This window comes from Pseudomonas sp. NPDC099000, from assembly GCF_044759925.1.
Taxonomy (GTDB): Bacteria; Pseudomonadota; Gammaproteobacteria; order Pseudomonadales; family Pseudomonadaceae; genus Aquipseudomonas.
The window spans coordinates 1-52,393 of the sequence record NZ_JBIWAF010000032.1 but is presented as its reverse complement, the minus strand read 5'-3'; the positions used below and the strand labels follow the sequence as shown (position 1 = coordinate 52,393).

Below are 52,393 nucleotides of genomic sequence, written 5' to 3'. Positions count from 1 at the left end.
GCCACAGTTACAACGGTTACCACTCACCTGTAGCAGCGGAAAAGCTGGCGGCGTGAGAACCGAAAAAAATGTCCAAAATTACTGGACCAGTTCAGGCTCACTCCTACAGGGGGATTGCGGTGTGGAGTAAATCGCGGGCAACAAAAAGGCCCCCGTTCAGGGAGCCTTGTTGTTCAGCGAGTCGACTTACATGTTCGGGTAAGTCGGGCCGCCAGCACCTTCCGGCGCCACCCACGTGATGTTCTGTGCAGGGTCCTTGATGTCGCAGGTCTTGCAGTGAACGCAGTTCTGGGCGTTGATCTGGAAGCGCTTCTCGCCGTCTTCCTTGGTCACCACTTCGTATACGCCGGCCGGGCAGTAACGCTGGGCAGGCTCATCGTACAGCGGCAGGTTCTTGGCGATCGGAATGCTCGGGTCGGTCAGCTTCAGGTGGCACGGCTGCTCTTCTTCATGGTTGGTACCGGAGATGAACACCGAGCTGAGTTTGTCGAAGCTGATCTTGCCGTCCGGTTTCGGGTAATCGATCTTCTTGCAGTCGGCCGCAAGCTTGAGGCACGCGTAGTCCGGCTTGGTGTCGTGCAAGGTGAACGGCAGTTTGCCGCCGAAGATGTTCTGGTCGAGCCAGTTGAAACCGCCGCCGACGATGGCGCCGAACTTGTGGATCGCCGGGCCGAAGTTGCGGCTGGCGAACAGTTCGTCGTAGAGCCAGCTTTTCTTGAACGCGTCGACGTAAGTGGTCAGCTCTTCGGTGCCGTCTTTTTCGGCGAACAGCGCCTCGGCCACGGATTCAGCGGCGAGCATGCCGGACTTCATGGCGGTGTGGCTGCCTTTGATCTTGGCGAAGTTCAGGGTGCCGAGGTCGCAACCGATCAGCGCGCCGCCCTTGAAGACCATTTTCGGCAGCGAGTTCAAGCCGCCTTTGCTGATGGCACGGGCGCCGTAGCTGATGCGCTTGCCGCCTTCCAGGTACTGCTTAAGCACCGGGTGATGCTTGAGGCGCTGGAACTCGTCGAATGGCGACAGGTACGTGTTGCTGTAAGACAGATCGACGATCAGACCGACGACCACCTGGTTGTTTTCCAGATGATAGAGGAACGAGCCACCGGTGTTTTCGGTGCCCATGATGTCCATCGGCCAACCGGCGGTGTGGACCACCAGGCCTGGCTGATGCTTGGCCGGATCGACTTCCCAGATTTCTTTCAGGCCGATGCCGTAGTGCTGGGCGTCGGCTTCGCTGTCGAGGTTGAAGCGCTTGATCAGCTGCTTGCCGATGTGGCCACGGCAACCTTCGGCGAACAGCGTGTACTTGCCGCGCAGTTCCATGCCTGGGGTGTACAGGCCTTCTTTCGGATTGCCTTCGCGGTCGACGCCCAGGTCGCCGGTAATGATCCCGCGAACCACGCCGTTCTCGTCGAACAGCGCTTCCTGAGCGGCGAAGCCCGGGTAGATTTCTACGCCCAGGTTCTCGGCCTGCTGGGCCAGCCAGCGGCACAGGTTGCCCAGGGAGATGATGTAGTTGCCATCGTTGTGCATGGTCTTGGGCACAAAGAAGTCAGGAATTTTTTGCGCGCTGTCGGCGTTCTTGAGGACGAAAATGTCATCGCGGGTCACCGGCGTGTTCAGCGGCGCGCCGAGTTCTTTCCAGTCCGGGAACAATTCGTTCAGGGCGCGTGGTTCAAAGATCGCGCCGGACAGAATGTGTGCACCGACCTCGGAGCCTTTTTCGACCACGCAGACGCTGATTTCCTTGCCGGCTTCAGCAGCCTTCTGCTTCAAGCGGCAGGCGGCGGAAAGACCCGCGGGGCCGGCACCGACGATGACCACGTCGAATTCCATGTATTCGCGTTCCACAGGCTATCTCCTACTCAAGGCTCAACAGTTTTTTTTCTAATTGGAGGTTTGGTGTCGCATCCATGAATCCCTGCGCAATGCAGGAAGAGGACAATCGATGAGCCACCTTTCTCTCTGGGTGGCGCATTATATCTACACCACTCCTAGCGTCCAATACAAACGTTTGTTTGAATGGGCTCAAAGCCAGAGAAATCAAAGTCACGCGGCTTATGAACGGCTATTTTGCCGTATTGACCGGAATAGGCGTTCCGGTCAAGATACGGTCGGTTTTGCGCTCGCCGTAGGCTGACTGTTGGTATCAAGAGCACCTCTAAAGACAGGGCGATGGCAGTACAAGGTGATTTGCTGCGCAGGTTTGGCGCGCAGTTTACATGCCGCGATAATGAATGACTCGTCGGTCACCACTGACGAACGGTCATCCACCTCGTGAGCAAGGTTCACTCGATACACCTGCCAGCGTTTTTAGAGGTGCCCTTGCGCCGATGAGCATCAAACCGCCAGGTTCGCCTAGGCGACTTTCTTTTCACCGGAGAGTAACGAGGAATCCATGAAGGTTCTTGTAGCTGTCAAACGCGTTGTGGATTACAACGTCAAGGTTCGCGTCAAGGCGGACAATTCCGGCGTCGACCTCGCCAACGTCAAGATGTCGATGAACCCGTTCTGCGAAATCGCAGTGGAAGAAGCCGTACGCCTGAAAGAGAAAGGTGTTGCGACTGAAATCGTCGTCGTCTCCATCGGCCCGACCACCGCTCAAGAGCAACTGCGCACCGCGCTGGCTCTGGGTGCTGACCGCGCCATCCTCGTCGAATCCGCTGAAGACCTGACTTCGCTGGCCGTTGCCAAGCTGCTCAAGGCTGTTGTTGACAAGGAACAGCCTCAGCTGGTGATCCTTGGCAAACAAGCTATCGACAGCGACAACAACCAGACTGGCCAGATGCTCGCTGCATTGAGCGGCTACGGTCAGGGCACCTTCGCTTCGAAAGTCGAAGTGTCCGGCGACACCGTTGCCGTGACCCGCGAAATCGACGGCGGCGCGCAGACGGTTTCCCTGAAACTGCCGGCCATCGTCACCACCGACCTGCGTTTGAACGAGCCGCGTTACGCGTCCCTGCCAAACATCATGAAAGCCAAGAAGAAGCCTCTCGAAGTGCTGACTCCGGACGCTTTGGGCGTTTCCACCGCCTCCACCAACAAGACCGTGAAAGTCGAAGCGCCGGCTGCACGCAGCGCGGGTATCAAGGTCAAGTCGGTGGCTGAACTGGTCGAGAAACTGAAAAACGAAGCGAAGGTAATCTAAATGACTATCTTGGTTATTGCTGAACACGACAATAAAGTAGTGGCCCCGGCCACACTGAACACCGTGGCTGCTGCCGCCAAAATCGGCGGTGACATCCACATTCTGGTAGCTGGTCAAGGCGTTGGCGCCGTGGCTGAAGCCGCTGCGAAAATCGCTGGCGTGGCTAAAGTGCTGGTGGCCGACAACGCCGCCTACGCTCACCAGTTGCCGGAAAACGTCGCGCCGCTGGTTGCAGAGTTGGGCAAGGGCTACAGCCACATCCTGGCTGCCGCAACTTCCAACGGCAAAAACATCCTGCCGCGCGTTGCCGCTCAGTTGGACGTTGACCAGATCTCCGAGATCATCTCGGTCGAAAGCGCTGACACGTTCAAGCGCCCGATCTACGCCGGTAACGCCATCGCGACCGTTCAATCGAACGCTGCCGTCAAAGTGATCACTGTGCGTGCTACCGGTTTCGACCCGGTGGCTGCTGAAGGTGGTTCGGCGTCGGTTGAAGCCGTTGCTGCTGCCCATGATGCTGGCACTTCCAGCTTCGTTGGCGAAGAACTGGCCAAGTCCGATCGTCCGGAACTGACCGCTGCCAAGATCGTCGTTTCCGGCGGCCGCGGCATGCAGAACGGCGACAACTTCAAACACCTGTACGCCCTGGCCGACAAGCTGGGCGCTGCCGTCGGTGCTTCCCGCGCCGCGGTCGACGCAGGTTTCGTACCCAACGACATGCAGGTCGGTCAGACCGGCAAGATCGTTGCTCCACAGCTGTACATCGCCGTTGGTATCTCCGGCGCGATCCAGCACCTGGCCGGCATGAAAGACTCCAAAGTGATCGTTGCGATCAACAAGGACGAAGAAGCGCCGATCTTCCAGGTGGCCGATTATGGCCTGGTGGCAGACCTGTTCGAAGCTATCCCCGAGTTTGAGAAGCTGGTCTAATCCAGTCGCTTGACTTATAAAGAGCCCGACCTTTTGGTCGGGTTTTTTTTTGTTCCGGATTTGAGTGGAGAGTGTCGCCATGGATTTGCGCCGCGTGGGTGGCTGGTCATTACTGCTGGGGCTGACGGTGCTGCCGGCGTTGACCGTGGCCGCAAGCAAGTGCGAGCGCCTGGTGGTGACCGGCAGCCCGGACGCGCCACCGTACCTGTGGCAAGACCCGCAAAACCCCAAGCACCTGATCGGCGCCAGTGCCGATCTGTTGCAACACGTGGCAGGGGAGTTGGGCATCAAGGTCGAACTGCTTTACGCCGGCAAGCGTGCCCAGGCACTGGACGAAGTACGCAGCGGGCGCATGGACATGCTGGCCGATGCGCCGTTGACCGTCAGCGAACTGGACACCCTGGATTACATCCATCCGCCGTTGCTGGAAAACGACTATTTGGTCTGGACCCGCAAAGACTCGGCATTGGTCTACAACCAGGCACAAGACCTTCACGGCCATTCAGGTGCCGTGTCGGAAAAGTCTCGAATGACCCAGGCATTCGGCATTTTCGCCGAGCAGCAATTGACCCTCGTGCGTACTCCGAACCTGACCCAGGCCTTTCAGAAATTGCTGCTGGGCGAGGTGGAATTTGTCCTCGCGGGACGCTACTCGGGCATGGCCGCCGCGCAAACCCTGAGCATGGCCAACGACCTGATCGCGCGTCCCCAACCGGTCGACAAACCCGGCCTGTTCCTCGCGGTTTCCCATAACTCCGCTTGCAACGATCCGTGGTTGCGCGGACAGCTGGCCAAAAAGATGACAGAATTGCCCGCGTCCGGACTGACGGAGGCCGTGCTGCAACGCAACATCGAGCGCTGGAAAGCGCAGCAACAGCAGCCACCGCAACAACCCGCCAGTACCCCAAAACAGTAGGGATTTTTAGTGAGTATTCGACCTCTTTTCGCTGCCCTGGCCGTTCTGGCTCTGGCGGGTTGTGCAGCCGATCCGGCGCCGAATGAACAAATACGCCTGACCGAGCAGGCGCTCGTACAAGCCAAAGCCGTAGGTGCCACTGTCGACGACGTACCAGAACTGAAACTGGCCGAAGACAAGTTTTCCCGTGCCCAGGGCGACATGACCGATCAGTCCTATAAGCATGCGCGCATGCGGGCCGAGCAGGCCGAACTGGACGCGCGTCTGGCCGAAGCCAAGGTGCTGACCCTCAAGAGCGAGGAGCAGCTGAATGTGCTCAATACCCGTATCACTCGTCTGCGCAAGCAACTGGGAGATGCCCAATGAACCTCAAGTCCAAAGCACTCGGCGGCTTGATCCTCGCAGGTTGCGCAAGCCTTTACGGCTGCGCCGGCCAACACAGCGAGACCGCGTTGCAGCAGGCCGGGGCTGACTTCCAGAAGGTCAAGGAAGACTCCAACGTGCTGCGAATCGCCCCCAAGGACGTGATCCGTGCGGGCGAATCCCTGGCCCGTGCTGATCGTCTTTCCAGCTATTGGGGCAGCGGCTCGGATGTGGTGCATTACGCCTACCTGAGCAAGCGCTACAGCGAAATCGCCCGTGAGCACACCAATCAGGTGCTCAACGAAGAGCGCGCGGCGAAGCTCGAACTGGAACGTCAGCGCCTGCAACTGGCCTTGCGCGAGTCCAAGTTGCTCAGCGTGCAGCAGCAGGGCAAGTGGCTCGAAGAACAGATTGTCGCTCTGGCAACCACCCAGACCGACCGTGGTCTGGTGATGACGCTGGGCGACGTGCTGTTCGACACCGGCGAAGCGGAGCTGAAGAATTCGGCGAACCGCGTGGTGTTGAAGATTGTGCAGTTCCTGCAGCTTAATCCCAAGCGCGTGGTCCGCATCGAGGGTTATACCGACAGCACGGGCGGCAAGCATGACAATCTCAAGCTGTCCCGTGACCGTGCGCAATCAGTGGCGGACGTGCTGATGGACCTGGGTATCGACGACAAACGTATCAAAGTCGAAGGCTACGGCGATGAATACCCGGTGGACGTGAACGCTTCCGAGCGTGGTCGCGCACAGAACCGTCGGGTGGAAATTGTGTTCTCCGACGAAAAAGGCCAGCTCGGCGCTGCCCGCTAAGGGCTGCGTTACTGGAAAACCCGGCCTGCCCGTCAGCGCCGGGTTTTTTTGTGCCTGCCAATTGCCTCTCAAAACAGTACAGTTTTTGCTGACACTGGACTGTACGGTCGACTATTGTGGCAACTGTCCCCGTACACTTCTAAACTGTTCCGGTATTGTTTCACACAAGAATAAAATGCCCGTGAAATCGAGTGCTGCGTCATGACCAATCTCTTGCTCTACCAACGTATTGCTCAGCAACTGGCCGAAGACATCCGCCGTGGTGTCTATCAACCGGGGGAGCGCGTGCCTTCGGTGCGCAAGATGAGCTCGCAGCTTAACGTCAGCCATGCGACTGTTTTGCAGGCTTACGCCAATCTCGAGGATCAAGGACTGATCCGCGCCCGGCCGCAGTCGGGTTACTACGTGCACCAGACGCCTGCCCTGACGGCGCCAACGCCGGACATCGCCCGGGTCGAGCGACCCGGTCTGGTCACCCGCAGCAGCATCATTCAGCAGGTGCTGGTGGAGTCCCGTCGAGAGGGCGTTTTCCCCTTGGGCGCGGCGGTGCCGAGCGTCGATTACCTGCCGGTTCGCGCCTTGCATCAGCAATTGGCCAAGGTCACCCGTTTCCATAGCCCGCGTGCTTTCAGCTACATGTTCAGCCCCGGTTTTGAACCGTTGCGCCGACAGGTGGCGATTCGCATGCGTGATGCCGGCGTGGTGGTCGATCCGTCCGAAGTGGTGATCACCCACGGCTGTGTCGATGCATTGCAGATGTCTCTTCGCGTGCTGACCCGGCCGGGCGACCTGATCGCCGCCGAATCGCCGACTTATTATGGTTTGCTGCAACTGGCCGACCTGCTGGGCCTCAAAGTCATCGAGATCCCCAGCGACCCGGCGACCGGCATGAGCCTCGAAGCCCTGCAATTGGCGGCCAACCAGTGGTCGATCAAGGCGCTGGTACTGACCACGCGTCTGAGTAATCCACTGGGCGGCACCATGCCCGAAGAGCGGCAGAAACAACTGCTGCGCCTTGCATCGGATTTCGATATCCAGATCGTTGAAGACGATATCTACGGCGAGTTGATGTTTGAGCAAGGCCGGACCAAATCGCTCAAGGCCTACGACCGGCTGGATCGGGTGATCTATTGCTCAAGCTTCTCCAAGACCCTGTCACCAGGCGTGCGGATTGGCTGGATGATCGCCGGCAAATACCAGCAAGAGATTCAGCGTTTGCAGACGTTCAGCACGCATTCGGCGTGCAGCGTTACGCAAATGGGCATCGCCGCGTACCTGGAGAATGGCGGTTACGATCGTCATTTGCGCTACATTCGTCAGGAATACCGCAAGAATCTGAGCGCCTTCCAGTTGGCCGTGCAGCAGTATTTTCCGGAAGGCACGCAGATGACCCGGCCCACCGGCGGCTTCATTCTGTGGGTCAGTCTGCCGGGGCGGGTCAACACTCAGGAACTGCATGTGCGTGCGTTGCAACAGGGCATCAGTATCGCGCCGGGGCTGATTTTCAGTAACACCGAGCAGTTCAATCACTGCATTCGCCTGAACTGTGGAACGCCCTGGAACCGTGAAGCCGAGCGCGCATTGATGACGTTGGGGATGTTGGCGACTCAGCTGTGTCAGGAGACTGTCAGCGGTTTCTGACAAGCGCGTCGGTGGTTTCGTACGCGTACTTGTCATGTTGCGTACAACAGGCGAGCATATGGCCCTCTGCCGTTAGCGTCGTTGGGTCCATGAAACCGTTTTTTCCTGCCGCCTGCCTATCGATCTGTCTCTTCTTGACCGTTAATGCCCAAGGCGTCATGGCGGCTTCGACTCAGGAAAAACCGGCAGCCAGCGAAACAACGTCGAAAAAACCAGCGCCCGTCAAGAAAGCTACTGCGGTGAAAAAAAATGCCGCGCCAGTCAAAAAGAAACAGACTGCGCTGAAAAAACGGCCGCCGATTTCTTCAAAGTCGAAATCGGCCCGAGAAGTCGCGAAGACTCAACTCCCTCCGGCCGATCTGGACCTGAGCCTGCCTAAAGACATGGTCCAAGAGCTGAAACCGGTCGGTACGGTTCCCATGCCACGACGCGACGCCGTATTGCCGCAGATGTTCGGTGACAAGAGCAGCCCGTTTCAACTCAACGGCCGGCTGCTCAACAACGAAATGCAGCTGCAATTGCGCAACGAAGAGCGTCGGGACGTCGAAGGCGCAGCGCTGGATTTCGAGTTCAAACAGTAAATCAGCGCTGATTCGTGACCCGCGACCCAGACGCTTTGTCGGAGACTGGTCAGTCACGTTCGTTTGAGCGAGAAAACCCCGGTCCAGGTAATTTTAAACAACTGTTTTAGCGGTTACTCTGTGCCTCATCCATTAACACATCGCCCGTCGCGAGGAGCTTGTCGTCATGAAATGCCGTGAAGGCTGTGGCGCCTGTTGCATTGCCCCTTCCATCAGTTCACCGATTCCCGGCATGCCCCATGGCAAAGCCGCTGGCGAACGTTGCGTACAACTGTCTGTCGATAATCTGTGCAGCATTTTCGGCGATCCGAAACGTCCTGCCGTGTGTTCGGCGTTTGAAGCCGACGTCGAAGTCTGCGGAAGCAGCAGTGACGAAGCGATCAAGTTGCTGGGATGGTGGGAGCAAATGACGGCCGCGTGATGTGTTCTACGAACGGAAGTTCAACAATAAGGAATAAGACTATGGGTTCGCTGCATCGTATGGCTGTGCTGTGTGGTTTGACGGTTGTACTGGCCACGTCGGCCGCACAGGCCGAAGACTGGAAAGTGGCCAAGAATGAAGACGGCATCAAGGTGTCCCTGAGTGAAGTGGCCGGTTCCGATTACAAGGCCTACCAGGGCGTCACCCTGATGAAAACCACCATGGCCAAATTGCGCACGCTGCAGGAAGACGTGGTAGGCGCCTGCGCCTGGATTCATGAGTGCAACGCCCAGAAGCTGCTCAAGCACGAAGGTGATCAGAGCTGGACCTACACCCAGTTCAATACCCCCTGGCCGGTGACCCCGCGTGATTCGGTGCTGCATATCACCACCACCGAAGGCGCCGACGGCAGCCTGACCCGCAAGCTCGAAGGCGTGCCGAAGTACGTTCCTGAGGAAAAGGGTTTCGTCCGTGTCACCAAGATCGACGGCTTCTGGAAGTTCGTACCCAAGGGTGACCAGATCGAAGTGACCTACCAGGTGCACACCGAGCCAGGCGGCAGCATCCCATCGATGGTCGCCAACAAGTTCGTGGTCGATGCGCCGTTCAATACGCTCAAGGCCCTGAAGGAACGCGCAGAGAAGTAATCGCGGGTTGTTCCCTGAAAACGCCCCGACTGTTCGGGGCGTTTTTGTTAGGCAATAGAGTCATGTGCTCCCACAGGTTCGGGGTTTATTTTGTTTCCGGATATACGTTGCACGAAATTTTCACAATGCCTCCAAGACAATTCGCCGGCGTCAGCCTGCCGGGCACTAATCAATGGCAATGCAGCGGGTGATCGTGCAACATTTGCGCACCGCGCAAGCCCCGGGGCCGAGAACTGGCCAACAGAGGGCAGGGCGCCGCTTTATTTTTGAAACTTCAACTTCCAATGGGTCCTAAAACGACATGGCAAACCCGGACGCCCTGAGTCAGCAGCGAGCTTCTAGTCGCCTGCTGCAACCGACCGTCAAATCGCACCTGGCCTACACGCTGCTGTGCGCCTTGATCATGATGGTCATGTTCAGCCTGCTGCGCGTTGCGCTGCTGGTCTACAACCGCGAAATGATCCAGGATTCACCCGCCTCGACCTTTATCGAGGCGTTCGCCAATGGTCTGCGTTTCGACCTGCGCCTGGTGGTCTACCTCTGCATTCCGCTGATACTGGCACTGTTCAGCGCCCGGGCCATGGCCGCTCGCGGGTTCTTCCGCTTCTGGCTGACCATCGCATCGAGCATCGCGCTGTTCCTCGGCCTGATGGAGATGGATTTCTACCGCGAGTTCCACCAGCGCCTTAATGGCCTGGTCTTTCAGTACGTGAAAGAAGACCCGAAAACCGTGATGAGCATGCTCTGGTACGGTTTTCCTGTGGTTCGCTACCTGCTGGCCTGGGCTTTCGGCACGTTGATCCTGACCCTCGCGTTCAAGGGCGCCGACCGCGCGACCCGTCCTCGCGGTCCTTTCAGCGGCGGCAGCATCGGCACGCGCCAGGTTGCCCCGTGGTATGCGCGAGGCGTCGTTTTTGTGGTCTGTCTGCTGGTCTGCGTGGTTGCCGCTCGTGGCACTCTGCGTCAGGGCCCGCCGATGCGTTGGGGTGATGTCTACACCACCGACTCGAACTTCGCCAACCAGTTGGGCCTCAACGGCACGCTGTCGCTGATTGCGGCGGCCAAGAGCCGGATGTCCGAAAACCGCGACAACATCTGGAAAGCCACGGTGGAACAGCCGCTGGCTCAGCAGACCGTCCGCGATATGTTGCTGACCCCAAGCGACAAACTGGTGGATGGCGAGACCGCCGCCGTGCGTCGCAACTACTCTCCGGCCGCAGACAAGACCCTGCCGATCAAGAATGTGGTTGTGATCCTGATGGAAAGCTTCGCCGGTCACTCGGTGGGCGCATTGGGTCGTCCGGGTAACGTCACGCCATACTTCGACAAATTGTCGAAAGAAGGTCTGCTGTTCGACCGTTTCTTCTCAAACGGCACCCACACCCACCAGGGCATGTTTGCCACTATGGCCTGCTTCCCGAACCTGCCGGGTTTCGAATACCTGATGCAGACTCCGGAAGGCAGCCACAAACTGTCCGGCCTGCCGCAGTTGCTCAGCGCCCGTGACTACGACGATGTGTACGTCTATAACGGCGACTTCGCCTGGGACAACCAGTCGGGCTTCTTCAGCAACCAGGGCATGACCAACTTCATCGGGCGTAACGACTTCGTTAACCCGGTGTTCTCCGACCCGACCTGGGGCGTGTCCGACCAGGACATGTTCAATCGCGGTCTGGAAGAGTTGAAAGCCCGCGATGGCAAGGACAAAAAACCGTTCTATGCCTTGCTGCAAACCCTGTCCAACCACACACCTTACGCCTTGCCGACGCCTTTGCCGGTCGAGCGCGTGACTGACCGTGGCAACCTCAACGAACATTTGACCGCCATGCGCTACTCCGACTGGGCGCTGGGTCAGTTCTTCGAGCAGGCGCGTAAAGAGCCGTACTTCAAGGAAACGCTGTTCGTGGTGGTAGGCGACCATGGTTTCGGCAACGAGCAGCAGATCACTGAAATGGACCTGGGCCGTTTCAACGTACCGATGCTGCTGATCGGGCCGGGCGTGCAGGACAAATTCGGCCAGGTTGACCACACCGTGGGCACCCAGATCGACATCGTGCCGACCATCATGGGTCGTATCGGTGGCGACGTGATTCACCAGTGCTGGGGTCGTGACTTGCTGAACCTGCCGGAAGGCGACAAGGGCTTCGGCATGATCAAGCCATCGGGCAGCGATCAAACCGTGGCGTTGCTGACCGCGGATCGCGTGTTGGTGCTGCCTAAGGACATGCCGCCCAAGTTGTATCAGTACGAACTGGGCGCCAATCCGAAAGGCGAACTGATTCCGGCGTCGGCTGACGAAGCGGCCCTCAAGCAGAAACTCGAGTCGTTCATCCAGACGGCCACCAAGAGCCTGATCGACAACACCGCCGGTGTGGTTGACGGCAAGCCGGACTAAGTTTCAGGCGCAATAAAAAAGAGGCCCTTGTTCAAGGGCCTCTTTTTTGACCAGGATCTTTAAATCTTGCCAAGTAACAGCAGAATCAGCAGCACCACCAACACCGCGCCGATGATACCCGACGGGCCATAACCCCAACTTCTGGAGTGTGGAAAGACCGGCAAACCACCTACCAGCAGGAGAATCAGAATTACGATAAGAATTGTGCCCATGTCTATTTCCTTGTTGGAAGTGTTCTGGAATGACGTTAGCTTTTAACTGTCAGCTGGACTGCAATAAACCCGAGCTGCTTATAAAATCCGACTGTCGCGGGTGTCAGAAAATTCCAAGTTTTTTTAATGTTTTTCGAAGAAAGCCTTATTTCGTTTTTTACAGCGTTAGTTGATTCGGGCGCTCCCGAGGTTTGCTCGGACCATTCAGCAATCTGATGGAGCGTGGGTCGCGCAATGTCCTTCGCTACACTCAGCGCATCTTCCCCGGAACAACAAGGCTGTTTGCTATGCAAAATCGCATGATGATCACTGGCGCGGGCTCAGGCTTAGGTCGCGAAATCGCGCTGCGTTGGGCGCGTGAAGGCTGGCAGCTGGCCTTGTCGGATGTCAGCGAGCCCGGTCTGCAGGAAACCCTGAAACAGGTTCGCGAAGCGGGCGGCGACGGTTTTATCCAGCGTTGCGATGTGCGCGATTACAGTCAGCTGACAGCCTTCGCCCAAGCGTGCGAAGAGAAGCTTGGCGGCATCGATGTCATCGTCAACAACGCCGGCGTGGCCTCGGGCGGGTTCTTCAGTGAACTGTCCCTGGAAGATTGGGACTGGCAGATCGCGATCAACCTGATGGGCGTGGTCAAGGGCTGCAAGGCCTTCCTGCCGCTGCTGGAAAAAAGCAAAGGCAAGATCATCAACATCGCGTCGATGGCCGCGCTGATGCAAGGCCCGGCCATGAGCAACTACAACGTGGCCAAGGCGGGCGTGGTGGCCCTGTCCGAAAGCCTGCTGGTCGAACTGGCGCAGCAGGAAGTGGGCGTGCATGTGGTTTGTCCGTCGTTCTTCCAGACCAACCTGCTGGATTCCTTCCGCGGCCCGACCCCGGCCATGAAAGCCCAGGTCGGCAAATTGCTGGAAAGTTCGCCAATCACCGCAACCGACATCGCCGATTACATCTACAAGCATGTCGCCGCCGGTGAATTCATGATTCTGCCCCACGAGCAGGGACGCATGGCCTGGGCGCTGAAGCAGAAAAACCCGCAACTGCTCTACAACGAAATGACCGCCATGGCCGACAAGATGCGCGCCAAGGCCAAACAAAACGCAGGCTGAACTTGCCCGTGCGCAACACCGTCGTTAGGGTGGCCGCAACGGCCATCCTCACGAGACGTCTGCATGCTCAATTACCTGTGGTTTTTCCTCGCGGCGCTGTTCGAAATCGCCGGCTGCTTCGCCTTCTGGATGTGGCTGCGCCAAGGTAAAAGCATTTGGTGGGTGGTGCCGGCGCTGCTCAGCCTGACGTTGTTCGCACTGTTGCTGACCCGTGTCGAGGCGACTTACGCCGGTCGCGCCTATGCCGCCTATGGAGGCATTTACATCGTCGCGTCGATCGGTTGGCTGGCGGTGGTCGAGCGGATTCGTCCCTTGGGCTCGGACTGGCTGGGCGTGGCGCTGTGCGTGATCGGGGCCAGCGTGATTCTATTCGGTCCGCGTTTCTCCGCTTCTTGAGGCGGCATTCAAAGGATTTGTAAGACGCTTCCGTAAGGGAGGATGGTCCTGCGTTGTAGGGCAAGACTGAATTGCCGTCGTTGCATTGAAGACCTGCTGTGCGACAGGCATCTTCAAGGGCCGGTAACCCTGAAGGATGAATGCCATGCTTGTACTCAGTCGCGTTGTGGGCGAGATGATTTCCATCGGTGACAACATTTCAGTGCGCATCATCGCCGTCAACGGAGGCAGCGTGCGCTTCGGTGTCGAAGCGCCACAAAACGTCAATGTGCATCGAGCCGAAGTCTACGATCGCATCCAGGTCAAACTGGCGAAAACCAAAGGACGCTGAGCGCCTCAGTCGAACAGGTGCTTGGGCACATCGTGCTTGAGCATCAACTGGCATTGCTCGCTGTCCGGATCAAAAACGATCAGCGCCTGTCCCTTGGTCAATGCCTGGCGAACACGCAATACGCGGGTTTCCAGCGGCGTGTCATCACCATTGTCCGTGCCGTCGCGGGTCACGAAATCCTCGATCAGACGGGTGAGGGTGTCGACTTCAAGTTGGTCGTAGGGAATCAGCATAGGCACCTCGGCTAAACAATGGCGCGATGCTACGGCGAATGATCGGTTGCGGCTAGCCTTGGCCTTCAACGTTGCCTGACCCGACGCCATCGCGGGCAAGCCACGCTCCCACAGGTTTTGCGTCGATCTGGAAATAGTGATCGACGCAAAACCTGTGGGAGCGTGGCTTGCCCGCGATGGCGATCCTCCAGGTGACCCAAAATCCGGGTCAGCTATCCGAACGCTGCCCAACCAGACTATCCACCGACGGCACCCGCGTATCGCTTTCCATCTGCGTGTCGTGCTCGATCTGATGACTGAACCGGTCCAGCGAGCCCTTCGCCGGCTGCGCATCACTGGCAAATACCGGCGGGCTCAGAATGTAGGCGCCGAGCAACCGACTCAGCGCAGCCAGGCTATCGATGTGCGTGCGCTCGTAACCGTGAGTGGCATCGCAGCCGAAGGCGAGCAGGGCGGTGCGGATGTCGTGCCCGGCGGTGACCGCCGAATGCGCATCGCTGAAGTAATAGCGAAACAGGTCGCGGCGCACCGGCAACTCGTTTTCACTGGCCAATCTGAGCAAGTGCCGCGACAGGTGATAGTCGTAAGGCCCGCCGGAATCCTGCATCGCCACGCTCACTGCGTGTTCGCTGGAATGCTGGCCGGGCGCAACCGGCGCGATGTCGATGCCGACGAACTCGCTGACGTCCCAGGGCAAGGCCGCCGCCGCGCCGCTGCCTGTTTCCTCGGTGATGGTGAACAGCGGATGACAATCGATCATCAACTCCTCACCGCTGTCGATGATCGCTTTCATCGCCGCCAGCAGCGCCGCAACGCCGGCCTTGTCGTCGAGGTGACGGGCGCTGATGTGGCCGCTTTCAGTGAACTCAGGCAGCGGGTCGAAGGCGACGAAATCGCCCACGCTGATCCCCAGGGAGTCGCAGTCGGCGCGGGTGGCGCAGTAAGCGTCCAGACGCAATTCGACGTGATCCCAGCTGATCGGCATTTCATCCACGGCGGTGTTGAACGCGTGCCCGGACGCCATCAGCGGTAACACGCTGCCGCGAATCACACCGTTGTCGGTGAACAGGCTGACGCGGCTGCCCTCGGCAAAACGGCTGGACCAGCAGCCGACCGGGGCCAGTGTCAGGCGGCCGTTGTCTTTCACCGCGCGAACCGCAGCGCCGATGGTGTCGAGGTGAGCGGAAACCGCACGGTCCGGGCTGTTTTTCTTGCCCTTGAGCGTGGCGCGGATCGTGCCGCGCCGGGTCATCTCAAAGGGAATGCCCAGCTCTTCGAGGCGTTCGGCGACGTACCGCACGATGGTGTCGGTGAAGCCGGTCGGGCTGGGAATGGCGAGCATTTCCAGCAGGACTTTTTGCAGATAGTTGAGATCCGGTTCGGGGATTTTGCTGGTCATGGAAACTCCTGATGAGTTGAGCGCATCGATGGTTTCGATGAGGGAAAAGTTGGGTGCCTGACCTGGCGCCTTCGCGAGCAAGCTTCGCTCCTACAGGTAATACGCGTTCCTTTGTAGGAGCGAGGCTTGCCCGCGAAGGCGTCAGTCCAGACGACACATGACTAGGAAACTGCTGGCTGACTATGCGGAAACAACAAATCCACAAACCGCTCCGCCGTCGGCTGCGGTTCATGGTTGGCCAGCCCGGCACGTTCGTTGGCTTCGATAAACACATACGCCGGTTGATCGGCGGCAGGCACCATCAGGTCGAGCCCGACCATGGGAATATCCAGCGCCCGCGCCGCGCGCACCGCCGCATCCACCAGGGTCGGATGCAAAATCGCCGTGACATCCTCCAGAACACCGCCGGTATGAAGATTCGCGGTACGCCTTACGAACAGATGCTCACCGGCCGGCAGAATACTGTCGTAGTCATAACCTGCCGCCTGCAACGTGCGCTCGGTTTCATGGTCTAGCGGGATTTTGCTTTCACCGCTGGTGGCCGCCTGCCGACGCCGACTCTGCGCTTCGATCAGCGCGCCAATCGAATGCTGACCATCGCCCACCACCTCGGCAGGCCGGCGAATCGCCGCGGCGACCACCTCGAAACCGATCACCACAATGCGCAAATCGAGACCTTCGTGGAAACTTTCGAGCAGCACACGGCTGTCGAACTGTCGGGCGGCTTTGATCGCTTGCTGGACCTCTTCGATCGTCCGCAAATCCACCGCGACGCCTTGACCTTGCTCGCCATCCAGTGGCTTGACCACCACTCGCTCGTGCTCATCGAGAAACGCCAGGTTGTCGTCAGCGTTGCCGGCCAGTTGCTGCGAGGGCAGGTTCAAACCGGCGGCCTTGAGCACTTTGTGCGTCAGGCTTTTGTCCTGGCACAGGGTCATGCTGATGGCGCTGGTCAGGTCGCTCAGGGATTCGCGGCAACGCACCCGGCGCCCGCCATGGCTGAGGGTGAACATCCCGGCGTCGGCGTCATCGACGTGCACATCAATGCCACGTCGATGGGCTTCCTCGACAATGATCCGCGCATACGGGTTGAACTCGGCTTCAGGGCCAGGACCAAGGAACAGCGGTTGATTGATGCCGTTCTTGCGCTTGATGGCGAAGGTCGACAGGTTGCGAAAGCCGAGCTTGGCGTAAAGGCTTTTCGCCTGCCGGTTGTCGTGCAACACCGACAGGTCCAGGTAGCTCAGCCCACGGCTCATGAAGTGCTCGATCAAATGCCGCACCAGCACTTCACCGACGCCGGGCCGCGAGCAGTGCGGATCGACCGCCAGGCACCACAGGCTGCTGCCGTTCTCCGGATCGTTGAACGCCTTTTGATGGTTGAGGCCCATGACGCTGCCGATGATCGCGCCGCTGTCTTCATCTTCGGCCAGCCAATACACCGGGCCGCCCTGATGTCGCGGCGTCAGCAAATTCGCGTCAATCGGCAACATTCCGCGCGCCTGGTACAGCTGATTGATCGCCTGCCAGTCCGTCTCGCTTTGGGCCCGGCGAATACGAAAGCCGCGAAACACCCGGGTTGACTGACGGTAATCGCTGAACCACAGACGCAGGGTGTCGGAGGGGTCGAGGAACAGTTGCGCCGGTTCCAGCCCCAACACTTGCTGGGGCGCAGCAACGTACAAGGCGATGTCGCGCTCACCGGTCTGTTCGTTGAGCAGCTCCTGGGCCAGGCTTGCCGCATCCGGAAAGGTATGGCCGATCAGTAACCGGCCCCAGCCGCAATGCACGGCAATCGGCGCGGCGCCCAGTTCACTGCCGTCTTCGGCCAGCCGCGCCTGCAAACGTTCATAGGAGGGCGACTGACCGCGCAACAAGCGTTGGCTATAAGCCGTGGCGTGGGGTTTCATCGATCAGATTCCTTGTTCACTGAGCCACAGGTTCAGGGCCGCCAATTGCCACAGCTTGGAGCCGCGCAACGGGGTCAACTGGCCTTGCGGATCGGTCAGCAGGCGGTCAAGCATGGCCGGGTTGAACAGGCCGCGATCCTGGCTCGGGTCGAGCAGCAGTTCGCGCACCCAGTTCAACGTATCGCCCTGCAAATGCTTGAGGCCCGGCACCGGGAAATAACCTTTCTTACGGTCGATCACTTCGCTCGGAATCACCAGCCGCGCGGCTTCTTTCAACACTTGTTTGCCGCCATCCGGCAGTTTGAATTTGCCCGGCACCCGGGCCGACAACTCCACCAGGCGATAGTCGAGAAACGGTGTGCGCGCTTCCAGGCCCCAGGCCATGGTCATGTTGTCGACACGTTTGACCGGGTCGTCCACCAGCATGATCGTGCTGTCCAGACGCAGGGCTTTATCCACCGCCGCATCGGCGCCGGGCTGTGCGAAATGTTCCTTCACGAAGTCACCGGCAGCGTCATTGGCCGTCAGCCATTTCGGTTGAACGGTGGCGGCGTAATCCTCGTAGCTGCGGTCGAAGAACGCATCACGATAGGCCGCATACGGATCGGCGGCGCCATCGACTTGTGGATACCAGTGATAGCCGGCAAACAGTTCGTCCGCACCCTGGCCGCTTTGCACAACCTTGCAATGCTTGGCCACTTCCCGGGACAGCAGGTAGAAGGCGATGCAGTCATGGCTGACCATCGGCTCGCTCATGGCGCGGAACGCCGCGGGCAGTTGCTCGATGATCTCTTTTTCGTCGATGCGCAGTTGATGGTGCTGCGTGTTGTAGTGTTTGGCGATCAAGTCCGAATACTGGAACTCATCGCCACGTTCGCCGCCGGCATCCTGGAAACCGATGGAAAAGGTCGACAGGTTTTCCACCCCGACTTCACGCAACAGACCCACCAGCATGCTCGAATCGACGCCGCCCGAAAGCAATACGCCGACGTCCACGGCCGCTCGTTGACGGATCGCCACCGCGTCGCGGGTGCTGTCGAGTACACGGTCACGCCAGTCTTCAAGCGTCAGATTCATCTCGTCGGCGTGTGGTCCGTAGGGCAGGGTCCACCAGGTTTTCTGCTCGGTGGTGCCGTCTGCTTCGATGCGCATCCAGGTTGCGGGTGGCAGTTTTTCGATGCCGGCCAGCAAGGTGCGCGGGGCGGGAACCACCGCGTGGAAATTCAGGTAGTGATTGAGCGCAACCGGGTCGAGGATCGGGTTGATGTCGCCGCCCTTGAGCAGCGCCGGTAACGCCGAGGCAAAGCGCAGGCGCTGGCCGGTGCGCGACAGATACAACGGTTTCACACCGAGACGGTCACGCGCGATAAACAGGCGCTTGGCGTCGCGCTCCCAGATGGCGAAGGCAAACATGCCATTGAGTTTCGGCAGCAGCGCTTCGCCCCAGGCGTGATAACCCTTGAGCAGCACTTCGGTGTCACCACCGGAATAGAAGGCATAACCAAGGTTTTCAAGCTCGGTGCGCAGTTCCGGGAAGTTGTAGATCGCGCCATTGAAGGCCAGGGACAAGCCCAATTGGTTGTCGACCATCGGCTGCGCCGAGCCATCCGACAAGTCCATGATTTTCAGGCGACGGTGGCCCAGGGCAATCGGCCCCTGGCTATGAAAGCCCCACGCGTCAGGACCGCGAGGGGCCAGGTGATGGGTGATTCGTTCAACGGCTGCAAGGTCCGCAGGTTGATGATCAAAGCGTAACTCGCCAGCTAATCCGCACATAAAGTCCTTACCGGTTTTTCCGTTGGGGAGGGTCAATCGATACCCGGCCAAAAACAGCGGGTACTCAGAAACTGACCCGGTGGGATCGTGGGAGTTTTAGATCGATAAGTAATAAGAGGGAATACGCAGGCGTGCGCCATTAACCCAAAACGGCAGGCCATGTGCGGTACATGAATAGGTTAAACAGGGTGTCTGCGCACTTACGCACAGTTGAGTCGATTCATTTACCTCGAATCAAACGGCGCAAGGCAAAGCGGTTCGGGTGACAGGCCTCGGCCACGGCGCTGGGCAATGGCAGCGGTTCGTTGTCGAGCCAGGCTGCCAGCAACTCGCCTGACAGCGGCGCGGTAATCAGCCCTCGCGAACCGTGCCCGCTGTTGACGTACAAGCCATCCCGCCATGGGCAAGGGATGTCCGGCGTTTGCCGGGCATCCTTGCTCAGGGCGATGTAGGCGTCGGCGAAGGCCTGACTGTCAGCCAAAGGGCCGACAATCGGCAGGTAATCGGGGCTGGTGCAGCGGAACGCCGCGCGACCTTCAAGTGCTTCGGGTTGCAAGGCGTCTGCGCCGAGTCGGGCGACCAGGTCCAGCGAGATTTCTTCGAGCATTTGCAGGTTACCGGCATGCTCGGCCGTGGTAGGCGTCAGGTCGTCGTTGTTGAAATCAAAACTTGCGCCCAGGGTGTGTTCACCCAGGCGGGCCGGCGCGACATAACCTTCGGCGCACACCACGGTGCTCAGGCTCTGGCTTGCAGGTGTTTGGGGCAGGCGGGTGATCTGTCCGCGAATCCGTTTGAGCGGCAAGTCGCTGCTGAAGTCGAAACGCTTGATCTCGGCAGCTCCGGCCAGCACCACTACCGGTGCGTTGGCCAGCAGCTTGTGACCCTCCCACGCTTGCCATTGTCCCTCCACACGACGCAGTTCCAGTACATCGTGATGGGTCAGGAGCCGGATATTCGGATGCGCCGCTTGCCATGCGCACAAAGCGGGCGGATGCACCCAACCGCCCTCGGGGTAAAACAGGCCGCCCGATTGCAACGCGATGCCCGCGCGGATCTGCGCGTGTTCCTGATCGAGTGTGTGCAACAAATCCTCGGGAAACGCCGCCGCCAGTTGTGCCTGACGTTCGGCTTCCTTGGCGTTGAAGGCCAGTTGCAGCACGCCGCAATCGTCCCAGTCGACGCCTCGGTGCAAGTGCTCGAGCAAACGCCGGGTGTGACCGAAACCACTGACAATCAACTGTGACAAGGCCGTGCCATGGGCCGAAAGCTTGAGGTACAACACGCCTTGCGGATTGCCCGAAGCTTCCTGCGCAATACCGTCATGACGCTCCAGCAGGCTCACCTGCCAACCCCGCGTGGCGAGACTGGCGGCCGTGGCGCAACCGGCCAGACCGGCGCCGATCACCAAGGCACGACGCTCGCCGGTGACCGGGGCCGGACGCGCAAACCAGGGTTTCGCCACGACAGGCGCAGGTGTTTCTTCAGGCCAGCCAAGAAACACCCCGCGCAGGATTTCCCACTTATGGCCGATGCCCGGCGTGCGCTTCATCTTGAAGCCCGCCGCGTTCAGCAGACGGCGCACCCAACCGGTGCTGGTGAAGGTGCTGATGGTCGAGCCGGGCGCCGCCAGCCGCGCCAGTTCGGCAAACAGTTCGGAGGTCCACATGTCGGGGTTTTTTGCCGGGGCAAAACCGTCGAGAAACCACGCATCAATCTGCGCGTCCAGTTGCGGCAATTGCTCCAGCGCATCGCCGATCAGCAGCGTCAGAGTGACGCGACCGTTGTCCAGAATCAGTCGCTGGAAGCCTTGATGGATCGCCACGTATTGCGTCAGCAATTGATCGGCAAACGGCTTGAGCTCCGGCCACAACGCCAAGGCTCGCTGCAAGTCCGGCGGGCTCAGCGGGTACTTTTCGACGCTGACAAAATGCAGTCGCGCACCGGCCACGGCGTGCTGTTCGAACAACTGCCAGGCGCACAAAAAATTCAAACCAGTGCCGAAACCGGTTTCGCCAATGACCAGCCGACCGCCGTCCGGCAGCGCGGCGAAGCGTTCACGCAAACCGTTCTGTTCGAGGAATACGTAGCGGGTTTCTTCAAGGCCTGACTTGTCCGAAAAATAGACGTCGTCGAACACCCGCGAATACGGGCGACCCTGGTCGTCCCAGTCGAGTTGGGCGTGAGGCAATACAGGTTTCATGGCAGGCTCGGCAACGGCAAGGCGGCCATTCTAGCTGATCGACGTGGTGATGCTTGATCCATGGCAAGCGCCCGGTTGGTGTGGCAGGGACAATTGTCTTTTTGTGGCGAGGGGGCTTGCCCCCGTTCGGCTGCGTAGCAGTCGTAAAACCTGCAAGTTTGGTGTGACTGACAGAATGCTGGGGGCCGCTCCGCAGCCCAACGGGGGCAAGCCCCCTCGCCACAGTGGTCCAACTCGCAGGGAATTTTCTCTGCTGACTAACAGCCCAATCCGCTAGTCTTGCTCAATCTGGAAAGGGAGTCGTCCATGTTCGAATCTGCTGAAATCGGTCACGCCATCGACAAAGAAACCTACGAAGCTGAAGAACCGGCACTGCGTGAAGCGTTGCTCGAAGCGCAGTTCGAACTACAGCAGCAAAAGCGCTTTCCGGTGATCATCCTGATCAACGGCATCGAAGGCGCCGGCAAGGGCGAGACGGTCAAATTGCTCAACGAGTGGATGGACCCGCGCCTGATCGAAGTCCGCACCTTCGATCAGCAGACCGATGAAGAGCTGGCGCGCCCCCCTGCCTGGCGGTACTGGCGGATGCTCCCGGCCAAGGGCCGCATGGGGATCTTCTTCGGCAACTGGTACAGCCAGATGCTGCAAGGCCGGGTTCATGGGCTATTCAAGGACGCGGTGCTGGATCAGTCGATCAACCAGTCCGAGCGTTTTGAAAAAATGCTCTGCGACGAAGGCGCGCTGATTTTCAAATTCTGGTTTCACCTCTCCAAGAAGCAAATGAAGGCGCGCCTCAAGGCACTCGCCGACGATCCGTTGCACAGCTGGCGCATCAGTCCGCTGGATTGGCAACAATCGCGGACCTACGACAAGTTCGTGAAGTACGGCGAGCGCGTGTTACGCCGCACCAGCCGCGACTACGCGCCCTGGCATGTGATTGAAGGCGTGGATGCGCATTATCGCAGTCTGGCTGTGGGCAAGATCCTGCTCGAAGGCCTGCAAATTGCCTTGAAGCGATCCCGGATTCATCCCTCCAAGGTCAACGCTGCGCCGCTGCCGATCCATGTCGATCAGCTCAACCTGCTCGACAGCCTCGACTTGAGTCAGCGCCTGGACAAGGACGATTACGAAGAACAACTGATTACCGAGCAGGCGCGTTTCTCGGGTCTGATGCGTGACAAACGCATGCGTCAACACGCCTTGATCGCCGTGTTCGAAGGCAATGACGCGGCGGGCAAGGGCGGGGCGATTCGGCGCGTTGCCGCGGCGCTCGATCCACGCCAATACGACATCGTGCCGATTGCCGCGCCCACCGAGGAGGAGCGGGCGCAACCGTATTTGTGGCGCTTCTGGCGGCACCTTCCGGCCAAGGGCAAGTTCACCGTGTTCGATCGCTCGTGGTATGGCCGGGTATTGGTCGAGCGCGTTGAAGGCTTCTGTCCGCCCGCAGACTGGCTGCGGGCCTACAGCGAGATCAACGATTTCGAAGAGCAGATTTCAGAGTCGGGCGTCATCGTGGTCAAGTTCTGGCTGGCCATCGACAAGGAAACGCAACTGGAGCGCTTCGAGGCGCGGGAAGACATTCCCTTCAAGCGTTTCAAGATCACTGAAGACGACTGGCGCAACCGCGACAAATGGGACGCCTACCGCGCGGCCGTCGGCGACATGGTGGACCGCACCAGCACCGAAATCTCGCCGTGGACCCTGGTGGAGGCCAATGACAAGCGCTGGGCCCGGGTCAAGGTCCTGCGCACGATCAACCAGGCGCTGGAAGAAGCGTTCGACAAATCAGACAAGCACGATAAGAAGGCCAAAAAACGCAAGTCGTGAGCCGATGGTTACGCATACGCGGGGTGAATGATTGTCGCGGTCGGTTATGAGGTGGACTTATGCTCGGTCCACTCTCAACCGACAACAACAATGAGGTATGCCATGCGTGAAGTGGTGATCGTCGACAGCGTGCGGACCGGCCTGGCCAAATCCTTTCGCGGCAAGTTCAACCAGACCCGTCCGGATGACATGGCGGCCCATTGTGTCGATGCCTTGTTGGCGCGCACCGGCATCGACCCGGCCAGCGTTGAGGATTGCATCGTTGGTGCGGGCTCCAACGAAGGCGCCCAGGGTTACAACATTGGTCGCAACGTCGCGGTGTTATCGCGTCTGGGCATCGGCACCGCGGGCATGACCCTCAACCGTTTCTGCTCGTCGGGCTTGCAGGCCATCGCCATCGCCGCCAACCAGATCGCGTCGGGCTGCAGCGACATCATCGTGGCCGGTGGCGTCGAATCCATCAGCCTGACCATGAAAAGCGTCAACACCGACAACCTGATCAACCCGCTGCTGAAAGAACAGATGCCGGGCATCTATTTCCCCATGGGCCAGACCGCCGAAATCGTCGCGCGCCGTTACAGCGTCAGTCGCCATGAGCAGGATCTGTACGCGCTGCAAAGTCAGCAGCGCACGGCTCAGGCTCAGGCCGATGGTTTGTTCGATGATGAAATCGTACCGATGGCGGTGAAGTACCGGGTTGAAGACAAGGCCACCGGTCAGGTCCAGATCCTCGACGGCATCGTCGATCGCGACGACTGCAACCGCCCGGACACTACGCTGGAAAGCCTGGCCGGGTTGAAACCGGTATTCGCCGAGGACGGTTCGGTGACGGCGGGTAACTCGTCGCAACTGTCCGATGGCGCTTCGATGACGCTGGTCATGAGCCTGGAAAAAGCCCTGGAGCTGGGACTCAAGCCCAAGGCGTTCTTCCGTGGTTTTACGGTGGCCGGGTGCGCGCCGGACGAAATGGGCATCGGTCCGGTGTTCTCGGTGCCGAAATTGCTCAAAGCCAAGGGTTTGCAGGTGGCCGACATTGATTTGTGGGAGCTCAACGAAGCGTTTGCCTCGCAGTGCCTGTACAGCCGCAATCGCCTGGAGATCGATAACGACAAGTACAACGTCAATGGCGGCTCGATTTCCATCGGCCATCCGTTCGGCATGACCGGCTCGCGTCAGGTCGGGCACATTGTGCGTGAGTTGCAGCGGCGTAATTTGCGGTATGGCGTCGTCACCATGTGCGTGGGTGGCGGTATGGGGGCGACGGGGTTGTTTGAAGCGGTGCGTTAAGTCCGCAAGCACGGTGTTGCCTGATTAACCGCTATCGCGAGCAAGCTCGCTCCCACAGGTTTCTGTGCCGAACGCAATATTTGTGATCGCCGCCAATCAGTGTGGGAGCGGGCTTGCCCGCGATGCCGGCGCCTCGGTCTACCGGTGGGCATCCGACATCTGCATCCGCTCGATGTAGGCCTGAATCTCCCGCTCTGCCGCCTGCCGGTTATCAAACGGCCCCTCCAGCGTGTTTTCCCGGGTGCTGAAAAACAGTTCCCCGTTCACACGACAGACCCGGTCGCAACGAAAGTGTGTGGCGGGGGCATTGTCCTGGGCGCGCTTGCCGTACATGGCAGGTCTCCTGAAGGATGTTCCGGTGGGTGGATCCAATGAGCTTATGCATGAACCACTTGCGCCGCCTGACCAACCGATCGACGGCACTTCGCCAAATTAATGGTGCGACCTGCACAGTTTCATTCGCGGCCAGCCGCCAACTGTCCCTGTGTCGCGCCGGGGTCTGCGCCTAGAATGGCGTTTCTTGCCATCTGGCTTTGGGGTTCGCATGCATATTTCATCCGGTCGCTGGGTTTACGGTTTGTTCCTGGCCTTGCTGACCGCGGTTCTGTGGGGAATTCTGCCGATCAAACTCAAACAAGTCCTGCTGGTGATGGACCCGGTGACGGTGACCTGGTTTCGCCTGACGGTGTCCGGTGGCTGCCTGTTCATTTATCTGGCAGCGACCAAACGCCTGCCCAGTCGCAAAGTCCTCGGCCCGCGCGGCGGCTGGCTGGTGTTGATGGCGGTACTCGGCCTGGTTGGCAACTACGTGCTGTACCTGATGGGCCTGAACCTGCTCAGCCCCGGCACCGCGCAACTGGTGGTGCAGATGGGCCCGATCATGTTGCTGATCGCCAGTCTGTTTGTGTTCAAGGAACGGTTCAGTGTGGGGCAGGGGATTGGTCTGCTGGTGCTGCTGATTGGCTTCGCGCTGTTCTTCAATCAACGCCTGGCCGAGTTGTTGACCTCGCTGACCGATTACACCGCGGGCGTATTACTGGTGCTGCTGGCCTCAACGGTCTGGACGTTTTACGCGCTGGGGCAGAAGCAATTGCTGACGGTGTGGAATTCGTTGCAGGTGATGATGGTGATCTACCTGTTCTGTGCCTTATTGCTGACGCCGTGGGTGCATCCGCTGGAGGCGCTGCAACTGAGCCCGCTGCAAGGCTGGTTGCTGCTGGCGTGCTGCATGAATACCTTGATCGCTTATGGCGCCTTTGCCGAAGCGCTTGCCCATTGGGAAGCTTCGCGGGTCAGCGCAACGCTGGCGATTACGCCGTTGGTAACATTTGGCGCAGTGGCCGTGGCTGCGTGGGTGTGGCCGGAATATGTGCACGCCGAGACGATCAATGGTCTGGGGTATGGCGGGGCGGTGTTGGTGGTGGTGGGATCGGCGTTGGTGGCCCTTGGGCCGTCGTTGATTGCCGGGCTCAAGGCGCGGCGGATGAAGATGGCTGCCAGTTAAACCGCGTTATCGTTCATCGCGGGCAAGCCTCGCTCCTACAGGGTTTGTGTCGATCACAATATTCAGGATCGGCACAAACCTGTAGGAGCGAGGCTTGCCCGCGAAGGCTGGACTGTCAGGCGCTACAAAACTCAGCCCTTGGCACCGGCCTCAAGCATATTCTCCGGCCTCACCCACGCATCAAACTGTTCATCTGTCAGATACCCCAGCTGCAACGCCGCCTCACGCAAGGTCAGCCCTTCGCCGTAAGCCTTCTTGGCAATCTCCGCCGATTTGTCGTAGCCGATATGCGGGTTCAACGCCGTCACCAGCATCAACCCACGCTCCAGGTGTTCAGCCATTTTCGCTGCATCCGGTTCAAGCCCTGCGATGCAATGCTGCTGGAAGTTGCTGCAACCATCGCCCAGCAGGCGGATCGATTGCAGCAGGTTGTGGATGATCACCGGTTTGAACACGTTCAGTTGCAAGTGCCCCTGACTCGCCGCAAAACCAATGGCGACGTCGTTGCCCAGGACCTGGCAAGCGAGCATCGACAGCGCTTCACACTGGGTCGGATTGACCTTGCCCGGCATGATCGAGCTGCCCGGTTCGTTGGCCGGCAGTTTCACTTCGGCAAAACCGGCGCGCGGCCCGGAGCCCAGCAGACGCAGGTCGTTGGCGATTTTCATCAGGGTCACAGCGAGGGTTTTCAGCGCACCCGATAAGGTGGTCAGCGGCTCATGGCCAGCCAGCGCGGCGAACTTGTTCGGCGCGGTGACGAATGGCAGGCCGGAGAGGGCGGCCAACTCTGCGGCGATCGCTTCACCAAAACCGTGGGGCGAGTTCAGCCCCGTTCCGACAGCAGTGCCGCCCTGCGCCAGCTCACAGACCGCCGGCAGCGCGCTGCGAATCGCCCGTTCGGCGTAATCCAGTTGCGCGATGAACGCCGAGAGCTCCTGGCCGAAGGTGATCGGCGTGGCGTCCATCATGTGGGTGCGGCCGGTCTTGACCAGTTTCATGTGCCGCGCGGACAACTCGGCCAAGCCACCAGAGAGCTCATTGATCGCCGGCAGTAAATGCTGCTGCACCGCCTGGGCGGCGGCAATGTGCATGGCGGTCGGGAAGCAGTCGTTGGAGCTTTGGGAGCGATTGACGTGATCGTTGGGATGAACCGGGGTCTTGCCGCCACGGGGGTTGCCGGCCAGTTCGTTGGCGCGGCCGGCGATCACTTCGTTGACGTTCATATTGCTCTGGGTGCCGCTGCCGGTCTGCCAGACCACCAATGGGAACTGGTCGTCGTGACTGCCGTCGAGCACTTCGTCGGCGGCCTGTTCGATCAGCCGGGCGATGTCGGCGGGCAGGTCGCCGTTGCGGTCATTGACCCGCGCCGCGGCTTTCTTGATCAGGGCCAGTGCGTGCAGTACGGCCAGTGGCATGCGTTCGTTGCCAATGGCGAAATTGATCAGCGAGCGTTGCGTCTGAGCGCCCCAGTAGGCCTCATCCGGGACTTCCACCTGGCCAAGGCTGTCGGTTTCGATACGGCTCATCTTGCACACTCCTGTAGGTCGATAGCGCAGTTTAGGCCGTGATCGTCGGCCGTGGTTCCATCAGTCTGGATTTTGACCGTTCAACCCCTCTAAATCAGGCGCGACAAGGCTTGGGGTTGAGCCATACAGTTTTTTAGGCGCAGAATGGACGCCCTTGGGGTTTTACCTCGCCTGCTAGAAAAGGAAACTCGATGACTCGTCTTCGTGCCATCTGTACCGCGGTTGCACTGGTTTGCGCCAGCGGCCCTGTTTTTGCCGATACCGCCAGCCACAACGCCAGTGCCGAAGCTTTCCTGACCCTGGCGCACGCTGACAAATTGGGCACTCCGGTGTACATGCAAGTGCAGCAAATGTTCGCTCAGCGCTTTGAACAGACCAAAGCCCCTGAATCGAAAAAAGCCTTGCTGGAAACCTACCAGGCCAAAGCCAACGCCGCGCTGGACCAAGCCATTGGCTGGAACAAGCTGAAGCCGGACATGGTCAAGCTCTACACCACCAACTTCAGCGAATCCGAGCTCAAAGACCTGGTCGCGTTCTACAAGTCGCCACTGGGCAAGAAAGTCCTGGAAAAAATGCCGCAGCTCACTCAGCAATCGGCCCAGATGACTCAAGCCAAGCTGGAAAGCGCGGTGCCTGTGGTCAACAAACTGCTGGCCGACATGACTAACGAGCTGGATCCTAAAGCCGGCGCTGCTGCTCCTGCTGCCAAGAAAAAGCCTTAAGCGGAGCCCGGTATGACCATGCAACAACGCATCGAATCGACGCTGGGCCTGTTACAGCCCGAGCACCTGCAAGTGCTGGATGAAAGCCATATGCACAGTCGTGGGTTGCAGACTCACTTCAAGGCCGTGGTGGTCAGCCAGCAGTTCGAAGGGCTCAACCGCGTCAAGCGTCACCAGAAAGTCTACGGCACGCTCGGCGAGCTGATGGGCGAGTTCCATGCGTTGGCGCTGCATACCTACACGCCTGAAGAATGGGCACAGATCGACGCGGCCCCGGCCTCGCCGACCTGTGCTGGCGGCAGGTAGGAGCGAGGCTTGCCCGCGAAGGCGTCCTCAAGATCGCCTTCGCGGGCAAGCCTCGCTCCTACAGAAGCACTTATTTTTGTTAGACTGCACAACGCGCCGCTCACCCGGCGCGTTTTTTTTCGCATCCGGTTCACCCCTTACGAGGGTAGCCACCTGGAGAAACACCCATGACACAACAGATTGTCGTGGCGGCACTGTATAAGTTCGTCACTCTGGAAGATTACGTTGCCCTGCGCGAGCCACTGCTGCAAGCCATGGTCGACAACGGTATCAAAGGCACGCTGCTGATCGCCGAAGAAGGCATCAACGGCACCGTGTCCGGCAGCCGCGAAGGCATTGACGGGCTCATGGCCTGGCTCAAGAACGACCCGCGCATGGACGACATCGACCACAAAGAGTCGTACTGCGACGACCAACCGTTCTACCGCACCAAGGTCAAACTCAAGAAAGAAATCGTCACCCTCGGCGTCGAAGGCGTGGACCCGAACAAAAAGGTCGGCACCTATGTCGATCCACAGAACTGGAATGCGCTGATCAGCGACCCTGAAGTGCTGTTGATCGACACCCGTAACGATTACGAGGTTTCGATCGGCACTTTCGAAGGCGCCATCGACCCGAAAACCACCAGTTTTCGCGAATTCCCTGACTACATCAAAGCCCATTTCGACCCGGCCGTGCACAAGAAAGTCGCGATGTTCTGCACCGGCGGCATTCGTTGCGAGAAGGCCTCGAGCTACATGCTCAGCCAGGGTTTCGACGAGGTCTATCACCTCAAGGGCGGCATCCTGAAGTACCTCGAAGAGGTGCCGCAGGAAGAAACCAAATGGCAGGGCGACTGCTTCGTGTTCGACAACCGCGTGACCGTGCGCCATGACCTCAGCGAAGGCGACTACGATCAATGTCATGCCTGTCGTACCCCGGTGAGCGTCGAAGACCGTGCGTCCGAGCATTACGTGGCCGGCATCAGTTGCCCGCATTGCTGGGATACGCTGAGCGAGAAAACCCGTCGCAGCGCCATTGATCGACAGAAGCAGATCGAACTGGCCAAGGCGCGCAACCTGCCTCACCCGATCGGCTACAACTACAAGCAAACTCCTTCAGAGGCTTGAACCATGTCTGCCCAACGCCTGCTCTATGTGATGGACCCGATGTGTTCCTGGTGCTGGGGCTTTGCGCCCGTCGCCAACGCGCTGGTCGAGCAGGCGCAGGCCGCAGGGGTGGACGTGCATCTGGTGGTGGGCGGTTTGCGCACCGGCAGCGGCGCGGCGCTGGAGCCGACCACCCGGCGCTATATCCTTGAGCATTGGCAGGCCGTTACCGAGGCCACCGGCCAACCGTTCAAGACCGAAGGTGCGTTGCCTGACGGTTTTGTCTACGACACCGAACCTGCATGCCGGGCGCTGGTGACGGCGCGCAACCTGGCGCCGGATTGCGCGTGGAAACTGCTCGGGCTGATTCAACACGCGTTCTACGCCGAAGGCCGAGACGTTACCCGCGCCAGCGTTCTGGTCGAGTTGGCCGAGCAGGCCGGCCTGCCGCGCATCGAGTTTGCCGCCGCATTCGACCGTGCCGATCAGCACGCCGCGACCGCCGCCGATTTCACCTGGGTCCAGGACCTCGGCATTGCCGGATTTCCTACGCTGTTGGCCGAACGCAATGGTCAACTGGCGCTGTTGACCAATGGCTATCAACCGTTAAGTGAATTGTCGCCATTGCTCGGCCGTTGGCTGGAGCGCGCTGCCTGTGCATGACCTGCCCGATGACACGCCAGCTCCCAAGCGTGTCGATCGGCTGAGTTGGGCTGAAATCCGTCGCCTGGCCCTTCACCATAAAAAATCCCTGTGGATCGCCAATGGCGTGGCGGTGTTGGCCACCCTGTGCAGCGTGCCGATTCCTCTGCTGCTGCCATTGCTGGTGGACGAAGTCCTGCTGGGGCATGGCGATTCCGCGCTGAAAATCATGAATCACGCGTTGCCGGAAGGCTGGCAGAAAGCGGCGGGCTACATCGGCCTGATGCTGCTGGTGACCTTGTTGCTGCGCTGTGGTGCCTTGCTGTTCAACGTGGTGCAGGCGAAGCTGTTCGCGGCGCTGGCCAAAGACATCGTGTATCGCATTCGCATACGGCTGATCGAACGGCTCAAGCGCATTTCCCTGGGCGAATACGAAAGCCTGGGCAGCGGCACAGTGACCACGCACCTGGTCACGGACCTGGACACCCTGGACAAATTTGTCGGCGAGACACTCAGTCGATTCCTCGTGGCGATGCTGACGCTGGTCGGCACCGCCAGCATTCTGATCTGGATGCACTGGAAGCTGGCGCTGCTGATCATGTTGTTCAATCCGCTGGTGATCTACGCCACGGTGCAACTGGGCAAGCGGGTCAAGCACCTGAAGAAGCTCGAGAACGACAGCACCTCGCGTTTCACCCAGGCCCTGACCGAAACCCTCGATTCGATTCAAGAAGTGCGGGCCGGCAACCGCCAGGGGTTTTTCCTCGGACGTCTGGGACAGCGGGCCCGGGAAGTGCGCGATTACGCGGTGAACTCGCAGTGGAAGACCGATGCGTCGAACCGTGCCAGTGGCTTGCTGTTCCAGTTCGGCATCGATATTTTCCGCGCCGCGGCGATGCTCACCGTGTTGTTCTCCGACTTATCCATCGGCCAGATGCTGGCGGTGTTCAGCTACCTGTGGTTCATGATCGGTCCGGTGGAGCAGCTGCTCAATTTGCAATACGCCTATTACGCCGCCGGCGGTGCGCTGTCGCGGATCAACGAGTTGCTGGCCCGCGCCGATGAGCCCCAATACCCCGGCGGTGTCGATCCCTTCCAAGGGCGGGACACCGTGGGCATCGAAGTCCAGGGCTTGAGCTTCGGATACGGCGACGAGTTGGTGTTGAACCAGATGGACCTGTCCATCGCCCCCGGTGAAAAAGTGGCGATCGTCGGTGCCAGCGGTGGGGGCAAGAGCACCCTGGTGCAGTTGCTACTGGGGTTGTACACGCCCCTTGCCGGGACCATCCGCTTCGGTGGCTCGACCCAGCAGGAGATCGGCCTGGAGACCGTGCGCGAAAACGTCGCCGTGGTCCTGCAACACCCCGCGCTGTTCAACGACACCGTGCGCGCCAACCTGACGATGGGCCGCATACGCAGCGACGAGGCCTGCTGGCAGGCGCTGGAAATTGCCCAGCTGAACCAGACGGTTCGAGAGTTGCCTGATGGCCTGGACAGCATCGTCGGGCGCTCCGGCGTGCGTTTGTCCGGTGGCCAGCGGCAACGGCTGGCGATTGCGCGGATGGTGCTGGCCGAACCCAAGGTGGTGATTCTCGACGAGGCCACCTCGGCGCTGGACGCTGCCACCGAATACAACCTGCATCAGGCGCTGGCGCTGTTCTTGAGCAACCGCACCACGCTGATCATTGCGCATCGGTTGTCGGCGGTGAAACAGGCCGATCGGGTGCTGGTATTCGACGGCGGGCAAATTGCCGAGGATGGTGATCATCAGCAGCTGATTGCCGAAGGTGGGTTGTACGCCAAGCTTTATGGCCATTTACAGCAGCAATAGTGACAGTTCGCGCCAGGTTGACGGCTAGAGCACGCAAAATATGGGCGCTGGCTTGCCGGGATCGAATCCGCACCCTAGTCTAGCTGTAGCGATCACGTTGGATGATGATCTGGCAGTGCTAATGCAAGGGACCTCATGAAGCAAAAGCGGACTCTCGGAACCCCCAGGTTATTGGGCATCGTCTGGCCATTTATTGCCGTAGTGCTATTTCAAGCGCTGTTGGGCGGGGTCAGTCTCTATGTACTTTCGGCAGTTCGCGGCTATGTGGCCGGGGAAAGCCTGTGGTCCAAGGGCCAGAAGGACGCCATCTATTACCTCAATCTCTACGCGGACAGTCGCGACGGGGCCATTTTCCTCAAATACCAGAACGCCATTGCCGTACCCCAGGGGGGCCACGAGTTGCGCGTAGCGCTGGATCACCAGCCACCGAATATCGGAGCCGCACGCGTGGCGATTCTCAAGGGCGGCAATCACCCTGACGACGTCTCCAGCGTGATCTGGCTGTACCTCAATTTCCGGCATTTCAGCTACCTGGAAAAAGCCATCGACCGCTGGACGGTGGGTGATGCGTACCTGGTGCAACTCGATAACGTAGCCCAGGAGATGCATCAGCGCATTACCGAAAATCGGGCTTCGGACGCCGACATCAAGCGCTGGAAGGAGCAGATTTTTGCAATCAACGATGGTGTGACGCCTGCCGCCAAAGCCTTCAGCGATGCCTTGGGCGAGGGCTCGCGCTTGATTCTGCGCCTGCTGCTGGTAACGAACCTGGCCACGGCCCTGGGCTTGATCGCATTGGCCCTGATGCGCACGCACAAACTGCTCAAGCAGCGCCATGCCTTTGCCGAGGCCCTGCAGTTGGAGAAAGACCGGGCGCAGATCACCCTGCAATCCATTGGCGACGGGGTGATCACCACGGATGTCGACGGTGCGATCGCCTACATGAACCCGGCCGCCGAAGCGTTGACACACTGGAAAGGCGAGCAGGCCATCGGCTTGCCGCTGGCAGCCTTGTTCAATCTGCTGGATGACAACGCTCAGGCCGATGGTTTTACCTTGATCGAGCACATATTGAGTGGTCAGCTCAGCGGCGGCAGCGAGCATTCCAAACTGATCCAGCGCCTGGATGGCAGCACCGTCTCGGTCACCCTGGTCGGGGCGCCGATCCGCAATGCCGGCAAGGTCAGTGGCGCCGTGCTGGTGTTGCATGACATGACTCAGGAGCGCCAGTACATCGCCAATCTGTCCTGGCAGGCGACACACGACGCCTTGACCGGGCTGGCCAATCGTCGCGAGTTCGAGTATCGCCTGGAACAGGCGCTGCACAACCTGACGCGATACGCCGGGCGCCATGCCTTGATGTTCCTTGATCTGGACCAGTTCAAACTGGTCAACGATACCTGTGGCCATGCGGCGGGTGACGAGCTGCTACGGCATATCTGCGCGTTGTTGCAATCGGGCTTGCGCGAAGGTGACACCCTGGCCCGGCTGGGCGGAGACGAATTCGGGATTTTGCTGGAAAACTGTCCGCCGGAAGTTGCCGAGAAAATTGCCGAGAGCCTGCGCCATACCGTACAGAACCTGCACTTTGTGTGGAAAGGCCGGCCATTCGTCACAACGGTGAGCATCGGGATGGTTCATATCGCGCAAATCCCGACCACCCTCGAAGCTTCGCTGCGTGCTGCCGATATGGCTTGTTACATGGCCAAGGAAAAAGGGCGTAACCGTGTTCAGGTGTATAACGCTGATGATTCGGAACTGTCTCTGCGTTTCGGTGAGATGGCGTGGGTACAGCGCCTGCACATGGCCCTGGAAGAGGATCGCTTTTGCCTGTACTCCCAGGAAATCGCGCCCCTTGGCAATACCGAACGCGGCGGCGGTCATATAGAAATCCTGTTGCGTCTACATGATGAAGCCGGGCGCATGATATTGCCTGACAGTTTTATTCCGGCTGCCGAACGTTATGGCCTGATGACCGCACTTGATCGTTGGGTGGTGCAGAACGTATTCAAGATCATTGCCCAATGTATAGCCGAAGATCGCGAAGGTCCTTTGGCCATGTGTGCGATTAATCTGTCAGGCACTACTATCGGAGATGACGCGTTTCTGGACTTCCTGAGGGAACAGTTTGTTACTTGGTCCATTCCGCCTGAAATGATTTGTTTTGAAATTACAGAAACCAGTGCAATTTCCAATTTGGGAAGTGCAATTAGATTTATCAATGAACTCAAAGGTTTAGGCTGCCACTTTTCATTGGATGACTTCTGCGCCGGGATGTCCTCATTCGCTTACTTGAAACATTTACCTGTAGACTTCTTGAAGATCGATGGAAGTTTCGTAAAGGATATGCTGGACGACCCGATTAACCGCGCCATGGTAGAAGTGATCAACCACATCGGCCATGTCATGGGTAAGCGTACGATTGCCGAGTTTGTAGAAACACCCCAGATTGAGCAGGCATTGCTGGAGATCGGGGTCGACTTCGCTCAAGGGTATGTCATTGAACGCCCGCATCTGTTTACCTGCGATAGTTTGCAAAGTCGTCCTGCCAGGCCTCAACCTTTGTTATTCAAGGCGCCCGGCACGTTCCGTTGAAATCTCTTGCTGATCCTAACAATCACAATCAAAAGGAGCCCGACAGTGATCGACACATTCAACCGAACCGGACCACTCATGGAAGCTGCAAGTTATCCCGTATGGGCGCAACAGCTCATCAAGGACTGCAGCGAGAGTAAGCGCCGGGTTGTCGAACACGAACTGTATCAGCGCATGCGAGACAATAAGCTCAGCGCAAAAACCATGCGTCAGTACCTTATTGGTGGCTGGCCGGTCGTTGAACAGTTCGCGTTATACATGGCACAAAACCTGACCAAGACTCGTTTTGCCCGCCACCCAGGTGAAGACATGGCGCGTCGCTGGTTGATGCGCAACATTCGTGTCGAACTGAACCATGCCGATTACTGGGTGAACTGGAGTCGGGCCCATGGCGTCAGCCTGGAAGATTTGCAGGCGCAACACGTTGCCCCTGAACTTCACGCCTTGAGTCACTGGTGCTGGCATACGAGTTCGGCGGATTCGCTGATTGTCGCCATCGCCGCGACAAATTACGCTATCGAAGGGGCGACCGGGGAGTGGTCGGCCCTGGTCTGTTCCAATGGTGTCTACGCGGCAGCGTTTCCGGAGGAAGATCGCAAGCGGGCGATGAAGTGGTTGAAGATGCACGCCCAGTACGACGATGCCCATCCCTGGGAAGCGCTGGAAATCATCTGCACGCTGGCGGGCATGAACCCGAGCAAATCCCTGCAAGTGGAATTGCGCGAGGCTGTCTGCAAGAGCTACGACTACATGCACCTGTTCCTGGAGCGCTGCATGCAGCTGGAACACTCGGAAAAGGCTCCGGTCGCGCGTGAGCGCATGGCATTGGCCGAAAGCTGATCCATAGGCAACACGCAGTAAATGTGGGAGCGGGCTTGCTCGCGAATGCGCACTGACAGTCAACACCGTCGTTGAATGTCAGTCAGCATTCGCGAGCAAGCCCGCTCCCACATTGTCATCTGGCGTAGCTAAAAGTTTAACCCGCCATTGCCAACCGGTTACGCCCTTCGCGCTTGGCGACATATAACGCGCTGTCGGCCCGACGCAACAAACTATCGGCAGACTCGCCGGGCAGCAGGGTCGAGCAACCCAGGCTGACCGTCAGCTCGACCAGATTGCCATCGGCCTTGTAATCCTGCGCCTGCGCCGCAAACCGCAGTCGTTCGCCGACCATGGCAGCGGCTTCCCGAGTGGTGTTGGAGAGCAGGATCAGGAACTCTTCGCCACCAAACCGGAATACCATGTCCACATTCCGCAGCTGGTTCTTGATCGAGGCAGCGACAGCCTTGAGTACGTCATCGCCAGCGCTGTGCCCGTAATTATCGTTAACGTTCTTGAAGTGATCGATGTCCAGCATCAGCAGCGACAACGGCATCAAGTGGCGTCGCGACATCTCGATTTCACGCTGTAAGGTCTGATCCATGGCGATGCGGTTGCCGGTATCGGTCAACGGATCGCGCAGTGCACTTTGCGTCGCCGCGCGGTAAAGCAGGGCGTTGCGCATCGGGAACAGTAGAGCGGACAGCAACGACTCCAGATTGCCTTGTTCGTATTCGCTGAATCGCTGATTGCGGCGGAACACCAGTTCACCCAGGTTCTCGCTTTCATGACTGAGGCTGTAGGACACTGAATGATGGCCGCGCTGACCGAACTCCAGACGCAAGTCGCTGGCCGGGTGCTGATAATTCAACGCATCCAGCGGCACAAGGCGCTGAATCTCGCGGAAGAAAAGTCCGAGAATTCGTTGTGGCTCAAGACTGGTTTGCAGCTGCTGGCCGAGTTGCTGGCGCAATTGTGCAAGGCTGAGTGGCCGCTCCAGAAGGGCAGGGTGCTGACCAAAGCCCAGGCGTTGCAATTTGGCGCTGTCGAAGTCAATTGCGTTGGTCTGGGATGGTGATTTCATATGGCGTGAGCCCCTAAGCAGTAAGGCTGTCTTACAGGCTGGGTGAGAGCGGCTTTGGGCTGCGCGTCATACTGGTCCATCAGTCCCGTAGGACATTTGGCGCAAGTTTAGTCCGCTTTGCCGAAGATTAGTAACCTATCGACTGAGGCGTCTGCCCGACTGCTTTCACACGGCGTGTCTGAGCAACTTTAGAGCGAAAGTCATGCCAATGAGTTCATTTGAATAAAAAGCGTTAAAAATCAATATTTTGTGAGACTTGTCGTGAGTTTCTGTCAGACGGATCGACGGCGATTTGACTGGCGCGGCTGCAGTTACGAAACACTTTGAGCGCCGCGCCGGGAACCCGACGCGGTACAAAAAGCGACGTGCGGTTGTTACTGAGCGTTGAAAGCCTGGCCGTTGATGCCCGCACTGTCCGGGCCCATCAGGTACAGGTAGACCGGCATGATCTCCTCAGGCGTGGGGTTGTTCAGCGGGTTTTCACCCGGGTAAGCCTGGGCGCGCATGCTGGTGCGGGTGGCGCCCGGGTTGATGCTGTTGGAGCGCACTGGCGCCACGGTGTCGACTTCGTCGGCCAGGGTTTGCATCAGGCCTTCGGTGGCAAACTTGGAGACGCCATAAGCGCCCCAGTACGCACGACCCTTGCGACCGACGCTGCTGGAGGTGAACACCACCGAAGCGTCCTGGGACAGCTTGAGCAGGGGCAGCAGGGTGCTAGTCAGCATGAACATGGCGTTGACGTTCACTTGCATGACGCGCATGAAGTTTTCGCCGGACAGTTGCTCGATCGGCGTGCGTGGACCAATGATCGACGCGTTGTGCAGCAAACCGTCGAGGTGGCCGAACTCTGTTTCGATCATCGCGGCCAGCTCGTCGTATTGATGAGGCAGCGCGGTTTCCAGGTTGAACGGGATCACCGCGGGTTGTGGATGCCCGGCGGCCTCGATTTCGTCATAGACCTGAGTCAGGTTGGCTTCGGTCTTGCCCAGCAACAACACGGTGGCGCCATGGGCTGCGTAAGTTTTCGCAGCCGCAGCGCCAATGCCGCGACCTGCGCCGGTGACCAGAATGACCCGGTCCTTGAGCAATTCAGGGCGGGCGGAATAATCAAACATAAGAAACCTCACAACAATTCAATTTGCAGGCATCACACCTGTGGCGAGAATGCTTTTGTGGCGAGGGGGCTTGCCCCCGTTGGGTCGCGAAGCGGCCCCAAAATATTAGCCTCGATTGCGTCAGGGAAATCGCGTCGGAAGATTTTGGGGCCGCTGCGCAGCCCAACGGGGGCAAGCCCCCTCGCCACAATGTTCCCGGCAACCATCAGGTCAGCAGCCGCAGAGGGCGCTATCCAAAACCTTGCGCAACTCAAGGGGATGATCCACCACCACATCCGCACCCCAATGCCGCGGGTTATCGTCCGGGTGAATGTAGCCGTAGGTCACGGCAGCCGTTTTGGTGCCGGCATCACGACCGGACTCGATATCGCGCAGATCATCACCCACGAACAACACGCTGGCCGGGTCCAGGTCGAGCATCTTGCACGCCAGGATCAATGGCTCAGGGTCCGGTTTACTGTTTTTGACATGGTCTGGGCAGATCAGCAGCGCCGAGCGTTCAGCCAGCCCCAGTTGTTGCATGATCGGCTCGGCGAAGCGCACAGGCTTGTTGGTCACCACGCCCCAGATCAGGTTGGCCTTCTCGATGTCGGCCAGCAGTTCGCCCATGCCGTCGAACAGCTTGCTGTGGACCGCGCAATCCTTGAGGTAACGCTCGAGGAACTCCAGGCGCAGTTCTTCAAAGCCCGGTGATTCCGGGTCCATGGAGAAGGTCACGGCGACCATCGCCTTGGCGCCACCGGAAATCTCGTCGCGGATGTGTTTGTCGTTGACCGGCGGCAAGCCGCGATCGGCGCGCATCGCCTGGCAGATGGCGATGAAGTCCGGCGCGGTGTCGAGCAGGGTGCCGTCCATGTCGAAAAGGACTGCTCTGATACGCATCGGCTTACTCCTCGCGCAGGGTCTGGATCATGTAGTTGACGTCCACGTCGGACGCCAGTTTGTAGTGCTTGGTCAGCGGATTGTACGTCAGCCCGATGATGTCCTTGACGGTCAGACCAGCCATGCGGCTCCAGGCACCCAGCTCGGAAGGGCGGATGAACTTCTTGAAGTCGTGAGTGCCCCGTGGCAGCAACTTCATGATGTATTCGGCGCCGACGATGGCGAACAGATACGCCTTCGGATTGCGGTTGATGGTGGAGAAGAACACCTGGCCGCCCGGTTTGACCATTTTGAAGCAGGCGCGGATCACCGAGGACGGATCCGGCACGTGCTCGAGCATTTCCAAGCAGGTGACCACGTCGAACTGCTCAGGCATTTCTTCGGCCAGCGCTTCGGCGGTGATCTGTCGGTATTCAACGCTCACGCCGGATTCCAGCTGATGCAATTGCGCGACCGCCAGTGGCGCTTCACCCATGTCGATGCCCATGACGGTAGCGCCGCGCTGAGCCATGGCTTCGCTGAGGATGCCGCCGCCGCAGCCCACATCGAGGACTTTCTTGCCGGCCAGATTGACCCGTTCGTCAATCCAGTTGACCCGCAGCGGGTTGATGTCGTGCAGCGGTTTGAACTCGCTTTCGCGGTCCCACCAGCGGTGGGCCAGGGCTTCGAATTTGGCGATTTCGGCGTAGTCGACGTTGCTCATGGTTTAAGTCCTCTAAAACTTGAAAAATCCTGTTGCCCCGGAATTCAGTCCGGGGGGCTTACTATTCGGTGTGGCCGCTGATGCGTTGACCCCAGGCCTTGGCGGTGGCGCAGAGCTGTTCCTCGTCCAGGCGGGTCAGGCGACGGTCGTCGAGCAATTGTGTGCCGGCGACCCACAGGTGTTTCACGCAGTCGCGGCCGGTGGCGTATATAAGCTGCGAAACCGGATCGTAGACCGGTTGCTGTGCCAGGCCCGACAGGTCGAACGCGACGATGTCCGCGGCTTTGCCGACTTCCAGCGAGCCGGTTTCAGCCTCGATCCCCAGCGCGCGGGCGCCGTTGAGCGTGGCCATGCGCAGCGCACGATGGGCGTCCAGCGCGGTGGCCGAGCCAGCGACAGCCTTGGCCAGCAGTGCGGCAGTGCGGGTTTCGCCGAGCAAGTCGAGGTCGTTGTTGCTGGCCGCGCCATCGGTACCGACGGCGACATTGACGCCGGCCTGCCACAGACGCTCGACCGGGCAGAAGCCGCTCGCCAGCTTGAGATTGGACTCCGGGCAATGAATCACATTGGTGTTGCTTTCTACCAGCAGCACCAGGTCTTCATCGCTGATCTGGGTCATGTGAACGGCCTGGAAGCGCGGGCCGAGCAATCCCAGGCGTCCGAGTCGGGCCAGTGGGCGTTCACCGCGCTGCTCGACCGATTGCTGCACTTCGAACGCGGTTTCATGGACGTGCATGTGAATCGAGGCGTCCAGCTCTTCGGCGATCACCCGGATTTTCTCCAGGTTCTCGTCGCCCACGGTGTAGGGCGCATGGGGGCCGAAGATGACTTTTATCCGCTCGTGGTGCTTGAGGTCACCGAACAATTCGACGCCCTGACGAATGGCTTCGTCCGCCGTGCCGGCGCCTGGAATCGGGAAGTCGAGAATCGGAATGGCGATCTGCGCGCGAATACCGCTGTTATGCACCCGCTCGCTGGCAACCTTCGGGAAGAAATACATGTCAGAGAAGCAGGTGATGCCACCTTTGATCTGCTCGGCGATCGCCAGGTCGGTGCCATCGCGTACAAACGCTTCATCGACCCACTTGGCCTCGGCGGGCCAAATGTGGTTTTCCAGCCAGGTCATCAGCGGTAGATCGTCGGCCAGGCCCCGGAACAGCGTCATCGCCGCATGCCCGTGGGCATTGATCAGGCCGGGGCTGAGCAACATGTCCGGCAACTCACGCACTTCGGTTGCGTTAAGCTTCAGCGCAGCCGACCTTGGGCCGATAAACACAATGCGCCCGTCGCGAATGCCCAGGCCGTGCTCTTTGAGGACAACGCCAGCGGGTTCGACGGGTACCAGCCAGGTCGGCAGCAATAACAGGTCGAGCGCAGCGGCAGTGTTCGGCATCGAGGGTCGGTTCCAGTGCTTTTGTAAAGGATGGCGAAGTATACCCGAGCGTCTTCGCGGGGGGATCGCTATAATCGGCGGCTTTTGTTCATGAGTGCGGGGTGTGGGATGCGCGATCGACTGTTGGCTGCGGAGAAGGTGAAGGCCATCGATTGGCGTGATGGCGCCCTGTACCTGCTGGATCAGCGTGTTTTGCCGTTCGAGGAAACGTGGATCGCCTACACCGGCGCCGCGGGCGTGGCCGAGGCCATTCGCTCGATGGTGGTGCGCGGCGCGCCGGCCATCGGCATCAGTGCCGCCTATGGCGTGGTGTTGGCGGCCCGTGCCCGCTTCGCCGAGGGTGGCGATTGGCATACGGCGCTGGAAGAAGATTTCGCGCTGCTCGCCGATTCCCGTCCAACCGCAGTCAATTTGTTCTGGGCCCTGGGCCGTATGCGCGAACGGCTTGAGCGCTTGAAGCATCACGCCGATCCGCTGGCCGTGCTTGAAGCGGAAGCCATCGCCATTCATGAAAGTGATCGCGAAGCCAACCTGACCATGGCGCAACTTGGTGTGGACCTGATCCGCAAGCACCAAGGCAATGCGCAAGCAATCCTGACTCACTGCAATACCGGCGCACTGGCCACCGGCGGCTTCGGAACGGCGTTGGGGGTGATTCGCGGGGCCTTTATCGAAGGCATGGTCGAGCGCGTCTACGCCGACGAAACCCGCCCATGGCTGCAAGGTTCGCGATTGACCGCCTGGGAATTGGCCAATGAAGGCATTCCCGTGACCGTCAACGCCGACTCCGCCGCCGCGCACATCATGAAAACCAAAGGCGTGACCTGGGTGATCGTCGGCGCTGACCGGATCACCGCCAATGGCGACGTGGCGAACAAGATCGGCACGTATCAGTTGGCGGTTAACGCCATGCACCACGGCGTGCGCTTCATGGTGGTGGCGCCGAGTTCGACCATCGACATGAACCTGGCCAGCGGCGACGAGATTCCTATCGAAGAGCGCGATGGTCGCGAGTTGCTGGAAGTCGGCGGCAAGCGGGTCGGGGCGGAGGTTGATGCGTTCAACCCGGTGTTCGACGTGACCCCGGCGGACCTGATCGATGCGATCGTCACCGAAAAAGGCATCGTCGAACGCCCGGACACCGCGAAAATGGCGCAGTTGATGTGCCGTAAGCGTCTGCATTAAAGATTTCTGGCGCCTGATAAATCGCCTTCGCGGGCAAGCCTCGCTCCTACAGGTTCGCGCGATCTGTAGGAGCGAGGCTTGCCCGCGAAGAACGATGACTCGGTCTCCCGCTCCTGATACCCCAAATTCTGCTTGCGAATCTTGGGTTGTGACGGCTCTAAGCCTCTCTCGTCCCCTTTCAGCCTGCCACCAGTCAACTAACTACACTCCATGCGCATCTGGGGGATAGGTGCGTGGCGGCTCTTGTGATAACATCCGGCGTTTTCCGAGGCAGTCCCACGGGGTTGTCTTTACTGCGCAAATCCATGGTTCAACTTGTTGATTTGTCGTAAGTCGGTGCATGGCACTCAGCCTGCAGCGGCGAGCTTCGTTCGTCCCATATGGATGTGACGAAGTTTCACCAGAAAAAGGAATCGAGCTTCTCATGGGCGAACTGGCCAAAGAAATCCTCCCGGTCAATATCGAAGACGAGCTGAAGCAGTCCTACCTCGACTACGCGATGAGCGTAATCGTCGGGCGGGCCCTGCCGGATGCGCGCGATGGCTTGAAGCCCGTGCACCGGCGTGTGCTGTTCGCGATGAGCGAGCTGGGCAACGACTTCAACAAGCCGTACAAGAAATCTGCCCGTGTTGTCGGTGACGTAATCGGTAAGTATCACCCGCACGGTGATACCGCGGTGTACGACACCATCGTCCGGATGGCGCAGCCATTCTCGCTGCGCTACCTGCTGGTAGACGGCCAGGGCAACTTCGGTTCGGTGGACGGCGACAACGCTGCCGCCATGCGATACACCGAAGTGCGCATGACCAAGCTGGCGCACGAGCTGCTGGCTGACCTGCACAAAGAAACCGTGGACTGGGTGCCGAACTACGACGGCACCGAAATGATCCCGGCGGTCATGCCGACCCGTATTCCCAACCTGCTGGTCAACGGCTCCAGCGGTATCGCCGTGGGCATGGCGACCAACATCCCGCCGCACAACCTCGGTGAAGTCATCGACGGTTGCCTGGCGCTCATCGACAACCCTGAGTTGACCATCGATGAGCTGATGCAATACATCCCTGGTCCGGACTTCCCGACCGCGGCGATCATCAACGGTCGCGCCGGCATCATCGAAGCCTACCGCACCGGTCGCGGGCGCATTTACATGCGCGCCCGCTCGATGATCGAAGACATCGACAAGGTCGGTGGCCGTCAGCAGATCGTCATCACCGAACTCCCATACCAGCTGAACAAGGCCCGTCTGATCGAGAAGATCGCCGAGCTGGTAAAAGAGAAGAAGCTTGAAGGCATCACCGAACTGCGCGACGAGTCCGACAAGGACGGTATGCGCGTCGTGATCGAGCTGCGTCGCGGCGAAGTGCCTGAGGTCATCCTCAACAACCTTTACGCCCAGACCCAGCTGCAAGCCGTTTTCGGTATCAACATCGTCGCGCTGATCGACGGCCGTCCACGGATCCTGAACCTCAAGGACCTGCTGGAAGCTTTCGTTCGCCACCGTCGCGAAGTGGTTACCCGCCGTACCGTGTTCGAACTGCGTAAAGCCCGCGAACGTGGTCACATTCTGGAAGGTCAAGCGGTTGCCCTGTCGAACATCGACCCGGTCATCGCCCTGATCAAGGCTTCGCCGACCCCGTCGGAAGCCAAGGAAGCGCTGATCAAGACTGCGTGGGAATCTTCCGCCGTGGTCGCGATGGTTGAGCGTGCCGGCGCTGACTCTTGCCGTCCAGAGACCCTGGACCCGCAATACGGTCTGCGCGAAGGCAAGTACTTCCTGTCGCCGGAACAGGCGCAAGCCATTCTGGAACTGCGTCTGCACCGCCTGACCGGTCTGGAACACGAAAAGCTGCTGGCCGAGTATCAAGAGATCCTCAACCAGATCGGCGAGCTGATCCGCATCCTCAGCAGCGCCACACGCCTGATGGAAGTGATCCGCGAAGAGCTGGAAGTGATCCGCGCCGAATACGGCGACGTGCGCCGCACCGAGATTCTCGATGCCCGTCTCGACCTGACCCTGGGTGACATGATCCCGGAAGAAGAGCGCGTCGTGACGATTTCCCACGGTGGCTATGCCAAGACCCAGCCATTGGCTGCGTACCAGGCTCAGCGTCGTGGCGGTAAAGGCAAATCGGCTACCGGCGTCAAGGATGAGGACTACATCGCTCACCTGCTGGTCGCCAACAGCCACACCACGCTGCTGCTGTTCTCCAGCAAAGGCAAAGTGTACTGGCTGAAAACCTACGAAATCCCGGAAGCTTCCCGCGCTGCCCGTGGTCGTCCGCTGGTCAACCTGCTGCCGCTGGACAGTGATGAATACATCACCACCATGCTGCCGGTCGACGAATACACCGAAGGTCACTTCATCTTCATGGCCACTGCCAAAGGCACCGTGAAGAAGACCCCGCTGGAATCCTTCAGCCGTCAACGCAGCGTCGGTCTGATCGCGTTGGAGCTGGACGAAGGTGACGTACTGATTTCGGCCGCCATTACCGATGGCGAGCGCGAAGTCATGCTGTTCTCCGACGGCGGCAAGGTCACTCGCTTCAAGGAAACCGACGTTCGCGCCATGGGCCGTACCGCTCGCGGTGTTCGCGGCATGCGTCTGCCGGAAGGCCAGAAGCTGATTTCCATGCTGATCCCGGAAGAAGGCAGCCAGATCCTGACCGCTTCGGCCCGTGGTTTCGGCAAGCGCACGGCGATCACCGAGTTCCCTGAGTACAAACGTGGTGGTCAGGGCGTTATCGCCATGGTCAGCAACGACCGTAACGGCCGTCTGGTCGGTGCAGTCCAGGTACTCGACGGCGAGGAGATCATGCTGATTTCCGACCAGGGCACACTGGTTCGTACCCGTGTCGACGAAGTTTCCAGTCTGGGTCGTAACACCCAGGGCGTGACCCTCATCAAACTGGCCAGCGATGAAACGCTGGTCGGTCTGGAGCGGGTCCAGGAGCCGTCGGAAGTCGAAGGCGAAGAGCTGGAAGGTGAAGAGGGTGCGGTGTTCGACGGCGAAGTCGTAATCGACGACGTTGTTGAAGATCAGCAACTCGACGCCGCTGCGGACGAAGAGCCACAGGAGTAAGTGGACAAACAGGGGGCGGATGAAAATTCGCCCCCTTGTTGTTTGTCCCTGATGAAATATCGACACTCATGGAGATCGGTGTGGGTGCCGGGCTTTTGTGGCGAGGGGCTTGCCCCCGTTGGGGGGCGAAGCGCCCCTGAAACCAGTCGCCGCTATCTTGCATGAGAGCGTGGTGACCGGTTTGCGATTGCTTCGCAATCGAACGGGGGCAAGCCCCCTCGCCACAGGCAAGCCCGCTCCCACATGGGGTCTGTGTCGACTGATATGTTTGTACGATCCACCAAATCAGAGCGAGATTGGATGTGAGCAAGAGAGCCTATAACTTCTGTGCCGGTCCTGCGGCACTTCCCGAAGCTGTCCTGCAGCGCGCCCAGGGTGAACTCCTTGATTGGCACGGCAAGGGCCTGTCGGTCATGGAAATGAGCCATCGCAGTGATGAGTTCGTGTCCATCGCCACCAAGGCCGAGCAGGATCTGCGTGATCTGCTGAATATCCCCTCGAACTACAAAGTGCTGTTTCTGCAAGGTGGCGCCAGCCAGCAATTTGCTCAGATCCCTCTGAACCTGTTGCCGGAAAGCGGCACCGCCGACTATATCGACACCGGTATCTGGTCGCAGAAAGCCATCGAAGAAGCCTCGCGCTACGGCCACGTCAACGTTGCCGCTACCGCCAAGCCTTACGACTATTTCGCTATTCCCGGTCAGAACGAATGGAATCTGTCGAAAGATGCGGCCTACGTTCACTACGCACCGAACGAAACCATTGGCGGTCTGGAATTCAACTGGGTACCGGAAACCGGTGACGTTCCGCTGGTTGCCGACATGTCTTCGGACATCCTCTCGCGTCCAATCGACGTTTCGCGCTTCGGCATGATCTACGCCGGCGCCCAGAAAAACATCGGCCCGAGCGGCATCGTCGTGAACATCATTCGCGAAGACCTGTTGGGGCATGCCCGTTCCCTGTGCCCGACCATGCTCAACTACAAGGTCGCGGCCGATAACGGCTCGATGTACAACACCCCACCAACCCTGGCCTGGTACCTGTCCGGTCTGGTATTCGAGTGGCTGAAAGAGCAGGGTGGTGTTGAAGCCATCGGCAAGCTCAATGAAGTGAAACAGCGCACGCTGTACGACTTCATCGACGCCAGCGGCTTGTACAGCAACCCGATCAACAAGTCGGATCGCTCATGGATGAACGTGCCATTCCGCCTGGCTGACGATCGTCTCGACAAGCCATTTCTGGTCGGTGCCGACGAGCGTGGCCTGTTGAACCTCAAGGGTCACCGTTCCGTGGGCGGCATGCGTGCCTCCATCTATAACGCCGTCGACATCGTTGCGGTCAACGCACTGGTTTCGTACATGGCAGAGTTCGAGAAGGAACACGGCTAATGTCTGAGCAAGAACTCAAGGCACTGCGCGTTCGCATTGATGCCCTGGACACCAAAGTCCTGGAGCTGATCAGTGAGCGCGCACGCTGCGCCCAGGAAGTTGCGCGAGTAAAGATGGCCTCGCTGGCCGAAGGCGAAGTGCCGGTGTTCTATCGTCCTGAGCGCGAAGCTCAGGTGCTCAAGCGCGTGATGGAGCGCAACCAGGGGCCGCTGGGCAACGAAGAGATGGCGCGTTTGTTCCGCGAAATCATGTCCTCGTGCCTAGCCCTCGAGCAGCCACTGAAAGTGGCTTACCTCGGCCCTGAAGGCACCTTCACCCAAGCCGCCGCCATGAAACACTTCGGTCACGCCGTGATCAGCAAGCCGATGGCAGCGATCGACGAAGTGTTCCGTGAAGTGGCGGCCGGTGCGGTGAATTTTGGCGTGGTCCCGGTGGAAAACTCCACCGAGGGCGCGGTCAACCACACCCTCGACAGCTTCCTCGAACACGACATGGTCATCTGTGGCGAAGTCGAGTTGCGGATTCACCACCACTTGCTGGTCGGTGAAAACACCAAGACCGACAGCATCAGCCGCATCTATTCCCACGCCCAGTCGCTGGCCCAGTGCCGCAAGTGGCTGGACGCGCACTACCCGAATGTCGAGCGCGTGGCGGTTTCGAGCAACGCCGAAGCGGCCAAGCGGGTCAAGGGTGAGTGGAACTCGGCGGCGATTGCCGGCGACATGGCGGCAAGCTTGTACGGGTTGACCCGTCTGGCCGAGAAAATCGAGGATCGCCCGGACAACTCCACGCGATTCCTGATGATCGGCAGCCAGGAAGTGCCGCCGACCGGCGACGACAAGACCTCGATCATCGTCTCCATGAGCAACAAGCCCGGTGCGCTTCATGAGTTGCTGGTGCCGTTCCATGACAACGGCATCGACCTGACGCGAATCGAGACCCGTCCGTCGCGCAGCGGTAAATGGACCTACGTGTTCTTCATCGACTTCGTCGGTCACCACCGTGATCCGTTGATCAAAGGCGTATTGGAAAAGATCAGTCAGGAAGCAGTAGCACTCAAAGTGCTGGGTTCCTACCCGAAAGCAGTTCTCTAAGGGGTAGCAAATGAGTGGCAACTTCCTCGCTCTGGCACAGCCGGGCGTGCAACAACTTTCGCCTTACGTTCCGGGCAAACCCGTGGACGAACTGGCGCGTGAGCTGAACATCGATCCGGCCAAAATCATCAAGCTGGCCAGCAATGAAAACCCGTTGGGCGCCAGTCCCAAGGCGCTGGCGGCCATTCGCGACGAACTGACCGAGCTGACCCGCTATCCGGACGGCAACGGTTTTGCGCTCAAGACCCTGCTGGCCGAGCAGTGCCGCGTCGAGCTGAATCAAGTGACGCTGGGCAACGGTTCCAACGACATTCTGGAACTGGTGGCGCGCGCTTACCTGGCGCCCGGCCTGAACGCGGTGTTCAGTGAGCATGCGTTTGCGGTCTATCCGATCGCCACTCAAGCCGTCGGCGCGACGGCCAAAGTGATCCCGGCCAAAGACTGGGGCCATGACCTGCCGGCCATGCTGGCCGCGATCGATGCCGATACCCGTGTGGTGTTCATCGCCAACCCGAACAACCCGACCGGAACCTGGTTCGGTGCCGAGGCGCTGGACGAGTTCCTGCAGGATGTGCCTGAGCATGTTCTGGTGGTGCTGGACGAGGCCTACATCGAATACGCCGAGGGCAGCGACTTGCCGGATGGCCTGGACTTCCTGGCGGCGTACCCGAATCTGCTGGTTTCGCGCACGTTCTCCAAGGCTTATGGCCTGGCGGCGCTGCGGGTCGGTTATGGCTTGTCCACCGCCGTAGTCGCCGATGTGCTGAACCGCGTGCGTCAGCCGTTCAACGTCAACAGCCTGGCCTTGGCCGCTGCGTGCGCTGCGCTGCAAGACACCGACTACCTGGCTGAAAGCCGTCGCCTGAACGAATCCGGCATGCAGCAACTGGAAGTGGGATTGCGTGAGTTGGGGCTGAGCTGGATTCCATCCAAGGGCAACTTCATCTGCGTCGATATGGGGCAGGTGGCTGCGCCGATCTTCCAGGGTTTGCTACGCGAAGGCGTGATCGTGCGTCCGGTCGCCAACTACGGCATGCCGAACCATCTGCGCATCACCATCGGTTTGCCGGCTGAAAACAGTCGCTTCCTCGAGGCGCTGACCAAGGTTCTGGCTCGTGGTTGATGTCACTGCGCTGCAATCTGCTGCCCCTATGATCGGTCGCCTGGTGGTGGTCGGTCTGGGGTTGATCGGCGGTTCGTTTGCCAAGGGGTTGCGTGAAAGTGGCCTGTGCCGCGAAGTGGTCGGGGTCGATCTCGACCCGCAGTCGCGCAAGCTCGCGGTTGAATTGGGCGTGGTGGATCGCTGCGAAGAAGACCTGGCCGTTGCTTGTCAGGGCGCGGATGTGATCCAGCTCGCCGTGCCGATCCTCGCCATGGAAAAAATGCTTGGTCGATTGGCCGGCATGGACCTGGGGCAAGCGATTCTCACCGACGTTGGCAGCGCCAAAGGCAACGTGGTGCGTGCCGCGACCGAAGCATTTGGCGGCATGCCGACGCGTTTTGTGCCGGGCCATCCGATTGCCGGGTCCGAGCAGAGCGGGGTGGAAGCCTCTAATGCCGAGCTGTTCCGTCGCCATAAAGTGATTTTGACGCCGCTGGATCAAACCGATCCGGCCGCGCTGGCAATGGTCGACCGTTTGTGGCGCGAATTGGGCGCGGATGTCGAGCACATGCAGGTCGAGCGTCACGACGAAGTGTTGGCGGCGACCAGCCATTTGCCGCACTTGTTGGCGTTCGGTCTGGTCGATTCGTTGGCCAAGCGCAATGAAAATCTTGAGATCTTCCGTTACGCTGCGGGCGGTTTCCGCGATTTCACAAGAATCGCAGGTAGCGACCCGGTCATGTGGCACGACATCTTCCTCGCCAACCGCGAAGCTGTCCTGCGCACACTTGATACATTTCGCAGCGACCTCGACGCCTTGCGCGACGCGGTCGATGCAGGGGATGGGCACCAATTGTTGGGCGTGTTCACTCGCGCCCGGGTTGCCCGCGAACATTTCAGTAAAATCCTGGCCCGCCGGGCTTATGTGGACGCTATGAATTCCAACGACCTGATTTTCCTGGCACAACCTGGTGGCCGCCTGACTGGGCGGATTCGAGTACCGGGCGACAAATCGATTTCCCACCGTTCGATCATGCTCGGCTCCCTGGCTGAAGGCGTCACCGAAGTGGAAGGTTTCCTCGAGGGCGAAGATGCCCTGGCAACCTTGCAAGCCTTCCGCGACATGGGCGTGGTGATCGAAGGTCCGCACCACGGTCGCGTGACCATTCACGGCGTCGGCCTGCATGGCTTGAAGCCTGCGCCGGGCCCGATCTATCTGGGCAACTCCGGTACGTCGATGCGTCTGCTGTCTGGCCTGCTGGCTGCGCAGGACTTCGATAGCACGCTCACTGGCGATGCGTCGCTGTCCAAGCGCCCGATGAATCGCGTGGCCAATCCGCTGCGTGAAATGGGTGCGGTGATCGAGACTGCTGCTGAAGGTCGTCCACCGATGACTATTCGTGGCGGCAACAAGCTCAAGGGCCTGACTTACACCATGCCGATGGCCAGTGCCCAGGTTAAATCCTGCCTGTTGCTGGCCGGCCTTTACGCCGAAGGCAAGACCACCGTCACCGAGCCGGCTCCGACCCGCGACCACACCGAGCGCATGCTGCGTGGCTTCGGCTACCCGGTGACCGTCAACGGTGCCACCGCATCGGTCGAGTCCGGCCACAAGTTGACCGCGACCCACATTGAAGTGCCGGGCGATATCTCGTCGTCGGCGTTCTTCCTGGTGGCCGCGTCGATCGCCGAAGGTTCTGAGCTGGTGCTTGAGCACGTCGGCATCAACCCGACCCGTACTGGCGTGATCGACATCCTGCGCCTGATGGGCGCTGACATCACCCTGGAAAACCAGCGTGAAGTCGGCGGTGAGCCGGTGGCGGATCTGCGCGTACGTGCAGCTAAACTCAAAGGTATCGAGATTCCCGAAGCGCTGGTTCCGCTGGCCATCGACGAATTCCCGGTGCTGTTTGTGGCGGCGGCCTGTGCCGAAGGGCGCACCGTGTTGCGCGGCGCCGAAGAGCTGCGAGTCAAGGAGTCCGACCGTATCCAGGTCATGGCCGATGGCTTGCTGGCGCTGGGCGTCAAATGCGAACCAACCCCGGACGGCATCATCATCGACGGCGGCCTGATCGGCGGCGGCGAAGTGCACGGTCACGGCGATCACCGGATTGCCATGGCCTTCAGCGTGGCTTCGCTGCGCGCCACTGCGCCGATCCGTATCCATGACTGTGCCAACGTCGCGACGTCGTTCCCGAACTTCCTCGCGCTGTGCGCGCAGGTCGGCATCCGTGTTGCACAAGAGGCTCAGTCGTGAAAATCATTGCACCGGTCATCACCATTGATGGGCCAAGCGGCTCTGGCAAAGGCACGGTCGCCGGGATACTGGCCAAGCGCCTGGGCTGGAATCTGCTGGACTCCGGTGCGCTTTATCGTCTGTTGGCGTTCGCTGCGCATAACCACGGCGTTGACCTGACTAATGAAGAACTGCTGAAAAAACTGGCCGCTCATCTGGATGTGCAGTTCATTGCGGCGACCGACGGTCAGCTGCAGCGGATCATTCTGGAGGGTGACGAAGTCAGTGATGTCATCCGCACCGAGAGCGTTGGTTCAGGTGCTTCCCAGGTCGCGGCATTGCCCGCCGTGCGTGAGGCGCTGCTGCAGCGCCAGCGTGCCTTTCAGGAAGCACCGGGTCTGGTGGCTGACGGTCGGGACATGGGCACAGTGGTTTTTCCGGACGCGCCGCTGAAGATATTCCTCACTGCCAGTGCCGAGGAGCGTGCGCGCCGTCGATACTTGCAGTTGAAGGGCAAAGTCGATGGTGTTAGTCTGTCGAGTCTGCTAGATGAGATCCGTGCACGCGATGAGCGTGACACCCAGCGAGCGGTAGCCCCGCTCAAGCCGGCGGCTGACGCCATACAGCTGGATTCCACGGAATTATCCATCGATCAGGTGCTGGAACGCATCATGAGCGAGATCGCCATTCGCGATATCGCCGGGTGACCAAGAAGGCCGCAGGGGACCAGTCATAGTCCTGTGGCGCTTCTTCTAAATGAAACTAACCCACACCGTCTGGGGTGTGGAGATGGGCGTATCCTTCGCCCTCATTCACAGGAATTAAAATGAGCGAAAGCTTTGCGGAACTCTTTGAAGAAAGCCTAAAAACCCTGAACCTTCAGGCAGGCTCCATCATCACCGGTGTTATCGTTGATATCGATTACCAAGCTCGCTGGGTAACCGTTCACGCTGGCCTGAAGTCTGAAGCACTCATCCCGCTTGAGCAGTTCTACAACGATGCTGGCGAACTGACTATCAACGTCGGTGACGAAGTTCACGTTGCTCTGGACTCGGTTGAAGACGGCTTTGGCGAAACCAAGCTGTCCCGTGAAAAAGCCAAGCGCGCTGAATGCTGGATTGTTCTGGAAGCAGCCTTCGCAGCCGAAGAAGTGGTCAAGGGCGTTATCAACGGTAAGGTTAAAGGCGGCTTCACTGTCGACGTTAACGGCATCCGTGCGTTCCTGCCAGGTTCTCTGGTTGACGTCCGTCCTGTGCGCGATACCACGCACCTGGAAGGCAAAGAGCTGGAATTCAAGGTCATCAAGCTCGACCAGAAACGCAACAACGTTGTCGTTTCCCGTCGTAGCGTCCTCGAAGCCGAGAACTCCGCTGAGCGTGAAGCTCTGCTGGAATCCCTGCAGGAAGGCCAACAAGTCAAAGGTATCGTCAAAAACCTCACCGATTACGGCGCATTCGTCGATCTGGGTGGCGTCGATGGCCTGCTGCACATTACCGACATGGCTTGGAAGCGTATCAAGCATCCTTCCGAAATCGTCAACGATGGCGACGAGATCGATGTCAAGGTTC

General features: G+C 59.5%; 45 protein-coding genes. 31 read left to right on the top strand and 14 right to left on the bottom strand.

Annotation, left to right across the window (positions count from 1 at the left end; genetic code table 11):
• Positions 1–186: 186 nt before the first annotated feature.
• Complete coding sequence (locus ACIQV9_RS25470; RefSeq protein WP_403107415.1) at positions 187–1,851, bottom strand: electron transfer flavoprotein-ubiquinone oxidoreductase; 1,665 nt, start codon at positions 1,849–1,851, stop codon at positions 187–189.
• Positions 1,852–2,398: 547 nt separating this feature from the next.
• Here ACIQV9_RS25470 and ACIQV9_RS25465 point away from each other — a divergent pair.
• From ACIQV9_RS25465 to ACIQV9_RS25420, 10 genes are all read left to right on the top strand, one after another.
• The gene (locus tag ACIQV9_RS25465) at positions 2,399–3,148 is read left to right on the top strand and encodes an electron transfer flavoprotein subunit beta/FixA family protein (protein WP_010461775.1); all 750 of its coding nucleotides are present in this window, start codon (positions 2,399–2,401) and stop codon (positions 3,146–3,148) included.
• Complete coding sequence (locus ACIQV9_RS25460) at positions 3,149–4,078, top strand: electron transfer flavoprotein subunit alpha/FixB family protein (RefSeq protein WP_403107413.1); 930 nt, start codon at positions 3,149–3,151, stop codon at positions 4,076–4,078.
• A 79-nt stretch (positions 4,079–4,157) separates the two neighbouring features.
• Entirely contained in the window at positions 4,158–4,994 is an 837-nt protein-coding gene (locus tag ACIQV9_RS25455) for a substrate-binding periplasmic protein (protein WP_403107411.1), read from the top strand.
• 9 nt (positions 4,995–5,003) lie between these two features.
• Positions 5,004–5,360 carry a DUF4398 domain-containing protein gene (locus ACIQV9_RS25450; RefSeq protein WP_403107409.1) on the top strand — a complete coding sequence of 119 codons (357 nt, stop codon included), beginning with the start codon at positions 5,004–5,006 and terminating at the stop codon, positions 5,358–5,360.
• Complete coding sequence (locus ACIQV9_RS25445; RefSeq protein ID WP_403107407.1) at positions 5,357–6,169, top strand: OmpA family protein; 813 nt, start codon at positions 5,357–5,359, stop codon at positions 6,167–6,169. The genes ACIQV9_RS25450 and ACIQV9_RS25445 overlap by 4 nt, the downstream gene beginning before the upstream one ends.
• A 201-nt stretch (positions 6,170–6,370) precedes the next feature.
• The gene (locus ACIQV9_RS25440; protein ID WP_403107405.1) at positions 6,371–7,810 is read left to right on the top strand and encodes a PLP-dependent aminotransferase family protein; all 1,440 of its coding nucleotides are present in this window, start codon (positions 6,371–6,373) and stop codon (positions 7,808–7,810) included.
• Positions 7,811–7,899: 89 nt separating this feature from the next.
• Positions 7,900–8,391 (top strand): translation initiation factor 2, encoded by a 492-nt coding sequence (locus ACIQV9_RS25435; protein ID WP_403107423.1) that lies wholly within the window; start codon positions 7,900–7,902, stop codon positions 8,389–8,391.
• 166 nt (positions 8,392–8,557) lie between these two features.
• Complete coding sequence (locus ACIQV9_RS25430; RefSeq protein ID WP_403107403.1) at positions 8,558–8,812, top strand: YkgJ family cysteine cluster protein; 255 nt, start codon at positions 8,558–8,560, stop codon at positions 8,810–8,812.
• 41 nt (positions 8,813–8,853) lie between these two features.
• Positions 8,854–9,459: an START domain-containing protein gene (locus tag ACIQV9_RS25425; RefSeq protein ID WP_403107401.1), complete on the top strand. Its 606-nt coding sequence runs from the start codon at positions 8,854–8,856 to the stop codon at positions 9,457–9,459.
• 301 nt (positions 9,460–9,760) lie between these two features.
• Entirely contained in the window at positions 9,761–11,854 is a 2,094-nt protein-coding gene (locus tag ACIQV9_RS25420; RefSeq protein ID WP_403107399.1) for an LTA synthase family protein, read from the top strand.
• Between the two features lie 59 nt (positions 11,855–11,913).
• Here ACIQV9_RS25420 and ACIQV9_RS25415 read toward each other — a convergent pair whose 3' ends face one another.
• Positions 11,914–12,072, bottom strand: a complete 159-nt coding sequence (locus ACIQV9_RS25415) for a DUF3309 family protein (protein WP_403107421.1) — start codon at positions 12,070–12,072, stop codon at positions 11,914–11,916.
• 281 nt (positions 12,073–12,353) lie between these two features.
• Between ACIQV9_RS25415 and ACIQV9_RS25410 the strand changes: the two genes are divergently transcribed.
• From ACIQV9_RS25410 to csrA, 3 genes are all read left to right on the top strand, one after another.
• Positions 12,354–13,169: an SDR family oxidoreductase gene (locus ACIQV9_RS25410; protein ID WP_403107397.1), complete on the top strand. Its 816-nt coding sequence runs from the start codon at positions 12,354–12,356 to the stop codon at positions 13,167–13,169.
• A gap of 63 nt (positions 13,170–13,232) precedes the next feature.
• Positions 13,233–13,565, top strand: a complete 333-nt coding sequence (locus tag ACIQV9_RS25405; RefSeq protein WP_403107395.1) for a YnfA family protein — start codon at positions 13,233–13,235, stop codon at positions 13,563–13,565.
• A 145-nt stretch (positions 13,566–13,710) separates the two neighbouring features.
• The gene (gene csrA / locus ACIQV9_RS25400) at positions 13,711–13,896 is read left to right on the top strand and encodes a carbon storage regulator CsrA (protein ID WP_403107393.1); all 186 of its coding nucleotides are present in this window, start codon (positions 13,711–13,713) and stop codon (positions 13,894–13,896) included.
• Between the two features lie 5 nt (positions 13,897–13,901).
• Here the strand turns inward: csrA and ACIQV9_RS25395 are convergent, their stop codons facing one another.
• From ACIQV9_RS25395 to mnmC, 5 genes are all read right to left on the bottom strand, one after another.
• Positions 13,902–14,129, bottom strand: coding sequence for a YheU family protein (locus ACIQV9_RS25395; RefSeq protein WP_010461751.1), 228 nt, complete (start codon positions 14,127–14,129; stop codon positions 13,902–13,904).
• 208 nt (positions 14,130–14,337) lie between these two features.
• A complete protein-coding gene (locus ACIQV9_RS25390) occupies positions 14,338–15,528 on the bottom strand; it encodes an osmoprotectant NAGGN system M42 family peptidase (RefSeq protein ID WP_403107391.1) in 1,191 nt (396 codons plus the stop codon).
• Positions 15,529–15,689: 161 nt separating this feature from the next.
• The gene (ngg, locus tag ACIQV9_RS25385; protein ID WP_403107389.1) at positions 15,690–17,438 is read right to left on the bottom strand and encodes an N-acetylglutaminylglutamine synthetase; all 1,749 of its coding nucleotides are present in this window, start codon (positions 17,436–17,438) and stop codon (positions 15,690–15,692) included.
• A 3-nt stretch (positions 17,439–17,441) separates the two neighbouring features.
• Positions 17,442–19,214 carry an N-acetylglutaminylglutamine amidotransferase gene (locus ACIQV9_RS25380; protein WP_403107387.1) on the bottom strand — a complete coding sequence of 591 codons (1,773 nt, stop codon included), beginning with the start codon at positions 19,212–19,214 and terminating at the stop codon, positions 17,442–17,444.
• Between the two features lie 220 nt (positions 19,215–19,434).
• Entirely contained in the window at positions 19,435–21,414 is a 1,980-nt protein-coding gene (mnmC, locus tag ACIQV9_RS25375) for a bifunctional tRNA (5-methylaminomethyl-2-thiouridine)(34)-methyltransferase MnmD/FAD-dependent 5-carboxymethylaminomethyl-2-thiouridine(34) oxidoreductase MnmC (RefSeq protein WP_403107385.1), read from the bottom strand.
• Between the two features lie 306 nt (positions 21,415–21,720).
• Here mnmC and pap point away from each other — a divergent pair, with 306 nt between their 5' ends.
• Positions 21,721–23,244, top strand: coding sequence for a polyphosphate:AMP phosphotransferase (pap, locus tag ACIQV9_RS25370; RefSeq protein WP_403107383.1), 1,524 nt, complete (start codon positions 21,721–21,723; stop codon positions 23,242–23,244).
• A 102-nt stretch (positions 23,245–23,346) separates the two neighbouring features.
• Positions 23,347–24,531, top strand: a complete 1,185-nt coding sequence (locus ACIQV9_RS25365) for a thiolase family protein (protein WP_403107381.1) — start codon at positions 23,347–23,349, stop codon at positions 24,529–24,531.
• Positions 24,532–24,669: 138 nt separating this feature from the next.
• Here the strand turns inward: ACIQV9_RS25365 and ACIQV9_RS25360 are convergent, their stop codons facing one another.
• Positions 24,670–24,864, bottom strand: coding sequence for a DUF6316 family protein (locus tag ACIQV9_RS25360; protein WP_403107379.1), 195 nt, complete (start codon positions 24,862–24,864; stop codon positions 24,670–24,672).
• A gap of 211 nt (positions 24,865–25,075) precedes the next feature.
• Between ACIQV9_RS25360 and ACIQV9_RS25355 the strand changes: the two genes are divergently transcribed.
• Positions 25,076–26,035 (top strand): DMT family transporter, encoded by a 960-nt coding sequence (locus ACIQV9_RS25355; RefSeq protein ID WP_403107377.1) that lies wholly within the window; start codon positions 25,076–25,078, stop codon positions 26,033–26,035.
• A 131-nt stretch (positions 26,036–26,166) separates the two neighbouring features.
• On the opposite strand, the gene ACIQV9_RS25350 is transcribed toward ACIQV9_RS25355, so the two are convergent.
• On the bottom strand, positions 26,167–27,561 hold the full coding sequence (locus ACIQV9_RS25350) for a class II fumarate hydratase (protein ID WP_403107375.1): 1,395 nt from the start codon (positions 27,559–27,561) through the stop codon (positions 26,167–26,169).
• Positions 27,562–27,752: 191 nt separating this feature from the next.
• On the opposite strand from ACIQV9_RS25350, the gene ACIQV9_RS25345 reads away from it, so the two are divergent.
• The 7 genes from ACIQV9_RS25345 (at position 27,753) to ACIQV9_RS25315 (ending at position 35,585) form a co-directional block, all read left to right on the top strand.
• Positions 27,753–28,283, top strand: a complete 531-nt coding sequence (locus ACIQV9_RS25345) for a DUF2059 domain-containing protein (protein WP_403107373.1) — start codon at positions 27,753–27,755, stop codon at positions 28,281–28,283.
• Between the two features lie 12 nt (positions 28,284–28,295).
• A complete protein-coding gene (locus ACIQV9_RS25340; RefSeq protein WP_403107371.1) occupies positions 28,296–28,589 on the top strand; it encodes a BolA family protein in 294 nt (97 codons plus the stop codon).
• Between the two features lie 167 nt (positions 28,590–28,756).
• Entirely contained in the window at positions 28,757–29,698 is a 942-nt protein-coding gene (locus ACIQV9_RS25335) for a rhodanese-related sulfurtransferase (RefSeq protein ID WP_109633750.1), read from the top strand.
• Positions 29,699–29,737: 39 nt separating this feature from the next.
• Complete coding sequence (locus ACIQV9_RS25330; protein WP_403107419.1) at positions 29,738–30,340, top strand: DsbA family protein; 603 nt, start codon at positions 29,738–29,740, stop codon at positions 30,338–30,340.
• Complete coding sequence (locus ACIQV9_RS25325) at positions 30,333–32,150, top strand: ABC transporter ATP-binding protein (protein WP_403107369.1); 1,818 nt, start codon at positions 30,333–30,335, stop codon at positions 32,148–32,150. Before ACIQV9_RS25330 ends, ACIQV9_RS25325 begins: the two co-directional genes overlap by 8 nt.
• Positions 32,151–32,285: 135 nt before the next feature.
• Positions 32,286–34,745, top strand: coding sequence for an EAL domain-containing protein (locus tag ACIQV9_RS25320; protein WP_403107367.1), 2,460 nt, complete (start codon positions 32,286–32,288; stop codon positions 34,743–34,745).
• 78 nt (positions 34,746–34,823) lie between these two features.
• The gene (locus ACIQV9_RS25315) at positions 34,824–35,585 is read left to right on the top strand and encodes a TenA family transcriptional regulator (RefSeq protein ID WP_403107365.1); all 762 of its coding nucleotides are present in this window, start codon (positions 34,824–34,826) and stop codon (positions 35,583–35,585) included.
• A 136-nt stretch (positions 35,586–35,721) separates the two neighbouring features.
• On the opposite strand, the gene ACIQV9_RS25310 is transcribed toward ACIQV9_RS25315, so the two are convergent.
• From ACIQV9_RS25310 to ACIQV9_RS25290, 5 genes are all read right to left on the bottom strand, one after another.
• Entirely contained in the window at positions 35,722–36,648 is a 927-nt protein-coding gene (locus ACIQV9_RS25310; RefSeq protein ID WP_403107363.1) for a GGDEF domain-containing protein, read from the bottom strand.
• A gap of 374 nt (positions 36,649–37,022) precedes the next feature.
• The gene (locus ACIQV9_RS25305; RefSeq protein WP_403107361.1) at positions 37,023–37,763 is read right to left on the bottom strand and encodes a YciK family oxidoreductase; all 741 of its coding nucleotides are present in this window, start codon (positions 37,761–37,763) and stop codon (positions 37,023–37,025) included.
• Positions 37,764–37,973: 210 nt separating this feature from the next.
• A complete protein-coding gene (mupP, locus tag ACIQV9_RS25300) occupies positions 37,974–38,645 on the bottom strand; it encodes an N-acetylmuramic acid 6-phosphate phosphatase MupP (protein ID WP_403107359.1) in 672 nt (223 codons plus the stop codon).
• Between the two features lie 4 nt (positions 38,646–38,649).
• Complete coding sequence (ubiG, locus tag ACIQV9_RS25295) at positions 38,650–39,348, bottom strand: bifunctional 2-polyprenyl-6-hydroxyphenol methylase/3-demethylubiquinol 3-O-methyltransferase UbiG (RefSeq protein ID WP_038982154.1); 699 nt, start codon at positions 39,346–39,348, stop codon at positions 38,650–38,652.
• A gap of 61 nt (positions 39,349–39,409) precedes the next feature.
• Positions 39,410–40,741, bottom strand: a complete 1,332-nt coding sequence (locus ACIQV9_RS25290) for a TRZ/ATZ family hydrolase (RefSeq protein WP_403107357.1) — start codon at positions 40,739–40,741, stop codon at positions 39,410–39,412.
• 108 nt (positions 40,742–40,849) lie between these two features.
• Between ACIQV9_RS25290 and mtnA the strand changes: the two genes are divergently transcribed.
• The 8 genes from mtnA to ACIQV9_RS25250 form a co-directional block, all read left to right on the top strand.
• Positions 40,850–41,926: an S-methyl-5-thioribose-1-phosphate isomerase gene (gene mtnA / locus ACIQV9_RS25285; protein WP_403107355.1), complete on the top strand. Its 1,077-nt coding sequence runs from the start codon at positions 40,850–40,852 to the stop codon at positions 41,924–41,926.
• Between the two features lie 424 nt (positions 41,927–42,350).
• Positions 42,351–45,005: a DNA gyrase subunit A gene (gene gyrA / locus ACIQV9_RS25280; protein ID WP_403107353.1), complete on the top strand. Its 2,655-nt coding sequence runs from the start codon at positions 42,351–42,353 to the stop codon at positions 45,003–45,005.
• 302 nt (positions 45,006–45,307) lie between these two features.
• Positions 45,308–46,393, top strand: coding sequence for a 3-phosphoserine/phosphohydroxythreonine transaminase (gene serC / locus ACIQV9_RS25275; protein ID WP_403107351.1), 1,086 nt, complete (start codon positions 45,308–45,310; stop codon positions 46,391–46,393).
• Entirely contained in the window at positions 46,393–47,487 is a 1,095-nt protein-coding gene (gene pheA / locus ACIQV9_RS25270) for a prephenate dehydratase (protein WP_162436108.1), read from the top strand. Before serC ends, pheA begins: the two co-directional genes overlap by 1 nt.
• A 10-nt stretch (positions 47,488–47,497) precedes the next feature.
• Positions 47,498–48,610 (top strand): histidinol-phosphate transaminase, encoded by a 1,113-nt coding sequence (gene hisC / locus ACIQV9_RS25265; RefSeq protein ID WP_403107348.1) that lies wholly within the window; start codon positions 47,498–47,500, stop codon positions 48,608–48,610.
• 28 nt (positions 48,611–48,638) lie between these two features.
• Positions 48,639–50,846 carry a bifunctional prephenate dehydrogenase/3-phosphoshikimate 1-carboxyvinyltransferase gene (locus ACIQV9_RS25260; protein WP_403107417.1) on the top strand — a complete coding sequence of 736 codons (2,208 nt, stop codon included), beginning with the start codon at positions 48,639–48,641 and terminating at the stop codon, positions 50,844–50,846.
• Complete coding sequence (gene cmk / locus ACIQV9_RS25255) at positions 50,843–51,532, top strand: (d)CMP kinase (RefSeq protein ID WP_403107346.1); 690 nt, start codon at positions 50,843–50,845, stop codon at positions 51,530–51,532. Before ACIQV9_RS25260 ends, cmk begins: the two co-directional genes overlap by 4 nt.
• A gap of 119 nt (positions 51,533–51,651) precedes the next feature.
• Positions 51,652–52,393: S1 RNA-binding domain-containing protein (locus ACIQV9_RS25250; RefSeq protein ID WP_403107344.1), on the top strand; the 742-nt coding region annotated here is incomplete at its 3' end.

Coding starts and splice junctions, on each gene's coding strand:
- ACIQV9_RS25465 (WP_010461775.1), top strand. CDS start 2,399: ATGAAGGTTCTTGTAGCTGTCAAACGCGTTGTGGATTACAACGTCAAG.
- ACIQV9_RS25460 (WP_403107413.1), top strand. CDS start 3,149: ATGACTATCTTGGTTATTGCTGAACACGACAATAAAGTAGTGGCCCCG.
- ACIQV9_RS25455 (WP_403107411.1), top strand. CDS start 4,158: ATGGATTTGCGCCGCGTGGGTGGCTGGTCATTACTGCTGGGGCTGACG.
- ACIQV9_RS25445 (WP_403107407.1), top strand. CDS start 5,357: ATGAACCTCAAGTCCAAAGCACTCGGCGGCTTGATCCTCGCAGGTTGC.
- ACIQV9_RS25440 (WP_403107405.1), top strand. CDS start 6,371: ATGACCAATCTCTTGCTCTACCAACGTATTGCTCAGCAACTGGCCGAA.
- ACIQV9_RS25435 (WP_403107423.1), top strand. CDS start 7,900: ATGAAACCGTTTTTTCCTGCCGCCTGCCTATCGATCTGTCTCTTCTTG.
- ACIQV9_RS25430 (WP_403107403.1), top strand. CDS start 8,558: ATGAAATGCCGTGAAGGCTGTGGCGCCTGTTGCATTGCCCCTTCCATC.
- ACIQV9_RS25425 (WP_403107401.1), top strand. CDS start 8,854: ATGGGTTCGCTGCATCGTATGGCTGTGCTGTGTGGTTTGACGGTTGTA.
- ACIQV9_RS25420 (WP_403107399.1), top strand. CDS start 9,761: ATGGCAAACCCGGACGCCCTGAGTCAGCAGCGAGCTTCTAGTCGCCTG.
- ACIQV9_RS25410 (WP_403107397.1), top strand. CDS start 12,354: ATGCAAAATCGCATGATGATCACTGGCGCGGGCTCAGGCTTAGGTCGC.
- ACIQV9_RS25405 (WP_403107395.1), top strand. CDS start 13,233: ATGCTCAATTACCTGTGGTTTTTCCTCGCGGCGCTGTTCGAAATCGCC.
- csrA (WP_403107393.1), top strand. CDS start 13,711: ATGCTTGTACTCAGTCGCGTTGTGGGCGAGATGATTTCCATCGGTGAC.
- ACIQV9_RS25395 (WP_010461751.1), bottom strand. CDS start 14,129: ATGCTGATTCCCTACGACCAACTTGAAGTCGACACCCTCACCCGTCTG.
- ACIQV9_RS25390 (WP_403107391.1), bottom strand. CDS start 15,528: ATGACCAGCAAAATCCCCGAACCGGATCTCAACTATCTGCAAAAAGTC.
- ngg (WP_403107389.1), bottom strand. CDS start 17,438: ATGAAACCCCACGCCACGGCTTATAGCCAACGCTTGTTGCGCGGTCAG.
- ACIQV9_RS25380 (WP_403107387.1), bottom strand. CDS start 19,214: ATGTGCGGATTAGCTGGCGAGTTACGCTTTGATCATCAACCTGCGGAC.
- mnmC (WP_403107385.1), bottom strand. CDS start 21,414: ATGAAACCTGTATTGCCTCACGCCCAACTCGACTGGGACGACCAGGGT.
- pap (WP_403107383.1), top strand. CDS start 21,721: ATGTTCGAATCTGCTGAAATCGGTCACGCCATCGACAAAGAAACCTAC.
- ACIQV9_RS25365 (WP_403107381.1), top strand. CDS start 23,347: ATGCGTGAAGTGGTGATCGTCGACAGCGTGCGGACCGGCCTGGCCAAA.
- ACIQV9_RS25360 (WP_403107379.1), bottom strand. CDS start 24,864: ATGTACGGCAAGCGCGCCCAGGACAATGCCCCCGCCACACACTTTCGT.
- ACIQV9_RS25355 (WP_403107377.1), top strand. CDS start 25,076: ATGCATATTTCATCCGGTCGCTGGGTTTACGGTTTGTTCCTGGCCTTG.
- ACIQV9_RS25350 (WP_403107375.1), bottom strand. CDS start 27,561: ATGAGCCGTATCGAAACCGACAGCCTTGGCCAGGTGGAAGTCCCGGAT.
- ACIQV9_RS25345 (WP_403107373.1), top strand. CDS start 27,753: ATGACTCGTCTTCGTGCCATCTGTACCGCGGTTGCACTGGTTTGCGCC.
- ACIQV9_RS25340 (WP_403107371.1), top strand. CDS start 28,296: ATGACCATGCAACAACGCATCGAATCGACGCTGGGCCTGTTACAGCCC.
- ACIQV9_RS25335 (WP_109633750.1), top strand. CDS start 28,757: ATGACACAACAGATTGTCGTGGCGGCACTGTATAAGTTCGTCACTCTG.
- ACIQV9_RS25330 (WP_403107419.1), top strand. CDS start 29,738: ATGTGTTCCTGGTGCTGGGGCTTTGCGCCCGTCGCCAACGCGCTGGTC.
- ACIQV9_RS25320 (WP_403107367.1), top strand. CDS start 32,286: ATGAAGCAAAAGCGGACTCTCGGAACCCCCAGGTTATTGGGCATCGTC.
- ACIQV9_RS25315 (WP_403107365.1), top strand. CDS start 34,824: ATGGAAGCTGCAAGTTATCCCGTATGGGCGCAACAGCTCATCAAGGAC.
- ACIQV9_RS25310 (WP_403107363.1), bottom strand. CDS start 36,648: ATGAAATCACCATCCCAGACCAACGCAATTGACTTCGACAGCGCCAAA.
- ACIQV9_RS25305 (WP_403107361.1), bottom strand. CDS start 37,763: ATGTTTGATTATTCCGCCCGCCCTGAATTGCTCAAGGACCGGGTCATT.
- mupP (WP_403107359.1), bottom strand. CDS start 38,645: ATGCGTATCAGAGCAGTCCTTTTCGACATGGACGGCACCCTGCTCGAC.
- ubiG (WP_038982154.1), bottom strand. CDS start 39,348: ATGAGCAACGTCGACTACGCCGAAATCGCCAAATTCGAAGCCCTGGCC.
- ACIQV9_RS25290 (WP_403107357.1), bottom strand. CDS start 40,741: ATGCCGAACACTGCCGCTGCGCTCGACCTGTTATTGCTGCCGACCTGG.
- mtnA (WP_403107355.1), top strand. CDS start 40,850: ATGCGCGATCGACTGTTGGCTGCGGAGAAGGTGAAGGCCATCGATTGG.
- gyrA (WP_403107353.1), top strand. CDS start 42,351: ATGGGCGAACTGGCCAAAGAAATCCTCCCGGTCAATATCGAAGACGAG.
- pheA (WP_162436108.1), top strand. CDS start 46,393: ATGTCTGAGCAAGAACTCAAGGCACTGCGCGTTCGCATTGATGCCCTG.
- hisC (WP_403107348.1), top strand. CDS start 47,498: ATGAGTGGCAACTTCCTCGCTCTGGCACAGCCGGGCGTGCAACAACTT.
- ACIQV9_RS25260 (WP_403107417.1), top strand. CDS start 48,639: ATGATCGGTCGCCTGGTGGTGGTCGGTCTGGGGTTGATCGGCGGTTCG.